Source organism: Clostridium porci, assembly GCF_009696375.1.
GTDB classification, from domain to species: domain Bacteria; phylum Bacillota; class Clostridia; order Lachnospirales; family Lachnospiraceae; genus Enterocloster; species Enterocloster porci.
On record NZ_VUMD01000018.1, the window covers coordinates 1 to 57671 of the forward strand.

Here is a 57671-nt window from a genome sequence, read left to right on the forward strand (position 1 = left end):
ACCAGGATGAAAGGGACGTGTTCCGCTTCTATGCCTATCCGGATCTGAGCGATCCTGGGTCGTTTTCCCAGTACGTGGACAACGTGGCTGCGGCCTCCCTGTACGATACGGGCGAAACAGCGGAATACGGGGACACGCTGCTGACCCTTGTGACGTGCAGCTATCATACGGAAAATGGGCGGTTTGTGGTGGTGGCCCGGAAAAGCCAAGGGAGACAATCGGAGTAAAGAAAAGTACTTGCAAACCGATTATACCACCGTGTAGCTACGTGCTTGGTGATGGGAATGCCCCCTAATGTTGATAAGATCGGCGGCTTAAGGAGGATGCTGTCATGCATGGAAAGGTGTATCGACAAAGGGAAACGGGAGTTACACCGTTCAAAAAATTCCTCCCCCGGCCAGGGGGAATACGGTCAGAAGTAGGAATTATACGATACCGTAAAATACAATAATGCGTTCACGTTCGCCCGGTGGGTTTATACCCTGCCGGGCGAATTTTGTTCTGGCTTTAGCCAGTTGAATGTGACGGAGTTTTTTGTGTTCCGAAAAATGAAGACACACGAAACAGAAAACCACCTGCTATGCGCAACATCATAAAAAACACCTCCCATATTGATATATTAATTATACCACAATGAAAGATTGTTATAGGGAAACAGTGTAATCTCAAAATCGAATTCCCTTTGTTCGAACCGGTATTGTTGTAATAAGGCAGGGCCGCAGCTATTCGAACCAATACCGTTTTGTGCGTAATCCAGACATAAAACTGTGCTGTTACATGTCTTCAATTCGTAATTATGTTTTTTGGCGGTCAATTCTTCCTGTGTATAGACAGAAGCATTGAAGGAGAAGGCTTTTTCTGAGAAAGCTCCGAATTGAGCGGTATCTCCTTCCAGAATTACATAGGAGCAATCCCAGTGACTTCCATTTTCCTGTGGTTTAATGTAATCTTCATGTAAATTAGTTACCTTTGCTGAATATATGCCATGGCTGGAGGCTTGGTGCTTATCACAATAGCTTTCCATCGGCCCCATTCCATAGTACTGAACATTGACCAGAGCTTTGTTGAGAAATAGTCTCAGCCCAAATCTTGGAAGCATTGGAAATTCCGGCCGGCGTTTAACCTTCATTGAAAGAGAGATACTTCCATCTCCGTCGACTGACCATATAGTATCCATATCCAAAATACGCTGTATAGTATCTGAGGAGAGGGACATTTGGCAATGAATATGAACCTGATTGTTTTTCTGTTCCAGTATTGTACTGTAAGCTCTGACAGAGGTCTTATCATACCTTGCTCTGTACCATTCCTGTTTGATGGTCATATCATTATCAGTTGGCGCACGCCAGATATTGATTTCCATTGGTTGTGAGAGCTGCTGTATGCCGCCCCATGTAAGCCTTGTAAAAAGACCTGTACGTTTGTCTAAGGAATACTGAAAGTTTTGACCTGTTAAGAAAACAAACGCATCGTTTTCTGCTACAAGGATTTCGTTCTGGCTTTGTCCAAACTGCTCTAACGCCTGAAGGGCAATCTGGTTCCTGCTATCCTTGTTCTTTAAAGGGAGTTCGTCGAATCCTAAAAGAGTACCTTCAGGAACCAGTGGGGCAGCTTTTGAAGAATAGTAATATATCTTTAAAAATGTTTCTCCTCTTTCTGGATAGGAAAGAGGAAATGCAATTACTGACGACTGCTGCGGTTCAATAGAAGGAGTAGGAAGCTCTCCCTCTTCAAGGACAGTTCCATCACAACTTACTTCGTATTTCATTCGTATATAGTCCTCTGTATTCGTAAAATCCAGATAATTATGAAACGTAAGCTGTTCCTTATAATAGGAAAGTGCTCTGACTGGCCGATAAACGTTTTTATATTCCAGCAATCCTGTATGTGGCCTTCGGTCAGGGAACACCAGTCCGTCCACACAAAAATTACAATCATGAACCTCTTCACCATGATCTCCACCGTAGTAGTAGACGCTTCTTCCGTCAGGAGTCTTCCCGTGCAGGATGGCATGATCGCACCATTCCCAGACAAATCCGCCGCACATGAGCTTATGTTTATGGAATAGCTGGAAATAATCCTCTAAATCTCCAGGTCCATTTCCCATAGCATGACAGTATTCAATCAGGATAAATGGTTTATCCGGATCATTGTTCAGATAGTCATTGATGTCTTCAAAGGAAGGGTACATTCTGCTAAAGAGATCAATGTTTGAAAAATCATAGTTGCGTTTATCGCTGTGGTATCTGGCGCTTTCATAATGTGTCAATCGTGTTTCGTCGAAGGTCTTTGTCCATTTCAGAGCTTCTTCAAAGGTGCATCCGTATGCACATTCATTCCCCATGGACCATATAACAATGCAGGGCCTGTTTTTATCACGCTGTACACAACGCTGAACTCTGTCTAATGTTGCCTCAATAAATTCAGGATTGTCAGAAATCGGCTCATTCCAATGCTTGCTTTTGTTTGTGAAGCTATTATCTTTAAAATAGATTTCAGATGGGCCATGGCTTTCATTATCGGCTTCATTGATAACCAGGAAGCCGTATTCATCACATAATTGATAAAAACAGGGGCAATTCGGATAATGGCTGGAGCGTATAGCGTTAAAGTTATGCTGCTTCATCAGGCTCAGGTCTTTTTTCATTTGGCCGGTATTGATTACAAATCCAGTTACCGGATCTGAATCGTGCCTGTTTACGCCTCTAAATACAATCGGTTTGCCATTAAAATGTACGATATTATGTTCAATATAGATTTCTCTTATACCAAGCCTGTCTACAATAACCTCATCTGGGGTTTCAAAAATAATCGTGTATAAATAAGGCTGTTCCGTATTCCACAAGATAGGATTCGGAATATCAAATTTCACATTGACACTTCCAGAGGCTTCTATGCTATCTGTTATTTTTTGTGTGCCCACAAGGCCGCCTTCCTTGTCGTAGATACTGACCCTTGCCGGCACTAGGTTCTGCAGATAGTGAATTTCTGCATTGACAGCAGCCAGCTTATCCGTATACGTGGTTTTAATGAAGTAATCAAATATCATCTGTTCGGGCCTGTGTAAAATATAAACATCCCGGAAAATACCGCTCATGCGGAATTTATCCTGATCCTCCATATAGCTGCCATCGCACCATTTTAATACAAGCACCGCAATGCGGTTGGTTCCTTCTGTTAAGGCATCTGTGACGTCAAATTCACTGGTCGAGTGGGAGACCTGGCTATATCCGATATAGCTTCCGTTGAGCCAAACATAGAAACAGGAATCCACTCCCTCAAAATTAAGGTACGCTCTCGGAGCTTCTTTGCATTTGTGATAAGTAAAATCATTCACATAAGCTCCGCAGGGATTGTTTTGAGGCACATATGGCGGATCAAAGGGAAAGGGGTAACGAATATTGGTATACTGATGTGTGCCGTAGCCTTCGTTCTGCCAGACTCCTGGAACCGGAATACGATCAAAGCCGCTTACATCAAAGCCGGTTTGAAAAAATTCCTCCTGAACATTATAAATACTATCATAATATTTAAAATGCCATAGTCCATTTAATAATTGAAAGCGGTCAGATAGATTTCGCTGTTCAATCAAGGAATACATGGCCTTTGACGCAGGAATATAGTAGCTGCGGTTGGGCATGGTGTTTTCATGCAGCACATGAGGATCCTCATAATATCTTGGCACAATCATATTAAAATACCTCCGTTTTTTCTAAAATTATATAGTTCATTCTTTTATAAAACCATGGATTAGATTAGACAAAATATGCACAAAATGATATAATCCTTCAATAAATCTGTGAAGGGATCATAGCAGCGTAACATACGCAAAAACAAACCAAAACTCATATGTAAAGCTTCTGAGAGAGGTGATGTAAGATGTATATGGATTCTGCCTACTGGCACAATGAGAAATTAGATTTTAAAGATAAAAGCCATCCGTTATTTGTAGGAAGCTGCGGCACGTATCGGTTAGTAAGCAGGCCGGAGCTATCTACATACCGCCCAAAGGGAAGACTGGATTATCAGATTTTATATATTGCATCTGGGAGGGCGCATTTCTACTTTAATGGGGAGGAAGATATAGTCTCCGCCGGAAATATAGTGCTTTACAGACCAAAAGAAGAACAGAAGTATAGCTATTATGGAATCGATCATACGGAAGTATATTGGGTGCATTTTACAGGAAGCGATGTGAAGCATATACTTGCAAAATATGGCATAACAGATCATATGCATAAGATTTATACAGGTACTTCCTTAGAATATAAACAAATTTTTTTGCAAATCCTTCAGGAATTAAAGCTGTGCAAAGAGGATTATGAGGAGCTGCTTGTACATTATCTGCATCAACTGCTCATTATGATCCATCGTTCGGTCAGCCGAAAGCCGCATAGCAAAGGCCAGACCTTTACAAAAGAGATGGAGGCTGCCGTTCGGCATTTTCATAAAAATTATAATAAACCTATCAATATAAATGAATATGCTGCGTCTCACTACATGAGCGTAAGCTGGTTCATTCGGAAGTTCAGGGAATATACCCATGTAACGCCTGCTCAGTATATGTTATCTCTGAGAATATCCAATGCCCAGACTCTTTTGGAATCGACTGATTATACGGTTGCTGAAATCGCTGCGATTGTTGGATATGATAATCCCTTATATTTTAGCCGGATTTTTAAAAAGCAAAACGGAATGTCTCCAACGGATTTTCGTAAGCAGCTGCTATAGAGAAAATGGGGATTTGGAAGCATTTCGTAAACTCTCCTTTTGCTTTTTATGCCAAGAGCCTGACTTGCCTGGCGAATGACATTCCAGGCAATCGGAAGCTGCCGTTTTTTGTGTACACCTATAGTCATATTTTTATGCATGTCTCATATATTGAGGTAAAAGGGGTGAAAAGGATGGAGCGGAAGGAAGAGATTTTGAAAATTTTTCCCAGGGAGCTGCGTTCTCTTTTGGGACAGGTTGCCGGGGATTTTAAGAATGTGCAGGAGATCCGGCTAAGAGCCGGACAGCCTCTGATGATGATCATAGGGGATAAGGAGTTCTTGGTTAAAAAAAATGGCGGGCTGGAGGCCGGAGATCAGATTCACGCGGGAGGTGAAGAGAAGGGGGCTCTTAGGCAGGAGGCAGTCTGGGAAGCATTTTATCTGGTGACTCCAAAACAGATGAAGGAGACGGTTGAGTATATGGGGAATTTCTCTCTGTATGCAGCGGAGGAGGAGCTTCGCCAGGGCTTTTTAACCATACAGGGCGGGCACCGGGTGGGAGTGGCAGGAAGAACACTGGCTCAGGGGCAGGATATTCGTCTGATGAAATTTATCTCTTTTATCAATGTGAGGGTGGCACATGAGATGGTGGGATGTGCAGATGGGATTATGGACTACCTGTATTCAGAGAGTGGCGAAGCGTTTTTAAATACATTGATTATATCACCTCCAAGGTGTGGAAAAACAACCCTTCTTCGGGATGTAATACGGCAGGTATCGTCAGGAAGGTATGCCGGTTTGTCTGGAGGAGGCGCTAAACATGGGGGGCCTTCTGGACGATGGATACCCGGCATGAGCGTGGGGGTTGTGGATGAGCGATCGGAGCTTGGGGCCTGCTATCAGGGGATTCCGCAGAATGATCTGGGGCCCAGGACAGACGTGCTGGACTGCTGCCCGAAAAGCCAGGGAATGATGATGCTAGTGAGGACGATGGCGCCCGGAATGATCGCGGTGGATGAGATTGGAAGCCGGGCGGATGTGGAGGCCATCGAATATGTAAAAAATTGTGGCTGTTCCCTGGCTGCTACCGTACATGGAAGCTCATTGGAGGACATACGGCAAAAGCCTGCTCTTAAGGAGCTGCTGGCTCAGACTACCTTTGAACGGCTGATCCTTTTGAGCCGGAAGGGCGGAGCCGGAAAGGTAGCCGGCATATGGGACGGGTCTGGAGCGGCGCTTTGGAAAGGAGACGAGAGGCTGTGGCGGTAAAATGGACAGGGATCTTCCTGGTGATTTTTTCGGCAGGTGGTTTTGGGGTGTGGTCTGCTATGGAATGGAAGGGGCGGCTGAGGCTTCTGGAGCTTTTGAGACAGATGATTTATTTTCTGAAGGGGGAAATTACATACAGCCATGCTCCCATAGCAGAGGCCTTGGAGCGAGTGGGAAAAAGAACCCATGGGCCTTTGGGAGAGCTTTTTACTGGGGTGGCCCAGAACATCTGCAATCAGGAGGGGGAAAGCCTTCAGGAAATATGGCGCAGGGCAATAAAGGGTTTAGCTACGGGGACGCACCTTCCTCTGACGAAAGAGGATTTGGAGCAGCTGTCCTGTCTGGGGGAATATCTTGGATATCTGGATGTGGACATGCAGGAGCGTACCCTTAAGCTGTATCTGGAGCAGTTGGATGTGTCTATCCATTACTTGAGGAGCAATCAGAGAGAACGGTGCAGGCTTTATACCAGCCTTGGCTTCATGGGAGGCATGCTTTTGGTGATTGTGATGTACTAGTGAACATTGTAAGAGGGAAAGTTGAGGAGAGCGAATGGGTGTTAATCTGATATTTCGGATAGCAGCGGTGGGCATTCTGGTTTCGGTAGTATGCCAGGTTTTAAAGCACAGCGGCAGGGATGAGCAGGCATTCCTTACAAGCCTTGCGGGGCTGGTGCTGGTGCTGTTCTGGATGATACCATACATATATGATTTGTTTGAAACGATGAAGAATCTGTTTTCCTTGTAAAGCGGACTGGCTTTACCTGTATGGAAAGGGGAGAAGCGTAAGAAGAAACTTAGGCCTTTGTGAATAGGAGCTTTAGGGCAAAGGAGACGGAGGTTCAGACAATGAAAGGACGGTGACTTAAGTTGACGATTATAACGGTAGCGGCGGCCGGAATTGCAACGATTCTTCTGGCTGTGCAGTTAAAGAGCATCCGGGGAGAGTATGCGGTTTATATGGTAATGGCAGCCAGCTTTTTTATTTTTTTTTACGGAACTGGTAAACTGAAGAACATACTGGAGACTTTGGAGCAAATTCAGAGCTACATAAAAATTAACAGCGTGTATCTTGTAACATTGCTGAAGATGATTGGAATCACTTATGTGGCGGAATTTGCTTCCAGTATGTGCAAGGATGCGGGATATGGCTCTCTGGGAGGACAGATTGAGATATTTGGGAAACTGTCCATTTTGGGTATCAGCATGCCTATACTTCTAGCTTTGTTTAAAACGCTGGAGTCCTTTTTGCAATGAAGGGGCTTAAAGGAAGGGCAAGGAGGGCTGCTGCTGTGATAGTTCTGGGAGCTGTTCTGGCCGGAACCGGCGCTGTGGCCGCCTATGGGCAGGAACAGATCTGGCAGGCAGAGGGGAAGCTGGATCAAACGGCAGAGGAGCTGGGGATCGAGGATGAAATGCAAGGGCTTCAGGAGTTTCTGAATGATGTGATGGGACAGCCGGAGAATTCATTTGGAACCTTCTCCTTTTGGGATCTGATGCAGGAGCTGTTAAAGGGAAATCTGACAGGTATTCTGGGACAGGCCGGAGCCGGGCTTAGGAATACCTTGTTATCGGAAGTGGAAAAGGGTGGACAAATGCTTCTCCAGGTAGCGCTTATTGGCATGATTGGAGCTGTCTTTTCGAATGTGTCCTCTATATTTAAAGGAGGGCAGATATCGGATACAGGCTTTTTTGTAACCTACCTTTTGCTGTTTACCTGTCTGGCCGCAGGGGTTGCGGCCAGTATCCAGATAGCAACCAGAGTTTTAAGCCAGATACTGGAGTTCATGAGGCTTCTTATGCCTGCATACTTTATGTCAGTAGCATTTTCAGGTGGAAGCATGAGCGCCCTGGCTTTATATGAGGGTATGCTGGGAGGCGTTACAGCGGTTCAGTGGCTTTGCGGCACTGTTTTGATGGCAGCTGTGAAGCTTTATGTGGTAATGGTACTGGGCGGTCATGTGGTGAAGGAGCCGCTTCTGACTAAGTTTACAGAGCTTTTGGAACAGGCTTTGGTGTGGAGCCTGAAGACGCTTGTAGGTTTGGTGATGGGGTTTCAGCTGATTCAGGCTATGATACTTCCCTATGCCGACGGCCTGGGACAGGCTGGTATGAAGCGGCTGATTGAAATTATACCAGGTCTGGGGCAGGGGGCCGGTGCGGCGGCACAGATGGTGCTGGGCTCTGGTGTGCTGGTAAAGAATACCATGGGAGCAGCGGCTGTGGTGGTTCTCGCTATGATTACCCTGGTTCCTGTGCTCAAGCTGATGATTCTAATGGTGCTGTATCAGTGTGTGGCGGCTGTTATGCAGCCGGTGTGCGATAAGCGGCTGGTTTCCTGTGTGTCGGGAATATCCAGGGGACATAAGCTGCTGCTGCAGATTGTGATATACTCCATGTTTCTATTTATGCTGGCCATTGGAATCACCTGCGCCTCAACAAATGTGAATTACTTTGCGGCTTAGGCTCATGAAACAGATCGTTACATCTGGAAGGAAGAAGTTTTGGCATATACTCTAAGGGAACATAAAGAAACGGATTGGAGGCGTTTGAAAAGGAGGAAACATGGAGGCCGTATACGGATGGGTTAAGAGCATGATTTATTATATGATTTTTATGTCAGCGGCAAACAACCTTCTGGCAGATTCCAAATATGAAAAATATATCCGATTTTTTGCAGGCATGGTTCTTATTCTTCTTGTAATAAGTCCTTTTACAGGAGGTCTGCGGCTGGATGAACAGATTTCCTCCATGTTTCAGTCTATTACCTTTCAGAATGACGCGCAGGAACTAAAGGCGGATTTGTGGGGAATGGAGGATAAGCGTCTGGAACAAATGATGAGCAGCTATGAAGAGGCTGTAAAAAGTGATCTTGTGGCTATGGCCGAGGCGGAGGGTTTTTCCTGTGCGCAGGCTCAGGTGATAATCGACAGGAACAAAGACAGCAGCCGTTATGGACAGGTAACGGATATACAGCTGGAGGTTCAGAGGGAAGAAATGGACGAGAAGGATCGTTCCTCTTATATGGGAAGCAGGCCTGTAAATGTAGAGGGCAATCAAATTGGCAGCATCCAGGTAAAGCCGGTCGCTTTGGGGGATGAAGAAGGAGCAAGCAAAGGCGGAGAAGGGTGGGGGAAGGAAAAGCCGAACCGGGCTAAAGCTTCCCAGGGAGACGGAAAGCCGGAAAAAGGGGCTCTCCAATCAAAAATCGAGGGTTTGACAGGAAAGGTGGCAAATTATTATGGACTGGAAAGGTCACATATCAAAGTTTGGTGGAAAAATGACTAAGGAGAAATGGCTGTTTTTGCTGCTGTTGGGAGTTTTATTGATGATATTATCCTTCCCTTTGCCAGGAGGCGAAAGGAGTGAAAAGAAAAAAAATGTTAAGGCCCAGTCTTCTGAAGCAGGCTTTGGAACAGGCGCCGTACCTCTGTGGACAGGAGAATCCCATGCATCCGGCACAGGAAACGGCGGACAGGAGGGAGATTTCGGCTCTTCTGACGGTAAGGAGGCCAGTCCTGTGGCTGCACCTGTTGGTAAGGAGGGAAGCTATGAGGCCCAACTGGAGGCCAGAATCAAAGATATCCTGAAATCGGTGGAAGGAGTCGGTAAGGTGGATGTTATGGTTGTATTAAAGTCTTCCAGCGAAAAGGTAGTGCGGGTAGATCGTTCCACTAGTACAAATACCACTCAGGAGAGAGATTCGGGGGGAGGCGCCAGGGACGTGACCAGCAGCCAGATGGAGGAGAATACGGTTCTGGCAGGCTCCGGCACAGGAACGGGAGGAAACAGCCCTATTATAGAAAAGGAGATAAGCCCTGAAATTTCAGGAATTATCATCAGTGCGGAGGGCGGGGGAAGCGGTGCTGTGAAAACTGAAATTTCTCAGGCAATGGAAGCATTATTTGGTTTGCCGCCACATAAAATAAAAGTATTAAAGAGGGTGGAATAAATAAAGGAGTACAGGTATATGAAAATCAGGAATATGAAGCAAGTAAAAGAGCACATGAAAGACATGAACATGAAACGCTTGTTCCGAAGAAACCAAATTATTATTACGACGCTGGCGGTTATGATTGCGGCCGCAGGCTACCTGAATTATGCTGGCAAAAAGGATCTGGCAGAGGGCAACCGGGTGTATGAGGCAGGCGCCATGGATATTTCAGATCAGGATATTTTGGCGGAGAATCAGGCCGCATCATTGAACGGCAAGGCAGATCTCATGGAGATTCCAAGCCTGGATCAGGATGCATCCGATTTAGATCCAACCAGCGGTAGCGCCCAAACTGAATCAGATACCGGTCAGATGGCTCAGGCAGACACCGGCGTAGAGGAAGCGACACAGGCAGGCGCAGATACGCAGCAGCCGGCTCAGTCTGAGAACGGCTCTTCGCAGACTGGTCTTGAGAATCCGGGAGAGGCTGTTCTTACCAGTGGTATGAATGTAGCGGATTACATAGCTAATGTACAGCTTAGCAGAGAGCAGATCCGTGCAAAGAACAAGGAAACCCTGATGGGGCTGATCAACAGCGCCAGCATCGACGAGGCTGCCAAGCAGCAGGCAATTCAGGATATGATTAAGCTGACGGAGGTTTCTGAGAAGGAAAATGCGGCGGAGACCCTTCTGATGGCCAAGGGATTTGCAGATCCGGTTGTAAGCATTACAGAGGATAAGGTGGATGTTGTTATCAACGCTCCCTCCATCACAGATCCCCAGAGAGCGCAGATTGAAGATATTGTAAAGAGAAAAGCAGAGGTAGGAGCAGATCAGATTATAATCACGCTGTTAAATATGGCGGAATAACAGCAGGAGAGCAGCCCCTTGGGCGGGAAAGAAACTGCCTGGGGGCTGTTTGGTTTGGTTCAGTCTTTGAACGCGGATTAGATTCCTTAACTATATAGACAGTTGCTTTATCGCTAGATTCGATTCTGTCTGTTACATAAATGCAATTAATCTTATTTATCAAGAATATGACAAGTGCAATAGCAGCGATCCAAATTAACACCTTTCTTATTTTCACTTAGCCTATCCCCTGAACCTTTATCCTTACCGGCTTCGTTCGCTGGTCATAATTATAAAAAGTAATCCTATACATATTCTCCCAGATTTGCTATAATACTAATAATTAAGGTTTGACAGGAGGTAAGTTGTGATGGCTGATGAAAATCGCAGTACCCATAAATTATATGAAAAGGATAAAATTGGTGAGGTACAAATTGCAGACGAGGTAGTGGCAATCATTGCCGGGCTGGCGGCTACGGAGGTGGAAGGCGTGGATTCTATGGCAGGGAATATCACCAATGAGCTGGTGGGCAAGCTGGGGATGAAAAACCTCGGCAAAGGCGTCAAGGTGGATGTGACGGAGGAGCATGTGTCTGTTGATCTGTCCTTAAATATCCGGTATGGCTTTAATATTCCCGCAGTCAGCGAGCAGGTTCAGGAAAAGGTAAGTGCGGCCATTGAGAATATGACCGGACTTACGGTTCTGGATGTGAATGTTAAGATTGCCGGGGTCAATATGGAATAGGGCATGTATAAGATAAAAAGGAAGCGTTAGATGAGAACACTCCCCGGAGCGTTGCCTGGGGAGTGTTTATACATTTTTTATTGTTTTTATACAACGATTTTGCTATAATGATTACAGCATAGCTCTTTTTAAAGGGCTTACAAGTAACAGGAAAGGAAAATGTACGAAGGGCCCCGGCTTTTTAGTACAAGCAGAGAAGATGACCAGAAGAGATTTGCGGGAGCACTGCTTTAAAATGCTGTTCTCGGCGGACTTTTATCCAACTATGGAGGAAGCAATCGCCCAGCTGGATCAGTATTTCCAGTCACCGGAGGAGGATGACGCAGACCAGTCAGGCGTTCTTGAGGTATTGCATAAAGTAGAACTAAAACCGGCTGACAGTGAATATCTTCAGGCCAGAACAGCAATGATAATGGAGAGGATACCGGAGATAGATGAAAAGCTGAACCAGGTAGCAGCCGGTTGGACGACCAGGCGGATGGGAAAGGTAGAGCTTACCATCTTGCGTCTGGCAATCTTTGAGCTGCTGTTTGATGATACCATTCCAACCAAGGTATCTATCAACGAGGCGGTAGAGCTGGCTAAAAAGTTCGGAGGAAAGGATTCGCCTGCATTTGTCAATGGGATTCTTGCAAGATGTATGCCTAAAGACGATAAGGGAGGGGATACGGACAGCCCAGAACAGGTATAAGCTATGGCAAGCGTTTATACTGTGACACAGGTAACTGCATATATCAAAAACATGTTTACCCAGGACTTCGCCCTGAACCGTATTTCTATTAAGGGGGAAGTCTCTAATTGTAAGTACCATACATCTGGTCATATTTATTTTACATTAAAGGACGGCGGCGCTCAGATAGCCGCTGTTATGTTTGCGGGACAGAGAAAGGGGCTTGCTTTTCAGCTGGAGGAGGGCCAGGAGGTTACAGTATCGGGAACCGTGGATGTATACCAGAGGGATGGCAGATATCAGCTCTATGCCAAGGAGATTACCAGAGAGGGCAGGGGAGTTCTCTTTGAGCGGTTTGAGAAGCTTCGGAATGAGCTGGAGGAGATGGGCATGTTTGACCCTATTTATAAGCAGCCCATTCCCAGATACGCGCAACGGATAGGAATCGTTACGGCTGCTACAGGAGCGGCCATACAGGATATTATGAACATTTCCGCAAGGAGAAATCCATATGTGCAGCTGATTCTATATCCGGCTATGGTTCAGGGGGAGCAGGCTAAGTTCAGCATTGTGAAGGGAATCAAGACGCTGGACGCTTTGGGGCTGGATGTGCTGATTGTAGGGAGAGGAGGAGGCTCCATAGAGGATTTGTGGGCCTTTAATGAAGAAATAGTGGCTAGAGCAATTTTTAACTGTTCTACGCCGGTTATCTCAGCGGTAGGACACGAAACGGATGTGACCATAGCCGATTATGTGGCGGATATGCGGGCGCCCACCCCCTCGGCTGCCGCGGAGCTGGCAGTGTTTGAATACAGCCGGTTTGAGGCCCAGGTGAATCAGTATAGGGAAATGCTGGATCGATGGATGGGACGTATGATAGAGAGGAACCGGTTCCGTCTAGAGCAGTGCAGGACGAAAATGAGGCTCCATAATCCGGTTCGTCAGTTGAACGACAGGCGTCAGAGACTGGCTGACATTGTAAATTTCCTGGAGAGCTATATGGAAAACAAAATTCAGGAAAATCGGCGAACGCTGACTGACAGAAGCATGAGCCTGAAACGCCTTATGGGGGAGGAGATGAAAGACAGCCGTCACAGGCTGGCTCTGATGGCAGGCAGGCTGGAGGGGACATCTCCTCTTAAAAAGCTTAAGGGGGGCTATGGCTTTATCACAGACGCATCAGGTAAGGGGCTTAAGTCCGTGGCCCAGGCCCAGGTGGGAGATATGATTGAAATACAGGTAAGGGACGGACAGGTGAGAGCACAGGTAAAGGAGATTGAGAGGGCGTCTAAAACGCTGATAGGAAGCGAGGAGTAGGGGATATGCCGCGTAAGAAAGCAGAGGAAACCAAGCCGGTGGAAAGCCAGGGCGGAATTGAAGAGAATTTTGCCGCTCTGGAAAAAATGATAGGAAAGCTGGAAGCTGGGGATAATACACTGGAGGAGTCATTTTCCTGCTATGAGGCAGGGATGAAGCTGGTGAAAGCCTTGAGCCTACAGATCGATAAGGTAGAAAAACAAATTCAGATATTGAGCGAGGGTGATGAAAATGAGTGCTAAGGAAATATTCAAGCAGGAACTAACAAAACGTACAGAGGAAATTGACCAGCTGCTGGAACAATATCTTCCCAAGGAGACAGGGCAGCAAAAAACCATACTGGAGGCCATGAACTACAGTGTGAGAGCCGGAGGAAAGCGGCTGCGCCCTATGCTGATGCAGGAGGTCTGCCGTCTGTTTACAGGTGCGGTTCTGGATACAGTGCCGCCTTTTATGGCTGCTGTTGAGCTGATTCATACCTCATCTCTGGTTCACGATGATCTGCCTTGCATGGATGATGATATGATGCGCAGAGGCAAGGCCAGTACCTGGGCTGAGTACGGAGAGGACATGGGGGTTCTGGCAGGAGATGCCTTGATGATGTATGCCTTTGAGACTGCCTCCTCCGCTTTTGAAGCATGTACAGAGCCGGGGGAGCTTTTGGCAGTAGGCAAGGCTATGGGAATGCTGGCCAGAAAAACCGGTGTATACGGCATGATCGGAGGACAGACGGTGGATGTGGAGCTGGCAGGAGGCCCTATTCCTAAGGATAAGCTGGATTTTATCTACCGTCTCAAGACAGGCTCCCTGATTGAAGGGTCTATGCTGATTGGAGCTCTTCTGGGAGGAGCGGCTGACGAGGACTGTAAGATAGTGGAGAATCTGGCTTCTAAGCTTGGCATGGCATTTCAGATTCAGGACGATATACTAGATGTAACAGGAAGCGAAGCGGTTTTGGGAAAGCCGGTTAACAGCGATGAGAAAAATTCCAAGACTACCTATGTGACTTTGGAGGGACTGGATAAGGCCAGGGAGGATGTAAAGAAGCTTTCCTGCGAAGCCATAGAGGAGCTTAATAAGCTGCCTGGGAATAATGAATTTTTAGAAGCTCTGATTCAGCTTTTGATCAGCAGGAAGAAGTAAAGTCAGATGAATGTTGGAGAAACAGCCATATGATATTGGAACGCATAAAGGGAACCAGGGAGATAAAGGAACTGCCTCCCCAGGAGTTAAAGGCCCTTGCTCAGGAAATACGTACATTTTTAATCAGAAGCATCAGCCGCACCGGAGGCCATCTGGCTTCTAATCTGGGGGTGGTGGAGCTGACGATTGCGCTGTATCGGACCTTGAATCTGCCTGAGGACAAGGTCATCTGGGATGTGGGCCATCAGTCCTACACCCATAAAATATTAAGCGGCCGCATGGCTGAGTTTGAGGAGCTGCGCCAGTACGGGGGACTCAGCGGTTTTCCGAAACGGAAGGAAAGCCCCTATGATTCCTTTGATACAGGCCACAGCTCCACCTCTATATCCGCAGGCCTGGGAATGGCCCAGGGCAGGGACATTCAGGGACAGAATTACAAGGTAGTGTCTGTGATTGGAGATGGAGCCCTAACCGGAGGCATGGCCTACGAGGCGCTGAATAATGCGGCCCGGATGAAGAAGAACTTTATTATTGTACTGAATGATAATAAAATGTCCATCTCTGAAAATGTAGGGGGCATGTCCCGCTATTTAAACGGTCTGCGTACGGGCAGCGGCTACAATGATTTAAAAAAGAATGTGGCGGATACGCTGGATCGGATTCCTCTGGTGGGTTCTGCTATGATTGATAAAATCAAGCGCACCAAAAACAGCATCAAGCAACTGTTTATTCCAGGGATGCTTTTTGAAAATATGGGTATCACCTATCTGGGGCCTGTGGATGGTCACGATATCCAGGCTCTTTGCAAGGTGCTGCGGGAGGCTCAGAAGCTGGATCATGCGGTGCTGGTACATGTTATTACTAAAAAGGGAAAGGGCTACCGGCCTGCTGAAAGAAATCCTTCTTACTTTCATGGGGTTGGGCCCTTTGATGTGGAAACTGGAAGGTCTGCTGCAGAGGGGGATTATCCTTCTTACACAGAGGTGTTTTCCAGAAAAATGTGCCAGATGGGAGAGCGGTATCCAAAGCTTGTGGCTGTAACGGCAGCTATGCCTGACGGCACAGGTCTTACTGCCTTTGGAAAGAGGTTCCCGGATCGGTTTTTTGATGTGGGAATCGCAGAGGCCCACGCTGTGACATCGGCGGCAGGAATGGCGGCATCAGGTCTTAAGCCTGTGGTGGCTGTATATTCCTCCTTTCTTCAAAGGGGCTATGATCAGGTGCTTCATGATGTCTGTATCCAGAACCTTCCAGTGCTGTTTGCGGTGGATCGGGCCGGTCTGGTGGGAAGCGACGGGGAGACGCATCAGGGGATCTTCGATTATTCCTTTCTGACCTCCATTCCCAACATGAGCGTTATGGCTCCAAAGAACTTGTGGGAGCTGCGGGCTATGCTGGAGTTTGGTATGGAGTATGACAGGCCTCTGGCTATCCGGTATCCCAGAGGACAGGCTTACAGGGGACTTAAGGAGTTTAAGCAGCCCATTGAGTATGGAAAGGGAGAGATGCTCTATGGGGAAGCAGATGTGGCTCTTTTGGCGGTGGGAAGCATGGTCAGCACAGGCGAGCATGTGCGGGAAAAGCTGAAAAGTGAAGGTGTTTCGTGCAGTCTTGCAAATGGGCGTTTTGTAAAGCCTTTTGACAGGGAGCTGGTGGATCGTCTGGCTGAAAAGCATCGCCTGATTGTGACAATGGAGGAGAATGTTTTGCAGGGGGGATATGGATTGGCTGTAACTGCTTACATTCATGAACATTTTCCTCAGGTGAAGGTTTTAAATATTGCGCTGCCGGATGCTTATGTGGAGCATGGAAATGTGTCTGTATTGAGGAAAGAGCTTAGGATTGACAGTGATTCCATTATAAAGTTTATGAAGGACGGCGGATGGCTTTGACGGGGCAGGGGTCATGTATGGAAGGTCAGACACCTTTACAGTCCCTGGGACAGGCATAGAATTGCAGGGAGATAAAAGTATGAAAGAGCGTTTGGATGTGCTGATGGTGAAGCGGAGCCTGGCAGAGTCCAGGGAGAAAGCCAAGGCGCTGATTATGTCAGGAATTGTGTATGTAAATGATCAGAAGGAGGACAAAGCCGGCGCCGCCTTTGACGCTGAGGCAGTGATTGAGGTGAGAGGCAGCGCCCTTAAATATGTAAGCCGGGGCGGATTAAAGCTGGAAAAGGCCATAAGCCGTTTCGGCGTTGCTCTTGAAGGCAGGGTGTGTATGGACGTAGGCGCTTCTACCGGCGGATTTACAGACTGCATGCTTCAAAATGGGGCTGCGAAGGTTTATAGCGTGGATGTAGGGCATGGACAGCTGGCCTGGAAATTAAGGAATGACAGCCGGGTTGTCTGCATGGAGAGAACCAATATCCGCTATGTAACTCCTGGAGATATACCGGATCGGATTCAGTTTGCCAGTATTGATGTGTCCTTTATCTCTCTGACTAAGGTGCTGGGGCCTGTGAAGGAGCTTCTGACCGAGGAAGGGCAGTTGGTATGCCTTATTAAGCCACAGTTTGAGGCTGGCCGAAAGAAGGTTGGGAAAAAAGGCGTTGTCAGGGAGAAAAGCGTTCATCTTGAGGTAATTGAGAGGGTGCTCTGCTATGCTGCAAGTCTTGGCTTTGAGGCGCTGAATCTGGAGTTTTCGCCAATCAAGGGGCCGGAGGGCAACATTGAGTATCTCCTTTACCTTCAGAATCATCCTCAGGGGGAACATGTGGAGGCAGGAAGCTATAACCAGATGGCGGAGGAGACGGCCAGGGTTGTGGAGGAAGCCCATGGGGAGCTGGATAAGTAGCAGTGGACACAAAGCATATGCTTGCACAAACAAAACGGCGGGAGCCTGACTTATGAGACATTTTTATATAATTGCCAATCTGGATAAAGAATATGCAAAAGACGCCCAGGCCTTCATTAAGACCTATCTGGAAGCCAAAGGCGCGGTATGCCGCTTTCAAAGGGCTGACAATAAGGAGGGAGGCGGCGCCCACACAAGGGCCGAGGAGGTGCCGGAGGATACAGAGTGCGTTATTACCATCGGCGGAGACGGAACCTTGATACAGGCGGCCAGGGATCTGGCGGGAAGGAATATACCTATGGTGGGAGTGAACCGGGGGCATCTGGGCTATTTAAACCAAGTAAGCCGTCAGGAGGATATGGCTCCTGTGATGGACGCCCTTCTGGAAGACCGTTATCACCTGGAACGGCGTATGATGATTAAGGGAACGGTCTGCCATGAGGGAAAGACAGTTCTGGAGGATATTGCCTTAAATGAGATTGCGGTAACTAGGCTGGTTCCTCTTAAGGTGCTGCGCTACAATGTGTATGTAAATGATGAATATCTCAACGAGTACGCCGCGGACGGAGTGCTGGTGGCTACCCCCACAGGCTCCACCGCCTACAATCTGTCAGCGGGCGGGCCTGTGATTGCGCCGGCAGCTAGGATGATGGTCCTTACGCCTATTTGTTCTCATTCCTTAAACGCCAGAAGCATTGTGCTGGCTCCAGAGGATAAAATACGGATCAGGCTCTTAAATAAAGGCCAGGTAGTGTCCTTTGACGGGGATACGTTTATGGAGCTGGCAGAAGGGGACAGTATTTGGATAGAAGGCTCTCAGATGCAGACGGTTATGGTAAAACTGAGGCAGATATCATTTATGCAGAATTTAAGCAATCATCTGGCTAGGATGTAAGGAGGACAGGCAGTTCATGAAGGTAGAGCGTCACAGTAAGATTGTGGAATTAATTGGGAAATACGAAATAGAAACTCAGGAGGAATTGGCGGTAAAGCTGAACGAGGCCGGCTTTAACGTGACTCAGGCTACCGTATCCAGAGATATCAGGGAGCTGAAACTGACAAAGATGCAGGCGGAAAGCGGGCGTCAGCGCTATATGGTGTTGGAAAGTCCCGGAGGAACCTCTGCTATTAAGTTTATCCGAATTTTAAAGGACGGCTTTGCATCCATGGACATGGCCCAGAATATTCTGGTGATTAAGACGGTATCCGGCATGGCTATGGCCGTGGCTGCGGCTTTGGACGCTATCCAGTTTACGGAGATTGTGGGATGTATTGCGGGTGATGACACCATCATGTGCGCGATCCGCAGCGTGGACGACACGATTATTGTGATGGAAAAGATCAAAAAAATGGTGGAGGACTAGGGTGTGTACCATAAGGAAGAAGGGGTGAAGGATGTTACTGGAGCTGCATGTAAAGAATTTGGCTCTCATTGAGAAAGCGGATGTGGAATTTGGTGAAGGGCTCAATATACTTACAGGAGAGACAGGAGCCGGAAAATCTATCATCATTGGCTCTGTAACCATGGCTTTGGGGGGCAAGGCCTCCAGGGACAGCATACGCCAGGGGGCGGAGTACGCTTATATTGAGCTGGTTTTTGAGCTCCGGGGAGAGGAGAAGCTGCGCTCCTTAAAAGCGCTGGACGTAGAGCCTGCGGAGGACGGACTGGTAATCATATCCAGGAAAATCATGCCTTCCAGAAGCGTAAGCAAAATTAATGACGAGACTGTGACAACGGCTAGGCTGCGCCAGATTACAGGTATTCTTCTGGACATTCACGGCCAGCATGAGCACCAGTCGCTGCTGTACAAATCCAAACACCTGGAGATTCTGGATGCTTATGCAAAGCAGACGACGCTGCCTGTTAAGATGAATATTGGTAAAGAATATCAGATCTATCGAGCGCTTAAGGAGCGTTTGGAGGGTTTGGGACTGGATTTGGAAAGCCGCGTCCGGGAGGCGGATTTTCTGAGGTTTGAGATTCAGGAGATAGAGGAGGCCAATCTAAAGGAAGGGGAGGAGGAGGCTCTTGCCGCTGCCTACCGCCGCTTTGTCCATTCCCGGAAGATAGGGGAGAGCCTGGGAGCTGCTTATGGGGCTCTGGAGGGAGAGTGGCTTTCCAGAGCCTTGAAGGAAACCGGGCAGGCGGCGGAGTTTGATGGGGCATTGGAGCGTCTGAGGGATCAGCTGTATGACGCGGACGCCATTGTTCAGGATGTGAGACGGGAAATATCCTCCTACATAGAGTCAATGGAGTTTGACCAGGAAACCTTTTTAGAGATAGAGGAACGTCTGGATTTGCTCCATAGTCTTCAGTCCAAGTATGGGGCTACGGTGGAGCTGATAAACCAGAAATTAGCTGAAAAAAGGAAACGCCTGGAGGAATTGGAGGATTATGACAATCGCAGGGAGCAAACAGAGAAGGAACTTGCTGCCTGCGTGAATCGATTGGAGGGATTCTGCGCACAATTATCAGAGATCCGTAAAAAAGCGTCTAAAGTATTGGTGAAGAAAATTAAGGATGGTCTTACAGATCTGAATTTTCTGGATGTGGAATTTGAGATGGAGTTTGAACGGCTGGAGCATTTTACCTCTTCCGGCTGGGATGAGGCTCAGTTTCTGATCTCTACTAATCCGGGCCAGCCTGTAAAGCCCCTTAAGGACGTGGCTTCCGGAGGCGAGCTATCCAGAATTATGCTGGCTATTAAGACCGTGCTGGCAGATACCGACGATATTCCTACAGTGATTTTTGATGAGGTTGATACGGGAATCAGCGGGCGTACGGCCCAGAAGGTGTCGGAAAAGCTGAGACTGATTGCAGGGAGCCATCAGGTGATTTGCATCACCCATCTGCCTCAGATAGCGGCTATGGCGGATTCACATTTTGAAATTGCAAAAACTTCCAGAGAAGGAAGGACGCTGACAACCATCCGCCTGCTGGACAGAAGGGAGTCCATACAGGAGCTTGCAAGACTTTTAGGAGGTGCGAAGATAACAGAGGCGGTTCTGCATAATGCGGAGGAGATGAAGGAATTGGCAGACAGAACAAAATAAAGCAGATTGAAATTCTCAGTACGGATCATACTAAGAAAGAGGCAATGGGCATGCTTCTTTCTTTTTTTTAGCCTTTGAGGTCAAACCACTGTGGGAAATACATGTCCGGCGCCCTGAATGTAATGATATTAGAGTATGACTATATAAGGAGGCAGGGCAATGAAAGGAAGATCAAATTATTACCGGTGGCTGGGGCGCGTGTTCTGGCTGGCTGTTTTGACTGTTACAGGATACACTTGGTATTACATGGATCAGGTAGTGCCGGACAGGGTGAGTATTATTGAGAATCAGGAGGAGGAATTTTCCTTTGGCCTGCCGCTTAAGGCTACTATTTCCAGTGAGAGCCAGGAGGTAGCTTTGGGAAATGAGAGTAACATTCCCGCCGATCAGATTACCATAAGCGGCAGAGAGAAATTTTCTATGTTTGCAGGCCGTCAGGGAAGCTATCAGGTAGGCCTTAAATTGTTTGGGCTTATTAAATTAAAGGATATTCAGGTGGATGTAGTAGATACCAGATATGCCATCCCCTGTGGCAGTCCCATTGGAATATATCTCAAGTCCGACGGTGTGATGGTCATTGGCACCGGGAGAATTACAGGCAGCGACGGGACGGAGTCGGAGCCTGCCTATGGGATTTTAAAATCGGGGGATTATATAGAAGCATTTAATGGGGAGCCTATGAATACCAAAGAGGATCTCATACATGCGGTAAACGAGTCCCAGGGCCAGGATAGCGTGATATCAGTACGCAGGGACGGGGAAGAGGTGGATGTGAGTGTAAAGCCGGTAGCCGGATCAGACGGGCAGTATAAGCTTGGCGCATGGGTGAGGGATGATACCCAGGGAATCGGAACAGTTACTTATGTGGATATGAATGGAAACTTTGGAGCCCTGGGTCACGGAATCAGTGACAGTGACACAGGCGCTTTGGTGGAATCAGCAGAGGGAGCCCTTTATACTACGGAAATAATGGGGATTGAGAAGGGAGCCATTGGCAAGCCTGGGATGCTGTCAGGTGTGATTTATTACGGGCCTCAGTCTTATATGGGAGATATCAGAGCCAATACGGATGAAGGAATATTCGGGACCGTGAACCAGCAGTTTAAGAAACAACTTACAGGAGAACCGCTGGAAATTGCTTGCAGGCAGGACGTGAAGCCTGGAGCCGCGTTCCTAAGGAGCGATATATCGGGGGAGCTAAAGGATTATGCCATTGAAATACAGAAGGTGGATACTAATTCCAGCCATAAGAATAAGAGCATGGTTATAAAGGTGACAGATCCGGAGCTGATTGGGCTGACAGGGGGGATTGTACAGGGCATGAGCGGCAGCCCGATTATACAGAATGGTAAGCTGGCCGGGGCCGTAACACATGTGTTTGTACAGGACGCCACCAGAGGGTACGGTATACTGATTGAAAATATGCTGGAGCATTGAGGCCTCCTAAGACAAAAAAGTTTATAATTCACCAAATTAATAAGAGGAAAATTCATGCCAACTGCGTTATATAGTTGTGCCTGTCGAGTTATTGAATTATTGTGATGCTGTGGTAAAGCGGCAAAATATTTGTTAAACCGTCAAAAGGTGACAAAAAAATTTAAGAATTTATTACATTTGCGTTAATTGACACCAAAAATAATTGCATTTTATTACTGGAGATGTTACAATTTCTAAATCGACAGGTGTTGAATTTGTCTAAAGATGCGACCACCAAAGATTGCTATATGCTAAGGGGAGCATATATAATTGAATGTGCAAGAAATAACGAAGGATATGGGTTTTTGTAAACACAGGGTCGATAAGCAACTGATAGATTCAAAAGGTAGTGCAGGCGTGTAAACAATGAAGGAGGTAAAAAAAGTGGAAAAGCTGAACGTTGCGATTGTTGATGACAATCCATTGATTCTGAATACGCTGGATGAACTGATTAGCTCTGAGGACGGATTAGAGGTAATCGGAAGGGCAGATAATGGGGCAGATGCCATTAACATGATCGTGAATACCACGCCAGACATTGTATTGCTGGACTTGGTAATGCCGAAGATTGACGGCATATCTGTTGTAGAGAAGGTTAAAAGCGATCATACATTTCTGAAAAATCCTGCGTTTATCATACTGAGTGCAGTAGGCGGGGAGCAGATGACAGAAGATGCTTTTAGGGCAGGCGCCAATTACTATCTGATGAAACCATTTGACAAAGAAATTCTGGTAAACAAAATACGTCATATCGGTAAGCTTCCAAAGCATCAGCAGGCGGGCAGGGCAGTAAGCGCTCCTTATGAAACAGGAGAGGAAGTACATGTTTCCAGAGAGGAATACATGAAGGCGCACTTGGAGGACGATATTACAAAAATGCTCCATGAGCTGGGAATACCGGCCCACATTAAGGGATACCAGTATCTGAGAGATGCCATTGCCATGTCGGTGGAAGATCAGGAGATGATGAGCTCTGTGACGAAAATTCTGTATCCTTCCATCGCAAAGAGAAACCAGACAACAGCCAGCCGGGTGGAGCGTGCTATACGCCATGCCATTGAGGTTGCGTGGGGCAGAGGGAAAATGGAAACCATTGATGAGGTTTTTGGCTATACAATCAGCACAGGAAAAGGCAAACCTACGAATTCTGAATTTATTGCTTTGATATCGGATAAAATTCTCCTGGAATACAAGAAAATATAAAATAATTTCACCAGAAAAACCTTCCTAAATCAGGAGATTTAAGGTATACTAAAGAGAAAGGCATAAGGAACCTGTCGGACAGGAGAGGGAGGTTTGTATGAAGAAAATACTATTTGCGGCTTCAGAGGCGGTACCGTTTATCAAAACGGGAGGCTTGGCGGATGTGGTAGGTTCTCTGCCAAAGCGCTTTGATAAAGCGTATTTTGATGTGCGTGTCGTGATCCCAAAGTATCTGTGCATGAAACAGGAATGGAGGGATAAGCTGGAGTACGTGAACCACTTTTATATGGATTATCTGGGGCAGAGCCGCTATGTGGGAATCCTACGGTATGTTCATGAGGGTGTGACCTTTTACTTTATTGACAATGAAAGCTATTTTAACGGGCCAAAGCCATACGGCGACTGGTACTGGGATTTGGAAAAATTCTGTTTCTTCTGCCGGGCTGCCTTATCTGCCCTGCCGGTAATTGGGTTCCAGCCGGATGTGGTTCATTGCCATGACTGGCAGACCGGATTAATTCCGGTGCTTTTAAAGGATCGGTTTCATGAGGGCGAATTTTACCGAGGCATGAAATCCGTTATCACCATCCATAATTTAAAATTCCAGGGAGTGTGGGATGTAAATACCATACAGCGTTTTACAGAACTGCCCGATTATTATTTTACTCCGGATAAGCTGGAGGCATATAAGGACGGCAATTTGTTAAAGGGCGGAATTGTGTTTGCGGACGCTATTACAACTGTAAGCGGTACTTACGCGGAGGAAATTAAGATGCCCTTCTACGGCGAGGGTCTGGATGGCCTTATGAGAGCCAGGGCCGGAAGCCTGCGAGGCATAGTCAATGGAATTGACTATGATGAATTTAATCCGGAGACGGATAAGTACATCATTCAAACCTACAATGCAAGGAATTTCCGCAAGGAGAAGGTAAAGAATAAAAAGGCACTTCAGGAAGAACTGGGGCTGCCTGGGGATGAGAAAAGGTTTATGGTGGGAATCGTATCCCGCCTTACCGATCAAAAGGGTCTGGATCTGATTCAGGGAGTGATGGATGAGCTGTGCAATGAGAATTTGCAGCTTGTTGTTCTGGGAACCGGAGATGAGCGGTATGAGAATATGTTTCGCCATTATGACTGGAAGTACCATGATAAGGTATCCGCGCAGATTTATTATTCGGAGGCCATGTCCCACAAGATTTACGCGGCGTGCGATGCCTTTCTTATGCCCTCCCTCTTTGAGCCCTGCGGCTTAAGCCAGTTGATGGCTCTGCGCTACGGTACGGTTCCCATTGTCAGAGAGACAGGCGGCCTTAAGGACACGGTGGAGCCCTATAATGAATTTGAGAGTAAGGGCACCGGCTTCTCCTTTACGAATTACAATGCTCATGAGATGCTGGGAAGCGTGCGGTATGCGGAGTATGTCTACTACAGCAAGCGCCGTGAGTGGAATAAGATCATTGACAGAGCTATGGCCAGGGATTATTCCTGGGGGACATCAGCAGGCAAGTACCAGGAGCTTTACGATTGGCTGATTGGTTATTGACAATCCACCTTAAATATCAGATAATGAACTGTAGTATGTGGGAAAACAGAAAGGTGCGATCTGGATGGAACCATCGGTAATTGCGGAATATACCGGGGATGAGGAATATATGGAGTGTGTAAAGGATATTCTCGACAGTTCTGTATTTCATTCTCTTGATAAATATATACAACACGGAACGACTACCTGCAAGGATCATAGTATACAGGTTTCATACCTGGCATATAAGCTGTGTAAACGGTTTGGAGGAAATTGGAGAAGCGCTGCGCGGGCAGGGCTTCTCCATGATTTGTTTTTATATGACTGGCACACACATGCCAGAGAGACAGGCAACCATTTTCATGGCTTTACCCATCCAAGGACCGCCTTTCAAAATGCGCAGGCTTATTTTGAGCTGTCCTGGGAAGAAGGGGATATCATTCTCCGGCATATGTGGCCCTTAACCCCTATACCGCCCGCAACCAGGGCGGGCTTTGCGGTGACTTGTGCAGATAAGGTATGCAGTGCTGTGGAAACCACAGCCCGGTTGAAAAGCTGGGTTTTGCTGTGTTTCCTGGCCCGGCCGGCCAGAAGGTAGTGAAAGGGGACAGAGAAAAATACGATGGATGTATGGTCACAGATGCTTGGCAATCAGGTTCTTGTAAGTGCAGTAACAGGCTGGGTTGCAGCCCAATTTTTAAAGACGCTGATTGACTTTGCATTAAATAAAAGCTTTAACGCGGAACGTCTGGTAGGCTCCGGCGGTATGCCAAGCTCCCATTCAGCTACGGTTTGCGGCATGACTACAGCTGCAATGCTGAAATACGGAACCGGCTCCTTTGAGTTTGCCATATCCTTTGTCTTATCGATGATCGTTATGTATGACGCAATCGGAGTAAGACGTGAGACCGGAAAACAGGCAAAGCTTTTAAACTCCATTTTGATGGAGAATCCATTGAAGCTCAACGCGGAGGTGCTTCAGGAAAAGCTGAAGGAATATGTGGGCCACACTCCCCTGCAGGTAATGGCGGGAGCTATTCTGGGGATTGTGCTGGCCCTGGCGATAAATCCGTGCTTCTGATTTGGCGGGGGAATTAGCTATATGAAACAGGAAGGACAGAAGACATTATGAGTATATATGGTTTCATAAACTGGTTTTTTATGTACAGCTTTATTGGATATTTGCTGGAATGCGTTGTATTGAGCATTGAATATAAGCGTCCTGTGGTGGACCGTGGCTTCGGCCATGGCCCCTTTTGTATCATATACGGTTTTGGAGCCTTAGGAGCCTGCCTGCTGTTAAAGCCGGTGTCAGAAAGGCCCTTGGAGCTTTACGCTGCTTCTATGGCCATGGCAACTACTATGGAACTGGTAACAGCCAATATTATGGTACGCCTTTTCGGCGCTTTCTGGTGGGACTACAGCCATAAGCGCTTTAATTACAAAGGTATGGTGTGTCTGGAAAGCAGCCTGGCCTGGGGACTTTTAGGGTTATTTTTTTTCTATTGTCTGGATAATTGGGTGCGTTCTATGGTAAATAGTATTCCGCGCTACTTGGGAACTGTTTTGGCTGTTGGGCTTACCATGTTTTATCTGGTGGATTTTCTGTACTGCCTGCGCCTGCGCCTGAACGGCCTGGACGAGGATGAGGAGAAGGCTGTGGGACGTCTTAAAATATATTAAAATAGAAAGCTAAGCCTTTCCGTACCTGCACGCTTTTAAAGGAGAATGACAAAATGACTGATAATTGGATGGGATTTCATGTAGTGCTGGCCTCCGCCTCACCTAGACGCAAGGAGCTTTTAGCCCAGTTGGGAATTGAAGCGGATATAAGACCCAGCCATGTAGAGGAGGAGAGCTGGGAGAAGAAGCCGGATCAGATTGTAATGGAATTATCCAGGCAGAAGGCGGAGGATGTGGCTGCCGGCTGCTGTGAGGGTACGATGGTCATTGGTGCGGACACGGTAGTAGCCCTTGGAAATGAGGTGCTGGGTAAACCGGGGACTCCTATGAGAGCCTATGAGATGATTGAAATGCTTCAGGGCAGAAGCCATCAGGTATTCACGGGAGTAACGGTGCTTTTATGTCTGGGCAGAGGGAAATGTCATGGAATTACCTTTGCGGAGCGCACAGATGTGCATGTATATCCTATGACAGCGGAGGAAATAGCTGCTTATGCGGCCTGCGGCGAGCCTCTTGATAAGGCGGGGGCTTATGGCATCCAGGGGAGGTTTGCCGCTTACATTCAGGGAATCGCCGGAGATTACTCCAATGTGGTTGGCCTGCCTCTGGGAAGGCTTTGCCAGGAAGTAAAAAGACTTTTGGAGGACAGGGAAGATGATTAAGCTGATTGTATCTGATGTGGATGGAACCCTGGTGGAGGATGGATCGCCGGAGCTGAACCCTGAGATTTTTAAAGCTATTCTAAAGCTGAGGGAAAAAGGCCTTCAGGTAGTAATTGCCAGTGGAAGGCCCTGGGCCAGTGTGCAGAAGGCCTTTGAGCCTGTAAAGGAAAAGATATTCTATGTGTCCAATAACGGCGCTTATGTGGGCTGCTATGGAAGATGTCTCTACGCCTACTCGATTGAGCCTTCCATGGTGAAGCGGCTGATAGAAAGGGTTCGTCTTTATCCGGAGCTGGAAATCGTCTATGCCGGTGTTAACGGAGACTATGTGGAGACAGAGAATGAGGCTCTGTGCCGCTGGCTGGTAGACAGCTATAAGTTTAATCTGATTCGGGTAAAGGATCTGCTGGCAGTGGAGGAACCCTGTGTGAAGATATCTGTCTATAAGCCCCAGGGGATCGAAGCCGCAGCAAGGGATATTTACGAGGAATTTAACACGGAGCTAAAGGTGGCCTGTGCCGGAGATATGTGGATGGATTGTATGGCCAAAGGCGTTAATAAGGGACATGCAGTGAAAATGATTCAGGAAAGTCTGGGGATTACTCCCCAGGAAACCATGGCTTTTGGAGATCAGCTCAATGATCTGGAGATGCTGGACAGGGCTTATTATAGCTTTGCAGTTGCCAATGCCAGGGATGAGGTTAGAAAGGCTGCCCGGTTTCAGGCAGACAGCAATGTGAACAATGGAGTGCTTAAGATCCTAAAGCAGTTGCTTTGAAAGGAGCTTGTCAGTGTATAGATACAGAGGCGGCAGGAGATCCATGGATGGCTGGCTGGCCGGATTAGGTATGGGAATTTTGGGTATGGCGGCAGCCATAGGCCTTTTAGGATGCGCAAAAAAAACAGTGACCCATGAGAGAATGGAGACAGTGGAGAAGGAGTACTCCAGAGGTCAGATAATGGTAATCGCAGCTACGGAGCGGAACCGGTATCAGAATGTCTATACAGATCGGCTGTGGGCAGCTCAGGCGGATTCCAGCGGCATTACCTTTGAGGATAAGCTGAAAGGGCAGATAGAACAGTTTCTTACAGAGCTGGCAGTCATCAATCTGATGGCAGATGAAGAAAAGGTGGAGCTGACAGGACAGGAGAAGGATTCCCTTCAAAGGCTTTCTCAGGAATACTATGGCAGCTTGACACAGCCTGATAAGGAATACATTGATATAAGCGAGGAGGAGCTTTATCAGCTGTATTGTGAATATTACAGGGCGGATAAGCTGGTATCGGAGCTTACAAAGGAGGAAAACCTGGAGGTTAGCGATGCGGAGGCAAAGGTGATTCAGGTACAGCAGATCGCTTTGGACACAGCAGATGAGGCTCAGCTTGTACTGGAGCAGGTTCGGAGGGAGAAGGCGGATTTTGCCGCCATCGCGTCCAAAAATTCCAAGGATGGACAGATTAACTATACCTTAGAGTGGAGCGAGGATATGGAGCCTTTGGGACAGGCTGCATTTGAACTGGAGCAGGATGAGATCAGCGGAGTAGTGGAGCAGGATAACAGATTTTATATTCTAAAATGTACCAATGCCTATGATGCCAAGGCCACTGCGGAGCGAAAAAGCCGTTTGTCCAGAGAAAAGAAAACTCAGACATTTTTAAGCTTTTATGAGCCCTTTGTGAAGGAATGCCATGTTAAGCTGAAGGGGAATATCTGGGATATGATTGATTTTTCCCAGGGGGAACAATGCCGGACAGATAGTTTTTTTATGCTGTATCATAGCTATTTTGATTAATCAGAATAAAGTTTGAAAACCTGTGCTTGAGAGGCATGGGTTTTTTTCATTTTAGGGAAATAAAGATTGACAATAACAATAATAATAATTATTATTAATATGTATAGCCATTCAATGCTTAACGAAAGAGAGGATTAAATTATGAGTCAACATTTGCCGCCAGAGGTAAGAGTACCGATCGACAGGGATAATGTATCAATCTTTAGGGATGAGGAAACATGCATCAAATGTGGCCAGTGTCGGGATGTGTGCCGGGATTACATAGGGGTGTTAGGGAGCTATGAGCTGTCAAAGACAGGAGACAGGGCAATCTGTGTTAACTGCGGACAGTGTGCCAACGTCTGTCCGGTGGAAAGCATTCGGGAGCAGCCGGAATATGGTATGGTGGCTGCTGAGGTTATGGATTCGGACAAAGTAGTGATTGTTTCTACATCCCCTTCCGTACGTGCTGCTTTAGGAGAAGAGTTTGGCATGGACAAAGGAAGCTTCGTTCAGGGAAAGATGGTGGCTCTTCTTCGTGCCCTGGGAGTGGATTATGTGCTGGATACGAGCTTTGGGGCGGATTTGACCATTGTGGAGGAAGCTAGCGAGCTGATTGAACGTATTACAAAGGGAAATAAGCCTTTGCCACAGTTTACCAGCTGCTGTCCTGCCTGGGTAAAGTTTGCGGAGATTTTTTATCCGGAAATACTTCCTCATATATCCACTGCCAAAAGCCCTATTGGTATGCAGGGACCTACTATTAAGACGTACTTTGCCAAGAAAATGGGCATTGATCCGAGCAAGATTGTCAATGTAGCAGTGACTCCCTGTACGGCCAAGAAGTATGAAATTCGCAGGGAGGAGATGAGGGCGGCAGGAAAATACCTGGGAGTGGAGAATATGAGGGATATGGATTATGTAATTACCACCAGGGAGTTGGCCCAGTGGGCCAGAATGAAGAACATTGATTTTTCAGCTTTGGAGGATTCAGAATATGACAGGCTTATGGGCCAGGGTTCCGGCGCAGGGGTTATTTTTGGCAATACAGGAGGCGTGATGGAAGCAGCGCTGCGGACTGCATACGAATATATGACCGGGGAAAAGGCTCCTGAGTCTCTTTATCAGTTAGAGCCAGTAAGAGGTATGGAAGCTGTGCGTGAAGCCAGCCTGATAGTGGGAGATATGAAGGTGAATGTAGCTGTGGTCTATGGAACAGCAAATATTCGGGGCCTTATTGAGCAGATAAAGAATCAGAAGAAGGAATATCATTTTGTGGAAGTGATGACTTGCCCGGGCGGATGCATTGGAGGAGGCGGACAGCCTAAGGATAAGGAATATGAGGGAGATGCCCTAAGAGAGAAGCGTATTCAGAGCTTGTATCAGAGAGATGAAGGTATGAAGCTGCGATCAAGCCATGAAAATGAGGAGATTAAAGCGCTTTACCGGGAGTTTTACGGAAGGCCTCTGAGCAGTTTGGCGGAGGATATGCTCCATACCTCTTATGGAGATAAGAGCAGGCAGCTGAACGGAGATTTTTCTATAATGTAGTATATAACAAAGCTGGGGCAGTCCTTGTGGATAGCCCCGGTTATCTGCGTGTGTGCCCGGCGGCGTAAGTTCTATCCGAGACAAGTCCGGAATCATTGTTTCATAGAAGATTCAAGGAGGGATGTTTCCCAAAATTATGTGGTGTTGGCAAAAAGAAGAGGCACGGCAGACAAAAGCCGATGGAATTGACGATGAGAAATAAAGTTATCATAAACATGCGTGCGGTTCATCTATGCATTACAGCGCAGGGAAGACGGTAGGTGTATTTATGGCAGGAAACCAAACTTTGGCCGGGGTGGTTCCTGCCATAAATGTTTTCTGGTATTGGAGGTATGATACCACAGGGAGCAATATAAAATCATCTGTTGTGAAATGCATCAGATAACGTTTTATTGTTTCCTTGTTTATAATAAAAAAAGATGATACCAATGGTAGGATTGGTATGTTTTTTTCTATGGGATTACGGCGTGTATTGGACGGTAATTGTGCAGAATGTAGACAAATAATAGAAAAATTTGATAATATATGGTTAAAGAAACTAGAACAGGCTCTGGAACAGTAGGGAAAGGGGAGAGGAAAATGTCAGAACCTAATATTTTAATGACGAGGATTGATAATCGCTTGGTTCACGGACAGGTAGGGGTGACGTGGACAAAGACGTTAGGCGCAAACCTGATTGTCGTAGCAGATGATGGAGTAGCAGAAGATCCGCTCCAACAGCAGCTCATGCAGGTAACAGCAGAGAGCTCTGGCGTAGGAATACGTTTTTTTTCAATTCAGAAAACAATCGAAGTGATTCACAAAGCGTCCTCAAAACAAAAAATATTTATCGTCTGTAGGACGCCGAAGTCAGTGAGAAGGCTGTTGGAGGGAAATGTGCCAATTCAAGAGGTAAATGTAGGAAACATGCATTTTGAAAAAGGGAAACGTCAGATAAGCAAAAAGGTTTATGTAGATGACAAAGATATGGACGATCTGCTGGCTATTCAAAAGGCGGGAGTTAATATATACATACAGGATGTGCCGGGAGACGTCAAGGAAGCAATTAAAGAATAAGGGGAGAAGAGTATGGAAATTACATTAGTACAAGGATTAGGAATGGCCTGTATGGCCGTTATCGTAGGACTCGATTTCTGGCTGGAAGGGTTCTTTATCTTTAGGCCGATTATTGTAAGTACACTGACCGGATTGATTTTAGGAGATCTTCAGTTGGGGCTTTTAACAGGTGGTATTACAGAGCTGGCATTTGCAGGGCTGACTCCCGCAGGAGGCACACAGCCTCCGAATCCGGTTTTAGCCGGTATTATGACCACTGTAATTGCCTACACAACCAAGACAGAGGCCACAGCCTCTATGGCCCTGGCTCTGCCATTTAGTTTTCTGATGCAGTATGTAATATTGTTCTTCTATTCCAGCTTTTCTTTGTTTATGAAAGGAGCTGACGCGGCAGCGGCAAAGGCCGACGTAAAAGGTCTTGTGAAAATAAATGTGATTTGTTCGGCTATTGTGGCAATTACCTATGGTATCGTAGTGTTTGCCTGTGCCTATGTTGCCCAGGGAGCAATGAAGGCGTTAGTGGAATCCATGCCAGAATGGCTGACACATGGCTTTGAGGTAGCTGGAGGCATCCTTCCGGCAGTTGGCTTTGGAATGCTCCTCAAGGTAATGCTGAAAGCGGAGTTTGTTCCATACCTGCTGATTGGGTTTGTAATCGCCAGCTTCCTGCAGTTTTCCAATCTGTTACCAATTGCACTGGTGGGAGCTGCGCTGGGAATTTTGGCCTACAACGCAGATAAGGATAAAGCAAGGATCATGAAGCTCATGAAAGCATCAGGCTCAGAGGAGGATGAAGAGGATGGAATCTAAAGGCGGTAAAGTTTTGACCAAAGGGGATATTACGAAATTGGGGTTTATGTCCAGCTTCCTGCAGGCGGGATTTAATTATGAGAGAATGCAGGCCTCTGGATTTACATTGGCCCAGTTGCCGGCTCTAAAAAAGATCTATAAGGAAGATCAAGAGGGGCTGGCGGCAGCGATGACTGATAATTTGGAATTTATTAATACGCATCCAAACCTGGTTGGTTTTTTAATGGGGCTTCTTATATCCCTGGAGGAGGCAAAAGAGAATCGGGCGACAATTAAGGGCCTTAAGGTGGCTCTGTTCGGCCCGCTGGCTGGTATTGGAGATGCAATCTTCTGGTTTACCTTTTTGCCAATTATTGCAGGGATCAGCGCCTCCCTGGCAATGGCAGGTAATGCATTAGGCCCTATCTTGTTCTTTACGTTTTATCTGGCTGTGTTTTTTCTTCGTATTTTTTGGACGCATTTGGGTTATAACCTGGGAACAAAGGCGATCTCTGTTATCAAAGATCAGTCAGAGGTAATCGGAAAGGCAGCCACCGTATTGGGGATTACTGTAATGGGAGGACTAATTGCCTCCTACGTTAAAATCCATGTTATTACAGAGATTGTAGTAAATGAGGCTAAAACGGTTAATATACAAACGGATTTCTTCGATATGATATTTCCAAATCTCCTTTCCATTGGATATGTATTTTTAATGTTCTTCTTCTTAAAGAAAAAAAGAGTAAGTCCGGTTGTACTAATTGTGTTTACATTTATCCTGTCAATTATATTGTCATTCCTTGGGATCTTATAGGAAGGGAACCGCGCAATGAAATTATTTGTCAGCGATCTGGACGGGACGTTGCTGAACGGGGCGTTTCAGATCAGTGATGCCAACAGAGAGGCCATTGAACTGATAAGCAAATATAATATCCAGTTTGTAGTGGCTACAGGCAGAATTTACCATGACGCCGCAATGATCTTCCAGAAGTATGGAGTGTCACCTTATATCATTGCCAGTAATGGAGCATGCATCTTTGATGATAAGGGAAGCCAGATATTCGGGTGCTGTATTCCTTATGCTGAATTAAAGAAAATCATAGCATATCTGGAGAAAATCCAGGTATGCTATGGAGTTGGCAACAGCAGATACTACATAGCTCCGCTTAAATGGGAGCAGATGCTGGATCAGGAAGCAAAGCGGCTAAAGGCGATGGGACAAGGCATTGCAGAAGAAACGCTCCGGTTTGCCAAGATGGAAATGTTGACCCAAAATGGGTTTAAGGTTATGGATATTGTGGACGAGATAAAGAGAGGCCCCATAGACTGCTATAGTATATCAGTTGTTACCTATGATCAGGAAGCGATACAAAAGATTATAAAGTATGTAGAGCAATTTGAAACAATGGCAGTCACTCCTTCGGGCTCTCATACAATGGAAATTATGAGTAAAGAGGGGACAAAAGGAAATGCCCTCAGATACTTGGCAGACCGATTGGATGTAAAGCCTGTGGATATAGCGGCGATTGGAAATAGCTTTAACGATCTTTCCATGCTCCAATATGCAAAGATATCCATTGCCATGGGAAATGCAGAGGATGAAGTAAAAGCCGCCTGCAGGCTGTGTACAACAGACTGCTCTGAAGATGGCTTTGCAGCTGCTGTGACGGATTTAATAAATAAAATAGGTAGGAGGAGATCACTGCTATGATATTAGGATATGAGGAAGAAAAATGGAAGAAGTTGGGAGGTGAATTTACTGCCAGGGAGATAATGCAGCAGCCGGAGGTATGGCTTAAAACCTATGAGCTGGTAAAAGCGCTGGAGCCACAGATTAAGGCGTTTCATACTCAATATATTCAAGAAGGCTCAAGAATCATTTTCGCCGGAGCGGGCTCCTCTGATTATATAGGAACGATTATCAGTCATACGATCGGTAAAAAGCTGAAAGCTCAGGTTATGGCGGTTGCCACAACGGATATTGTATCAAATCCGGAGGATTGTATTGACAGAGATCAAAAAACAGTTCTGGTTTCCTTTGCCCGTTCTGGCAATAGTCCAGAGAGCGTCGGAGCCTTCCGGCTGCTTCAAAAGCATTTGAAGGATATACGGCATGTTGTAATTACCTGCAATAAGGATGGAAACCTGGCTCAAATAGCCCGGAAGGATAAGGACAATTTCGTGCTTGTTTTGCCGGAGGAGACAAATGACATAGGCTTTGCTATGACTAGCTCCTTTTCCAGTATGCTGCTGGCAGCTCTTTTATTTTTTGATATTCGCCATATCGATCAGAATAAAACATATGTAGAAGCTATTTCCAGAGAAGGGAAGCTTATTTTAGATACCAGGTGGAAGCAGGTAAAGGCGCTGCTTACAGAAAATGTTGAAAGAGTCATCTATCTGGGTTCAGGCTGTCTGAGAGGCCTGGCAAAAGAACTGGCGCTAAAAAATATGGAACTGACGAATGGAGCTATACCAGCTATGCATGAATCAATTCTGGGATTTCGTCATGGCCCAAAGACCTTTATGAATAACCACGCGCTGGTTTTAGTTCTCGCTTCAACAGATCCATACGTAAATCAATATGAAAAGGATTTGATTGACGAGATAGTCCGTGACAGCGGAAGCCATAAGCTGGCAGTTTTCAGAGGCAATCAAGCTGATTATCACGAGCCTCAGTGCGTGCAGCTGACAGTAGAAACCGAAGCTGTGCCGGAAGCTTACATGCTTTTTGGGTATCTTCTGTATGGGCAGATTCTGGCTTTATTCAATTCTGTTCGTATGGGGGTGACTCCAGATAACCCCTGTCCAGGAGGAAGTGTGAACCGTGTTGTGAAGGGCGTTATTTTACATGATGAATGTTATACTGGCCGTTAAGGGGGAGCAAGCTATGGTAGGAATGATTATAACGGGGCATGGAAACTTTGCCTCTGGGCTGTTATCAGCGCTGAAGCTGCTTTTGGGGGAGCCGCCCCTTGTATGGGCTGTGGATTTTTCTGAAGACCAAAGTACCGATGAGTTAAAGGAAAATTTGTTAAAGGCTGTGAGCCATTCCGAAGAGTCTATTTTGATTCTGGCAGATATTAAAGGAGGCTCTCCCTATAATCAGTCTGTGCTCATAAAATCCGAACTAACTAAAAGAAACATAGAGGTAGTGTCTGGAACCAACCTTCCAATGCTGATTTTGGGAGCTTTGGAGCGAAAAGATAAGACCGTAGAAGAAGTAGCAAAGCAGGTGCTTGTTAATGGAAAAGCAGGCATTGACCAGTTTATATTGAAAACGAATTTACAAACAATATCTGATAGGGATGACGGGATATAGAGAGCGAGGGGAGATCAGTATGCCATTATGCACGACAAAGGAAATGCTGCGTAAGGCGCAGTCGGGAGGCTATGCGGTCGGAGCATTTAACGTAGAAAATTTAGAAATGATGCAGGCGGTTATTCTGGCAGCCAGAAGGGCGAAGGCACCGGTTATTTTGCAGACAACGCCATCTACTGTTAGATACGCTTCTCTGGAAAGCTTTTTCGCTATGGCAGAGGCGCAGGCAAGAGAGGAAGAGATTCCCATTGCAATTCATCTGGATCACGGAAACAGCTTTGAACTTGCGATGCAGGCGTTTCGATGTGGATATACCTCCATTATGATTGATGGCTCTCATGAAGCCTTTAATAATAATATTGCGTTGACCAAGGCTGTGGTGGCCGCCTGCAGCGCAGCCGATATACCTGTTGAGGCAGAGCTTGGTATGGTGGGAGGAAAGGAGGATGATCTGGAAGGGGATGGCGGAGGCTATACCGAACCAGATAAGGCTGCCTATTTTATTGAACAGACAAAGGCGGCTTCCCTTGCAGTGGCAATCGGAACTGCCCACGGCGTTTACACCTCAGTTCCAAGGCTGGATTTAAAGCGGCTGGAAGAAATCAAAGCGGCGGTAGACGTGCCGCTGGTTCTTCACGGTGCGTCAGGGCTCTCAGATGGCTCCATTAAGGAAAGCATAAAAAGAGGAATCTGTAAAGTGAATTTTGCAACTGAACTGAGAATCGCATATAGCGATGGAATAAAGAATGCCTTAAAACAGGGGCCTGATGTGTTTGATCCCAAGAAATATAACGAAGAAGGCCGTCGGCGTGTTCAGGATTTAGTGTTAAACCGAATGGAAGTGTTAGGATGCTTAGGAAAGGCATAATTTCATTTTCTAAAGGGAGTCCTTCTAAAACGAAAAGCAGAATTTCCAAGTGGTTTTTATGGCTGCTTGGAAATCCTGCTTTTTGTGCGGATGTTTGTGAAGCTCTGTTTGACGGCAGCCTGTGCTGATTTTAATAGCTATCATTTTTTTGGTTGGGATATGGGTGGGGGGGGGGGTGGCTATGGATTAGAAGGGGAGTTATTGCGGAAAGCTACTTTAAATATATATTTGTCCCCCCTTACGGTAGACTTTGTGTATTCGATAATTAAATCATCCTCATAGCTGAAACGCTCCAGGAGGATGCAGGGAGTGGAAGAAGAAATTTGCAGGAGCTCCTGCTCCATGCTGTTGGCTAAAACAGGACGGAATGTCTCAGTGGCATATTCCACCTGAAAGTCATACTTATCACGTAAATAAGCGTAGAGAGAGCCCTGCTCCAGCTGAGCTGTGTTAATTTTTATAAAACGGCTCTTAGGGAGATAGGTGGTCTCAATCATGAGTGGATAATCTTTTGCTGAACGAAGACGAACGATTTTGTGAAACACTGAATGGACCGGATAGCGCAGCTTGGCAGCCAGGGATTTGTCCAATGTAATCAATTCATAGCCTACGATGTCATTGCGTATCAGGATATTGCTGTTTTTTAATTCATCGGTAAATGAATAAAATTTAGTCAGAGGCTGTTCAAATATCTGAGGCTTTACGAAGGTGCCATTTCCATGTATGGTAAAAATATATCCCTCTTCTTTTAGCATATTCAGCGCCTGCCGTATGGTAGAGCGGCTTACATGGTATTTGTCACACAGCCATCGCTCTGCCGGAAGGTGGGAATTTTCAGGGTATTCACCTGATTTGATCGAATCTAATATATTCTGATAAACAAGTTTATACAAAGCAGTATCTGACATAATCGTTGTTTCCTTTTCAAAGTTATTAGTCATATTCAATAAAAACATCTGTAAATATTTTATTATACTAGACAATATATTGCAAGATATTTATATTTTTTAAACGATATTTTTTTACAAGATTCTGAAAGCATTTTTCCATGAATCCTTGTGACTTTGATATTAATCTGCTGGGATAAGAAAACGCTGGGTGAAAGTAAGAAAGTTTGGCATGTTGCTTCAAAATTGAGATAAAGTGTGCTATGATGGAGGCATAACCATGGGAGAAGGAGAATTCTTATGAGAAAAACGGGAATATTTGCAGTAATTGTAGGACTGGCTCTGGCAATGACGGCATCGGTATCTTTCCTGTCATTTGCAAAGGAGGAGAGAGATCCGGTAGACACCATTGAGCTTTCCTTTTACTCTGATATCAAGGCCGGTGAGGCCGGGGGGAAAGTTGATGTGACTCTGAACAGCGGGCAGTGTTCTGTCAGCAGCGTTGATATAGTCAATGAAAGGGAATACTGGCTGGGTGGAGATAAGCCAAAGGTGGAGGTTTGGCTGTCGGCAGACAGAGGTTATTATTTTAAAAAATCGGGGAAAAGCGCCTTTCATTTCAGCGAGAACGGGGATAAGGTACACTATGTATCCAGCTCATCTAAAAACGATAAGGAGGAGTTGAAGCTTACCGTAACCTTGGAAAAGCTGGATAAGGAGGATGCTGACTTAAGCGTCAGCGGTCTTGCCTGGGATGAGGATAGAGGCATTGCCAACTGGGATTATCAGGATATAGCCCAGTATTACAGAGTGCGCTTATGCCACCGGAATACGGGAAGCGGTAACGGTGAGGAAGGAATCGGCCCTGTCTACACTGTGAAAGAGAATAGCTTTGATTTTTCCGGGGAAATTTCAAACACAGGCTCCTACTACTTTAAAGTAAAAGCCGTAGATGCCCGGAACAACAGCGGAAGCTGGGATGAATCTCCTTATATGGAGATAGATGAGGAGGATATAATACGCTTCAGCGGCCAGTGGATGCAGGATTCTAAAGGCTGGTGGTTCAGAAACCCAGACGGCAGCTATACAAAGAAGGGCTGGCAGTGTATCCGCTCCAAATGGTATTTCTTTGATGAGGCGGGATATATGAAAACCGGCTGGATTCCATGGGGCGGCAAGCTTTATTACTGTGGGGATAACGGCAGCATGCTGGTTTCTACAATCACTCCTGACGGCTTTGCCGTAGGTGCGGATGGCGCCAGGATCAATTAAAGCTTCCATATAGGTTCAACAGTTACATACATAAATTGTTAAGAAATGGCTATCCTTATATCAGTGGAAAAACTGATACGAGGAGGTCATTTTTTATGTTAAACCATCTGGAAATAGAAAGGGTTGCAGGCAGGGAGATTCTGGATTCACGGGGGAACCCAACAGTAGAGGTGGAAGTATGCCTTGCAAACGGAGCAGCAGGGCGTGCTGCTGTGCCCTCAGGAGCCTCAACGGGCAAATTCGAGGCGGTGGAATTAAGGGACGGAGGGGAGCGTTATAATGGACTTGGAGTTCAGACTGCTGTGGAGCATGTGAATACTATATTAAGCGAGGCGATACTCTTTGAGAGCGCGCTGGATCAGAGGCGTATCGACAAGCTTTTGCTGGAGGCAGACGGAACAGAGAATAAGGGGAAGCTGGGGGCCAACGCTATACTGGGCGTATCTATGGCAGTAGCAAGAGCCGCAGCCAACGGACTTTGCATGCCCCTTTACCGCTATCTGGGAGGAATCCATGCATCACAGCTTCCCATACCTATGATGAATATTTTAAATGGCGGAAAGCATGCGGATAATACGGTGGATCTTCAGGAATTTATGATTATGCCCTGGGGAGCAGGCTCCTTTTGCGAGGGGCTGCATATGTGCGCTCAGGTATACCACACTTTAAAGAAATTACTGAAAGAGGGCGGCTACAGCACAGGAGTTGGAGATGAGGGAGGATTTGCCCCTGATCTTAAGAATTCGGAGGAAGTACTGGCTTTTTTGGTTAAGTCCATGGAGAAAACGGGTCTAAAGCCGGGTACTGACATGAAAATTGCCATTGACGCGGCCTCCAGCGAGCTTTATGACGAGAGAGCCGGCCTGTATCTGTTTCCTGGAGAAAGCAGGATGGCAGGAAGGGAAGTGCGCCGCAGCGCTGAGGAGATGGTGGAATATTATCGAAGCCTGGTGGAGAAGTTCCCTATCTGCTCCATTGAGGACGGACTCCAGGAGGAAGACTGGGAGGGATGGAAAATGCTTACGGATCAACTGGGAGACCGTATACAGTTAGTGGGGGACGATCTCTTTGTAACGAATACCAAGCGTCTCTCAAAAGGAATTGAACTGAGGGCAGGCAATGCCATCCTGGTAAAGGTAAACCAGATTGGCACTCTGACAGAAAGCTTTGAGGCCATTGAAATGGCAAAGAGGGCCGGATTTGGAACCATTATTTCTCACAGATCCGGAGAGACGGAGGATTCCATCATTGCAGATATTGCAGTGGCAGTAAACGCAGGACAAATTAAGACAGGAGCGCCCTGCCGCTCCGACCGGGTAGCCAAGTACAATCAGCTGCTGCGGATTGAGGAGAACCTGCAAAGCTGCAAATAACAGCTTGAAAAGCACCTGGCGGATCAGCCGGTATTGACGACCGGGGTGAAAATCGCATCAAAACCAGTTGTATTTTTGGACAAAGTATGCTAAAATAGCTTTGCTTGACTATAAGAAGGTGAAGAGGTGGGAAGAAATGTCAGTGGTACAGGTGATCTTATCAATTATATATGTAATTCTTGGTGTTGCGATATCAGCAGTGATTCTGATGCAGGAGGGAAAGTCGAACGGACTTGGAAGCGCCATCGGCGGTATTTCCGGCGACAGCTATTGGAGTAAGAACAGAGGACGCTCAATGGAAGGGACTCTGGAGCATTTTACCAGATATGGGGCTATTGTATTTATGATAATTACCATTATCCTGAATGTTTTACTGAAAGCTCAGGGATAATAAGAGAAAAGATGTTAAGTGACCAAAACACCCTTGTATACATATAAGGGTGTTTTATTACTTTATATGGCAAAGGGGCCAGAAAAGAGGCAATATGGAAAAGGAAGCGCTGGAGCAGAGAAAGCAGATGCTGACAGAACTGATGCGGGATAAGGCTTATGTACCTATGAAGGCCAAAGAATTGGCTATGCTTCTGAACATTCCCAAGACACAGAGAGGAGAGCTGATGGAAGTGCTGAACGCTCTGGTGGCGGAGGGAAAGATAGGAGTTTCAAAAAAAGGAAAGTACGGAAAGGCAGAGGCATTTTCTGTTAATGGTATTTTTTCCGGCCATCCCAGGGGATACGGCTTTGTAACTGTGGACGGGATAGAGGAGGATGTATTTATACCGGAGGAAAAAACCGGCTCCGCTCTCCATGGAGATCGTGTGCAGATTGTCATTGAGTCTGCGGGAAGGGCCGGTGATGGCAAAAATGGTATGGGCGGGCGCAGAGCGGAGGGCTTTGTCCTCCGGGTGCTTGAGCGAGCTAATAAGGAGATTGTAGGCTATTATCAGAAGAACAAGAATTTTGGGTTTGTACTTCCTGACAACCAAAAGATTTCCAAGGATATTTTTATTGCTCAGGGCTGTGATATGGGAGCTGTCACAGGACACAAGGTAGTTGTCAAGATGATCGATTTCGGCGGCGGCAAGCGGAAGCCGGAGGGCCGGATAAAAGAGATTCTGGGCCATGTTAACGATCCTGGGACGGATATTCTCTCCATTGTCCGGGCTTATGGTCTTCCTGAGGAATTTCCCCGGGAGGCGATGGATGAGCTTGAGGGGATTCCCGGAGAGCTGGAGCTTGACAGGAAGGCCCTTTTAGCAGGGGCTGCGATTCCTTGGGATGGCTCATATACTCTGGAGGATCTGGCTGGCTGCCCTGACTGGACCGGAGAGCTGGCGGGCCGCCTGGATTTAAGGAGTCTTCCGACTGTGACAATCGATGGTGAGGACGCCAAAGATCTGGACGATGCAGTAACAATCTGTAAAAATAAAAAGGGAAGCTACACCTTGGGGGTTCACATTGCAGATGTAACTCATTATGTTCGGGAGGGAAGCTGCCTGGATCGAGAGGCATTACGCAGAAGCACCAGTGTATATCTGGTGGATCGGGTGATTCCCATGCTGCCTCACAAGCTGTCAAACGGCATCTGCTCTTTAAACGCAGGGACAGACCGTCTGGCCTTAAGCTGCATCATGGAGGTGGACAGTCAGGGAAATGTGCTGGATCACCGAATCGCAGAGACAGTGATCCGCGTAGACCGCCGTATGACCTATACTGCGGTAAACGAAATTGTCACAGACCGAAACGAGGCTGTTATGGCAGAGTATAAGGATTTTGTGGCAATGTTTGATCAGATGAAGGAGCTGTCGGATCGGATCAGGGAGAAACGCAGAAAGCGGGGAGCCATTGATTTTGATTTCCCGGAGAGCAGGATCATTCTGGATGGGCAGGGAAAGCCATTGGAAATCAAGCCCTACCAGCGGAATGCAGCCACCAGGATGATTGAGGACTTTATGCTTCTTGCTAATGAGACGGTGGCTGAGGACTGCTTCTGGCAGTCCCTGCCCTTTCTGTACCGGAGCCATGACAATCCGAATCCAGAGAAAATGAAGCAGCTTGCCACCTTTATTAATAATTTTGGCTATTTTATAAAAATGCAGCAGGGGGAGATTCATCCCAAGGAGCTGCAAAAGCTTTTGGATAAAATCGAGGGAAGTTCGGAGGAGGCTCTATTGTCCAGACTAATCCTGCGTTCTATGAAGCAGGCTAAGTATACTACCCTGTGCTCCGGGCATTTCGGTCTGGCAACCAGGTATTATACGCATTTTACTTCTCCTATCAGGAGGTATCCTGATTTGCAGATACATCGGATTATCAAGGAGAATCTTAGTGGAGGGCTGGGAGAGAAGCGTAGGGCCCATTACGAAGGGATACTGCCTCAGATAGCTGTTCAGACCTCAGCCATGGAGCGGCGTGCAGAGGAGGCACAGCGGGAGACAGATAAGCTCAAAAAATGTGAATACATGTCTCAGTTTATCGGACAGACCTTTGAAGGGGTGATATGTGGCGTTGCCAACTGGGGACTTTATGTGGAACTTCCCAATACAGTAGAGGGCTTGGTGAGAATGGCGGAGCTGAGAGACGACTATTATTTGTTTGATGAGCAGCATTATGAGCTGCTAGGCGAGCGGACAAAAAAGAGCTATAAGCTGGGTCAGCCTGTGCGGGTGCAGGTGGCAGGGACAGACAAGCTGACGCGCACGGTAGACTTTATTCTGGCGAGAGACTGGGATGAGAATTAAAAAAGAGGAGTAAAGCCATGGGAAGGGAACGTATTAAGTTAATAGCTAACAACAAAAGGGCATTTCATGACTATTTTATTGATGAGAAGTATGAGACAGGGATTGAGCTTTTCGGTACGGAAGTCAAGTCTATCCGTATGGGAAAATGCAGTATTAAAGAAGCGTTTATAAGGATTGAAAAAGGGGAGGTGTATATTACAGGCATGCATATCAGCCCCTATGAGAAGGGCAATATTTTCAATAAGGATCCGCTGCGCTGTAGAAAGCTCCTGCTTCATAAAAATGAGATATTAAAGCTGAAAGGGAAGATTGCGGAAAAGGGATTTACACTTGTGCCCCTCCAGGTATATTTTAAAGGGAGCCTGGTGAAGGTGGAGATTGGGCTGGCCCGTGGAAAAAAGCTATATGACAAGAGAGCTGATATAGCCAAGAGGGATCAGAGGCGTGAGCTGGAGAAGGACTTCAAGGTGAGGAATCTCTATTAAAGGCTCATACCTGGATATAAGAAGTTCTCTGTTACAGAAGAGCTGAGATATAAAAAATCCGTATGCCGTTTGATACGGTACACGGATTTTTTATATGACCTGACCGGGAATCGAACCCGGGTTTACGCCGTGAGAGGGCGTCGTCTTAGCCGCTTGACCATCAGGCCCTTTGACTACAGCTTTTCATATCAGCTATAGCCTGTTTATAATACCATAAGGTGAAACATTTGTAAAGAGTTTTAAAAAAAATATATAGATTAATTTTATGGAATAAAAGAATTGTTTGCAAAACTGGAATTTTTTCAGTAGTTTTTGATCAAGCAAAATGACCAGTCGGGGGGACTGGTCATTTTAGGAGAAGGTATTTCGTTTCTTATGGGTGTAGCAAAAACTATATAATGTATTGGGGGGTTTACATTAAATATAATAGCACAGGGCAAAGAAAAAGTCTGCACAAAGATTAAAAAATAAAAAAATACATCTTATATATTTTCACGATTGATTTTGCTGCTTGAGCAAGGAAGCTCAGGCAAATGTTACGTTAATATTGGCGAAAAGACCTGCGAAACTGAACTGAGGGCTGGCATCTGTGCAGAGATTGAGCCATCTGGGGCTCCTGGTTACTTTGAGGCATCTGAAGAGAATCTGACATCTGGGATGTCTGGGGTTCCTGGTTACCTTGAGGCGTCTGAAAGGAATTTGGCATCTGAGATGTCTGGGGCTCCTGGAAGTTCTGAGGCGTCTGAAAGGAATTTGGCATCTGAGATGTCTGGGGCTCCTGGAAGTTCTGAGGCGTCTGAAAGGAATTTGGCATCTGGGATGTCTGGGGCTCCTGGAAGTTCTGAGGCATCTGAAAGGAATTTGGCATCTGGGATGTCTGGGGTTCCTGGAAGTTCTGAGGCGTCTGAAAGGAATTTGGCATCTGAGTTGACCAGGAAGCAGCATGACACATAATAATGATTCTGGTAGGGGAGGTTTGGGCAGGGATGCTTCTGGTAGTATTGGTGTAGTACACCATCAGATAATGCTCTCCAAGAGGACAGGGATAGGACTGGCCATTTTGGGTGGATATAAAGGTAGATGGAAAAATATTGAGCTTTAGAGTGTTATCAGAGGAAGTGAGAGTCTCATCAAAATACTTTAAGGTGACATCCTCCTCCGCACGTAAGGTAGTAACTAAAAGGGCCCGGTACTGAGGCGGGTAGATAAGGGGAACGGGAGCCATGGAGTCGAAGAAAGCCGCGATTCTCATTCCAGGCAGAAGCGGCATGGAATCCACTACCATAGTATCGGGTGACATAGTAAGATGGATCTCCTGTTCCTCTGTACTGATGGCCACGAGCTGGCTACAGCAGTCATTGTTAAAGGGAGAAATGCTGGTAATAATACCGGTTACAGAAATAAGCTGTTCGTAATTCATAGGAAAAAAGTCCTTTTTAATAATATTATATGCTGTGTGAATGGAAAAAGGAAGCAATAAAGAAAGAAAAACACTGGAGAGAAAAATGATAAATAGGAGGAAGCCGGCGGAAACTGCTTCCCACCGGCCGATTATTATGAAAAAAAGTATTATTAGCATTAGCTCTTTACATGTATAAGTATATACACTAAATATGAGAAGATTTTTATGAGACTGTAACAGATTTATGAACAGTCTGTGATAAGTTTGTGAATACTCCCTTGCCACTGGCTCAGGCAGAATATTCAAGGACAGGCCAGAAGGCATTCGTACATCCGACAGATAGCGCTTTCGTGTCAGCGTGGGGACAATCCTGGAGACTCAGCATATGATAATATATTATAATAAGGAAAGGAGAATATAGATATGAAGGTATGTTTGGATGCAGGCCATTATGGAAGCTACAACAGGAGCCCGGCTGATCAAAACTATTATGAATCGGTCATGGTATGGAAGCTTCATTTATTGGTAAAAAAGTATTTGGAGAAATATGGTATAAATGTGATATTAACAAGAGAACACAGGGACACGGACAAAAGCCTTTATGACAGAGGCGCCGCCTCGATTGGCTGCGATCTTTTTATCTCAGAGCACTCCAATGCAGCAGGGGAAGCAGTGAATAATTCCATAGATTATCCTGCGGCTTACTGTGCCATTAACGGCAAAGCCGACGGAATTGGAATGGCGCTGGCCCAGGCGGTGGAAAAAACCATTGGAACAAAACAGACTGCCAGAATCGAGCATAGGAGAGGTCAGAAGGGAGACTATTATGGGGTGCTTCGGGGCGCCACAGCGGTGGGGACGCCGGGGCTAATTTTGGAAAATTCCTTTCACACCAATTCCGTAATCACAAAGTGGCTTCTGGATGAAGCAAATTTAGAGAAGCTCGCCAGAGCCCAGGCAGACGCGATTGTTCTTTACTATAATATCAAGTCGATAAAACAATCTGGCTGGGTGGAGGAGAATGGAGGCTGGCGTTTTTATTTGGGAAATACAGGACTTTATGTGACAAATGACTGGTACAAGGATGGTGAAGATTGGTACTGGTTTGATGGAGACGGCATGATGGTGTGTGATAACTGGAAAACCGGAGCCGATGGAACATGGTACTATCTCCAAAGCAATGGAGCAATGGCTAAGGATGCGTGGGTTATATGGAAGGATAAGCTATATAGAGTAAAGGAGGACGGCAGCATGTTTGAAGGCTGCGTTTGCCTTGAGACAGATGAAAAGGGGGCCTTTCGGCCCGTAGGAATAGGCTAATCCCCCTAAACAGTAAATTTATCAGGATGAAGGTGAAAAATTCAGACCGGATTGTAAGAGAGTATCAGTAAGTGCAAAATGTACGAAAATCCGAACGAACGAGTGAAAATGCTGTATACCTGTCATAATGGTTGCATAAAGGTGTGTTCAAATATGGCTTGCGCACAGTGCAGGTAAGTTCCGCCATATGCCAGACGTGATTACAAAATGAAGAAAGTACGTATTTACGTTGTTTCCCGCAAATACGCACTTCCTAAAAGTGGAGCTGAGGGGAATCGAACCCCTGTCCGAAAACCAATTCCCTGTTCTTCTACTATCATAGTCCCTTATTTGACATTCCCTCCGCCATCAGAGAAAGGACACCCGGATGGTTTTAGTAGCTTCATCATACGCCCGTATGCTCAAAGCTTTGCACACGTCGTTTCTCACATAGTCGATGCCAGGGTCTTAAAGTGTGAGTGCTCTAAGTCTGACAGCTGCCATTAGGCAGCGTATGCTAATTCGTCGTTAGCGTTTAATTTTAATTGTGCCATTTAACCCATCGCATGGGGATAGCTTCACCAGCTGCATGACCCCCGTCGAAACCAGTACAACCCCTGAAAATCCAGTGTATTGTGCTTGGCATGCTAACGAATATCTGAGTCTTTTACATCTTAACAATTTCTGTTTGAAATGTCAAGGGAGCAAAGATAACAAATTTGTAGAAACTTTGTTAATAAAAACCATCAGAAACTTAAGAGAAAAGAAATACCATTGACCTTCCTTTCCTGGTAATATAAGGATAGCAGAAGTATACTACAGGTTTTAAGGAGAGGAGATCTTATGAAACGATTGATGCAAGGAATTGTATGCGCGGCAGGTCTGACGGCAGCCTTTTCTGTGACAGTGGCAGGGATCAGCGGCTGTAGCAATGGAGCGGCACAGCTGCCGGATACGTTGAAGGTACAAAATGTGGATGCTGCCGGAAACGTTATTACAGTGACTGGTAAGGAAGTGGTAAAGGTGGTGCCGGATATGGCGCAGATTGAATATTCCATTTTCAGTCAGGAGGCCACGGCAGAGGCCTGCCAGGCCAGAAATTCAGAGGATTTGAATAAGGCTGTAACGATCCTTAAGGGGCTGGGGGTGGATGAGAAGTCCATACAGACCTCATCTTATGGCTTAAACCCAATCCATGATTGGAATTCACCTACTCAGGAGATAACAGGATATGAGATGAATACCAGCCTGATTGTATCTGATATCCCCATTGATCAGGTAGGAGCCATTATGTCCCAGTCTGTTGCTGCGGGAGTGAACCGTATTGATTCTGTTAGCTACTTCGCTAGTAACTACGACGCGAGCTATCAGGAGGCGCTTAAGGGAGCCATGGATATGGCACAGAGAAAAGCGGAGGCTTTGGCAGAGGCCGGCGGCAAGACCATAGCAGGCGTTGCACGTGTGGAGGAAGCAGGATATAATCCAAATACAAGATATTTTTCCTATAACACGGCAGGAGGGATGATGGCTGCTGAGGAGGAGACGTCAGTAGCTGCTGATATGGCGGTAATGCCTGGCCAGGTCAGGGTCGAGGCGCAGGTTATAGTAGATTATGAACTGAACTAACGCTCATATGCCAAAGAAAAATGCAGAAATAGTGCAAAGGGCCTTTAAAGGGCCTGTATATCCTGGTCAGAGGAGTTAAGGCATATTAAGGAAAGCTCTTATGGAACGCTGTTTGCGTGCTGCTTAGCCTTTGTCCTCTGATTTGCGGTTGTTTATGTCAATGTAGCTGTACAAGGTAAATTTGGAGATTCCGAAATATTTAGAAACCTTATCCCCTGACTTTGTAATAAGGAAAGCCCCGGCATCGTTTAAAAACTGGATAGCAGTTACCTTCTCTTCTTTATTCATCAGTGCGGCAGGCTTGCCTATCATATCCACTGATTGTTCGATCAGCATATCCAGCAGGTCGTTGACGTTGCGGACGACTGGCTCTGGCTGCTGCTTGCCTTCTGTCTGAGGCTCGGTATCAATCAGGGCCTTGATGGAGCGGTCCACGGTTATCAGTCCGGTGATGTCGTAATTGATGGAAAGCAGATAATCCACAGCATCACCTTCCTTGCTGCGAATATAGAAGGTGCTGGATTTAAGAATCTTGCCATTGCCGGTACGAGTGAGACAGCCAAGATGATCCTTCAAAGCAGCCGGATCTCTACGGAGTGTGTCCAGAATTACCTTGGAAGGGCCGTCGCCTTCCCTTCTGTTTGTCACATGACCGTTGTTGATATGTACGATGGAATGTTCCAGATCATGCCGCTTCAGGTCATGAATGACGATTTCACAGTCAGGTCCGAACTGCTTTGCAAGGCCGTCTGCAAGCTGCGTCAACAGGTCTAATATATAGGTCATAGCTTTTCTCTTCCTTTCCCGGATGCTCCAAATGTATGACAGCTTAGCTGTGACCCACGCGGGTCTAACCATGGGCATCCCCTCCTGAAAAATGAATTGGCGTGGCTTTTGATTTACTGAGCTAAAATGCAATACATAGTATATTTTATATAATAAGTATTTTGCAGATTTGAAAAATATTGTTTATGGTTCCATAATAGCATAAAAAAAATAGATTGCAAGGGGGGATTACAAAAAAAATTTGTATATCTAAAAATTTTTGAATTTTACTTGCAAATAACAGTCCCAGGTGTTAGTATAAGGGAGCCGGCTCTATCTAAATTAAAAAAATGGATGAAACAAGATACTCAGGACAACGCTGGAACGTCAGGTGCATTTCCTTTGACAGAAGGCAAATATACATAAAAACTGTAATAGGCGACCAGAATTTAAAAAAGGGCATGCCATAAGAGATTTGTTTATGGCAGTGAAAGAATCAGCAATATGGAATTGTAGCTAGTCTGAAAAAAGGAGAAGGAAGGGATGGGGACAATGGCAACGCGGATGGACAGAAGAGGAGCTGGAGTCCAGGGGAGCGAAGATCCTTACTTATGGGCCTGCTTGAATCACTATGGGCTGGTGGAAGAGCTGAGAGCGGGAACTGTTACCTATATGTATGAAAGCATGGAGCGCGTCACAGGAGCCAGTTTACTGGTAAAGCCTTAAGGAGAGAAGGGAATTGCTGCATTATGGAAAGAAAAAATCAGTTGATTATAGTCAGAGGCGGAGGAGAGATTGCCACTGGAATCATACACAAGCTGCACCGGTGCGGCTATCCGGTTTTGGTGCTGGAGAGTGGTTTTCCATCTGCTATCCGCCGTTTTGTGGCATTTTCCGAAGCAATCTATGAAGGGAGCTGGGAGGTGGAGGAGGTCAGAGCGGTGAAGGTATCCTGTTATGAGGAGGCCTGCGCTGTGTTGGAGGAAGGAGATATTCCGGTTATGATTGACGAGACCTGTAATGTTCTTAAGAAGAAGCGGCCCTGGGCCCTGGTAGACGGAATTCTTGCTAAGAGAAACGTGGGTACTACAAGAGAGATGGCAGATAAGATCATCGGTCTGGGGCCTGGGTTTACGGCGGGGAAGGATGTGGATCTGGTAATTGAAACCATGAGAGGCCACAACCTGGGGCGGATTATCGGGTATGGCTCAGCGCTGCCGGACACAGGGGTTCCGGGAAAGCATGAGGGGATTGGAACAGAGCGGGTGATTCATTCCCCAGCCAGAGGTATTTTCCTGGGGAAAGCAGGGATAGGAGACCGGGTGGTTAAGGGCCAGATGATCGGTACGGTGGTTACAGGGCAGGGAGAGGTGGCTGTGGAAGCGTCCGTTACTGGTCTCTTAAGAGGGATAATAAAGGATGGCTTTCCTGTGGAAAAGGGGCTTAAGATTGCGGATATTGATCCAAGGGAAAGGGAATATGAGAGCTGCTTCACCATATCGGATAAGGCCAGATGTATTGCGGGGGCTGTTCTGGAGGGATTGCTGATGCTGGAGAGAAAGCAGGGGTATTAAAGAAATAAAAAGTCTGTTAAGCATCAGGATAGAAACGCCTGGATACTTGTGGTTCAGCCTTTCTTCCTTCAAACGTGTGGAGGATGGAGAGCAGGCGGCAAGGGTACGGTGGGAATTGAATCATGCTTATAGATAAAAAAGCTGCATATTGAAAATAAAAAGCGGACCAGAACCCTAGGGGCACAAGTCCGCGGTGGATGTCTGAAAAGCATCTGAGAAAATCCTGGCTGCTGTACAAAAGCGCTTCGATGGTTCAGCCTGTCAGTTTGCGGCACAGACAGAACATTTTTGCGCAAGAATTTCTGTAAGAGCTGTACCGCTGCTGGTATGGCAGCGTACAATTTCTGTGCTGCTCTCATCGACTTCATCCAATGCGCAGCGAATCATTTTGTGAGATACGGTGTTGGTGAACAGTACCAGTAAATCCGGCCTGCCAATCTGCTTATCCAGGCTAGCGCTCATCTGTGTGAATATCTTTGCTTTGCATTTATAGCTTTTGCATATTTTTTTATACTGGCTTACCATGCGATCGTGACCGCCAATGATAACAACACTCATATTGTGCCTCCTTATAGACGTTTGGGTGATAGGGGTTAGTTCATACTAACTTGTAAAACTATCATACAAGAATCGGATGGAATTGTCCATAGCTTTAAATGAGAATATTTATCATAACAACCAAGGCTGTCGGAGAGAGAATGCTGCAAACCAAGGCTTTAAGAAAATGCCGCACAAAAAACGCGGTTCCGATGGCTATAAAAGGGCATTGGAACCGTGTTTTTGTTTTAGAGAGACTGATTTTCGTTTCATTTGCTATTGTATTTCTATTTTTAAACAGCTCCTTCATTTACCGATATTGTCACGATAGAATGAAATGCTTTTATTGGCGGAGGCTGAATTCTTCTGTGGTCATCCGTATGCGGCTTGGAATCGTTCCTTCCTCTAAATGAGAAGTGAGAAATTCTGCCTGAAGCTGCCCTCGGACATAAAAAATATCCACGCTTACCCACTCGTTGTCTATGAATACTTCGATACAGTCTCCTGCCTGCAACAGGAAATCATCAATATAAATATGACCGTCCTCTGTATGGAGGTAGCCGGTTTGCACGATAGGCTTGTTCAGATAGTCGATACTTTCCGCGATATATTCTAGATCGCTTTTTATAAAAGTAATATTGGAATATAGAAATCGTTCGTCTTTTGTGTATGTAAGTTCCTGGAGCTTAAGTATCTCTTCTTCAATTTCTTTTTTGAAGAAGGTTAATTCAGTCAGTGCTTTTTGTACTTCCATTTTTTCTCCTCTCTGAAATTGTTTTCTATCCTTTGTTCATCAAGATAATGATAGAATAAGTTTAAACCAGATTGTATACAAAAAGCAATAAAAACAATTCGACATGTGACGACAAAAAGAGACGATTTCCTGTGCGTTCCTTTCTTGAAACCCACACTGTTCTATGATAAAATGGTAATTAGTCTGCGGACTTCTGGCATAGAGCCCAGGAAAGATTACATAAAGCGTTCAAATGACAGACGCTGAATGGTTACAATAAAAAGGAGGATGGGCTATGATTAGTCAACTGATTGAGAAAATAAAGAGTACCAACGCCCCTGTCTGCGCAGGTTTAGATCCTATGCTGTCCTACATACCAGAACATGTATTGCTAAAATCCTATGATTCTTTTGGCGAGACGCTGGAAGGGGCGGCGGATGCGATCTGGCAATTTAATAAGGAAATCATTGATAGTATCTGGGATTTAATTCCGGCTGTTAAGCCGCAGATTGCCATGTATGAACAGTTTGGCATTGAGGGGCTAACTGTATATAAGAAAACGATTCAGTACTGCCGCCGCAAGGGGCTGATTGTAATCGGCGATGCAAAAAGAGGGGATATAGGCTCCACATCCGCTGCCTATGCTGCAGGCCATCTGGGGCAGGTGCAGGTGGGAAGCAAAGCCTGCAGAGGCTTTGATGTGGATATGCTTACAGTAAATCCATACATGGGAACTGACGGTGTAAAGCCTTTTGTGGATGTGTGCGACGCCGAGGATAAAGGCCTTTTCGTGCTGGTTAAAACCTCCAATCCCTCCAGCGGGGAGTTTCAGGATCGCCTGATTGACGGAAGGCCGCTTTATGAATGGGTAGCTGATAAGGTAGTGGAGTGGGGAGCTCAGTCTATGGACGGAGCCTACAGCAATGTGGGAGCAGTCGTGGGAGCTACCTATCCTGAGATGAGTAAAATTCTGAGGAAGCAGATGCCTGACACTTACTTTCTGGTTCCAGGCTACGGAGCGCAGGGCGGCACTGCTGAGGATTTGAAATACTGCTTTAATCAAGACGGACTGGGAGCCATTGTCAATTCCTCCAGAGGCATTATTGCGGCATATAAGCAGGAAAAATATAAGAGCTTTGGTCCTGAGAATTTTGGACAGGCGTCCAGGCAGTCAGTGCTGGATATGGTTGCGGATATCAATAACGTACTATAATGGCTCCGGTAACGCCCTCCCTGAGCTGCAAAATACAAAGATGGAGAAATAACGATGGCAAAGGTGAAAATGACAGCAGAAATTACAGAACATAGCCAGTTGACGGCCGGTATCTTTGATATGAAGGTAAGGGCGCCTCAGATAGCAGACCAGGCTGTTCCTGGACAGTTTGTGTCCCTGTACTCACAAGACAGGGCAAAGCTGCTTCCAAGGCCAATCAGCCTCTGCGGCATCCATAGGGAGAAGGGGGAGCTGCGCCTTGTGTACCGTGTTGCAGGAGCAGGTACGAGAGAGTTTTCCAGGCTTCACATAGGGGATAGGATTGAAGTGCTGGGGCCCTTGGGCAACGGCTTTCCAGTAAAGCAGGCAAGGAAGGCTTTACTAATCGGCGGAGGAATCGGTATTCCGCCTATGCTGGAGTTGGCAAGGGCTCTTTCATGGGCAAATGGGGGTGGCTCCGATTCCAATAAGAGAGGCATGGTTCAGATCATTTTGGGCTACCGGGACAGACAGATGTTTTTAAAGGATGAATTTGAACCCTTCGGACCAGTCTACGTGGCGACGGAGGATGGAAGCGTGGGAACCAGAGGGAATGTGCTGGATGTAATCCGTCAACAGGGCCTGGAGGGGGAAATCCTCTATGCCTGCGGACCGACCCCCATGCTGCGTGCCTTGAAGGCCTATGGGACTGAACGGAGCATCGAATGCTGGCTCTCTCTGGAGGAGAAGATGGCCTGCGGCATAGGGGCCTGTCTGGCCTGCGTATGCCAGTCTAAAAGTATTGACCCCCATTCTCAGGTAAACAACAAGCGCGTCTGCAAGGATGGCCCTGTATTTCTGGCAGATGAGATTGAACTTTAAGGGAGGTGCCGTCTATGAATATGAGTGTAAAGATTGCAGGTGTGGAATTTAAAAATCCTGTAATGGAGGCTTCCGGTACCTTTGGTTCCGGCGCGGAATATAGCGAGTTTGTGGATTTAAACAGTCTGGGGGCAGTGGTTACAAAGGGTGTGGCAAGCATGCCCTGGGAAGGAAACCCAACTCCCAGAATTGCGGAAACCCATGGGGGTATGCTTAACGCCATCGGTCTCCAGAACCCTGGCGTTGAGGTATTTGCAAAGAGGGATATTCCCTTTTTAAAGCAGTATGATACCAGGATTGTGGTAAATGTCTGCGGCAAGACTACAGAAGAGTATATTCAGGTGGTGGAACGCCTGGGCGACGAGCCGGTAGATCTGCTGGAAATTAACATTTCCTGCCCGAACGTAAAGGAAGGCGGCATTGCCTTCGGCCAGGAACCAAGGGCAGTGGAGGAAATTACAAAAGCTGTGAAATCCCATGCCAGACAGCCCATTATCATGAAGCTGAGCCCGAATGTCACAGACATCACAGCAATGGCAAAGGCAGCCGAGGCAGGAGGAGCGGACGCCATTTCCCTGATTAACACCTTGACCGGCATGAAGATTGATATTCATAAGCGGGCCTTTGCTCTGGCTAACAAGACCGGCGGCCTTTCAGGCCCTGCTATTAAGCCGGTGGCAGTCCGTATGGTTTATCAGGCAGCCCAGGCTGTAAAGGTTCCCATAATAGGAATGGGAGGAATCCAGAACGGGGATGACGCTTTGGAGTTTATACTGGCAGGAGCTACCGCTGTGGCGATCGGAACCGCAAATTTTTACAATCCCTACGCAACGGCAGAGACCGTAAAAGAAATTGCAGCCTACATGGAAGACTATGGAATTGAGGACATCAGCCAGCTAATCGGAGCGGTAAAATAAGCGGTATATAGTAAGGTGTGCAAAAGGCTGCAAGCCTTAAGCCGCCGCCGAAATATGGCTGCTTTGGCGAACCCAATGGGAAAATCCGGCCAGCTTATTGGGAAAACCATAAACTTATGCCAGACCTTAGATGAAAAGGATAAAACAGGAAAGGGAGGATACAATATATGGAGAGCTATAAACAGGAATTTATCGAATTTATGGTGGAGAGCGACGTGCTTAAATTTGGTGAGTTCACATTAAAAAGCGGGCGCAAGTCCCCGTTTTTCATGAATGCGGGCAGCTATGTAACTGGTACCCAGCTTAAAAAGCTGGGAGAGTACTACGCAAGGGCGATCCACCATAGCTTTGGTCTGGATTTTGACGTGCTTTTTGGACCGGCCTATAAGGGAATACCATTAAGTGTCGCCACGACCATGGCAATCAGTGATTTATACGGCAGGGATATCCGCTACTGCTCCAACCGCAAGGAGGTAAAGGATCATGGAGACGCCGGCATTCTCCTTGGAAGTCCTCTGAAAGATGGAGACAGAGTCGTGATAATCGAGGATGTAACCACCTCCGGCAAATCCATTGAAGAAACCCTCCCGGTTCTAAAGGCACAGGGGAACATAGAGATCAAGGGGCTGATGGTATCTTTAAACCGTATGGAGAGAGGCAAGGGATCAGGCAGCGCACTAGATGAAATCAGGGAGCTGTATGGCTTTCCAACTGCCGCCATCGTTTCCATGGCAGATGTGGTGGAGTACCTTCATAATAAGGAGATCAATGGTCAGGTGATAATCGGAGACGAGCTAAAGGCAGCCCTAGACGCTTATTACCAGCAGTATGGTGCGCAGGTATAGGCAGTCTGTGACAGTAAAAAACAAAATGAAGCTTAAGAAGGATGTGAAGCATATGGAACGAGTATATAAGACTATGCGCAATACGGGGGCAGGCTGTATTGCAGTGGGTATTATTATGGCAGTTACAGGACTGACAGTGGGAATTATTTCCATTGTCAACGGTTCTCTGCTGCTAAAGCGCAAATCGGAACTTGAGTTTTAATGAACGGGGCTGCTGATGATTAGAAATACGACAAAACGCCAGAAGCTGGGCTGGGTATTGTTTATCCTGTATCTGTGCCTGCTGGCCTATCTGATGTTTTTTTCGGAGAGCTTCGGGCGGACAGATACCAGCCGGGGCTATCGGTATAATCTGGTACCCTTCAATGAAATTACACGCTACTTCCGCTATTATGACGTAGTAGGAATCCTGCTGTTTCTGATCAATATTGTAGGGAACGTGACGGCGTTTGCTCCATTTGGTTTTTTTCTTCCCATTATCAGCAGACGCAGTAAGAAATGGTATAATACGGTAATGCTGGGGTTTGGGTTCAGTCTGACATTGGAAACCCTGCAGCTTATTTTTATGGTGGGAAGCTTTGATGTGGACGATATGATCCTTAATACCCTGGGAGCAGCCGTTGGCTTTGGGGCCTATCAGGCAGCGCAGTGGGGGAGGATAAAATTAAAACAGAGGAGTCGTGGACAGTGAAGCAGATTGGTAAAAAGGTATCTTATGTGAAAAATCCTTTGGCAAAGAACAGCTATTTCAGCCTGGGCTTGGGCTTGGTGAGCCTGATACTGGCCGCAGCTGCCATGTATCTTTCTGTTTCCACAGCCGGCAATGGAGCGCTGAATACAGGGGCCTATGGGCTGTCCAGTATTCTCATGGCCTTTATGGGAGTATGGTTTGGAATTTTGTCCTTCCAGGAAAAGGAGCGCAATTACATACTGGCTAAAATTGGAGTTGGGATGAGTCTGGTACTGGTTATATTTTGGGGTGTTATTATCGTAACCGGATTTATAAGGTAGATGGGAGACGCCGTGATGGATTACACAATATTATTGAAGGAAGAAAATGACGCCATAAAAGAGCGCTATGAGCTGTCCATGGGGAGAATCAAAGGTCTGGAAACAGAGGAGATGAAGCTGCCCTATGGCGGCTATTTTAAGAGGACTGCCGCATTTATCCGGCAGATTGATGGGATGGTGGAAAGAAGGAAAGACAAAAGGGGATGGGATTCTCTGTCTTTGGATGAGCTTCAAAGGGAAAACAATGCCCTTTATCAGGATATTTTACCGGATCATTATGATAGAAGCTGGGCGAACCCGGACTATGCTGTGGCAGCCCTGGGAGACGGATTTGGCCCCCTTTTGTCATTTCTCTATACGGAGATTCGGGCGGATATTGTGTATGCCTTTGAGATGAGGCTGACACAAATTACCATTCTTAACGAGGTGTTTCTGGAGATCTATAACCTGTTTGCTGCTGCCTGGCAAGAGGGCAGGGAGACTCCGGATCAGCAGGCTGTTAAGGATGCTCTTTACTGGTTCGTCAGCGATTATACAGATCTGACCGTGACATGGAGAGTAAGAGAGGGGTTAGATCCGAAGCTTTCCTTTGGAACGGATATTATTATGAACAGCGATTTGACCGATCTGCGCTATCTGTATCAATATGGCGAGTATATTTCCGAAGCTGAGCTTAAGATAGCTTCCTTTATGAATCGTCTGCCCCAGGAGGTTATCCAAAGGATGGCGGACACCTACACCGAAGGCTACCGCAGGGGCTTTGAGGTTATGGGAAGAGATTTAACGAAGAAAAAAACGGTGGTGGTGGAATATCAGCTGGGCTTTGAGCGGATGATACGAAAGGCAGTGGAGAATTTCCGGGCCATGGGGCTGGAGGTTATCGTTTACCGGGCGGCGGTGGAAACTGTAAACCGCAGAGCCAATGGCCGCAGAGGCTATTACGGTACTCCGGCCAACCGTCAATATGACTATGACCACCGCTATGACAGTGCCCTTTACATGGGAAATGGATTCAAGGAGCGTAAGCTAGCTGTGCTGAAGGCTGCCTATGAAGAATACAGGAAGGAGGCTGCCTGGTGCGCAGGGCCTGCCTTGGTGGAAACCTTTGGGGAAGATGGATTTACGCCTGTAAATAAGAAAACGGCGTTGGGGCTGAACGCACATCAGGAAGAGCTGACTGCAGCTTATGCCAATGAGTCCAGGCAGATTATAAATCAGTACATGCCCCAGGATGAAACCAGCTTTACGATCATAGCCTTTCCAACACCGGAGATCGGCGCTGATTTTGAGGAGATTTTCAGAGAAACGATCCGCATTAATACGCTGGATTATGAGAAATACCAGCGGATTCAGCAGCGCATCATAGATGCTCTGGACGAAGCCCAGTATGTAATCATTACAGGAAAGGATAAAAATGAGACCTCCATGAAGGTTATGCTCCATCCATTAAAGGACAGAACAAAGGAAACGAACTTTGAAAATTGCGTCTCCGATGTAAATATTCCTCTGGGGGAAGTATTTACATCACCCTTGCTTACAGGAACAGAGGGGCTTCTCCATGTGAGCAGCGTGTATATAGGGGATTACCAATTTAAAAATCTACGTATGTGGTTTGAAAACGGGAGAGTGACAGAGTATTCCTGCAGCAATTTTGAATGTGAGGATGGAGCTGAAAGCCATAAAAGGACAGGCAATGGAGGGGACTCAAGGAGTAAGAAAGGGGAAGGAACAGGAGCTG

59 protein-coding genes, 1 tRNA gene, 1 other RNA gene and 1 pseudogene (1 of these 62 running past the window's edge) are annotated in these 57671 nt (G+C 46.5%); 54 read left to right on the top strand and 8 right to left on the bottom strand.

Annotation, left to right across the window (positions count from 1 at the left end; genetic code table 11):
* Positions 1-227, top strand: a pseudogene (locus FYJ39_RS16425) (class B sortase); the annotation flags it as partial.
* A gap of 392 nt (positions 228-619) precedes the next feature.
* On the opposite strand, the gene FYJ39_RS16430 reads toward FYJ39_RS16425, so the two are convergent.
* Complete coding sequence (locus FYJ39_RS16430) at positions 620-3691, bottom strand: glycoside hydrolase family 2 TIM barrel-domain containing protein (RefSeq protein ID WP_154473513.1); 3072 nt, start codon at positions 3689-3691, stop codon at positions 620-622.
* Positions 3692-3879: 188 nt separating this feature from the next.
* On the opposite strand from FYJ39_RS16430, the gene FYJ39_RS16435 reads away from it, so the two are divergent.
* From FYJ39_RS16435 to FYJ39_RS16610, 36 genes are all read left to right on the top strand, one after another.
* Positions 3880-4731 carry a helix-turn-helix transcriptional regulator gene (locus tag FYJ39_RS16435; RefSeq protein ID WP_154473514.1) on the top strand — a complete coding sequence of 284 codons (852 nt, stop codon included), beginning with the start codon at positions 3880-3882 and terminating at the stop codon, positions 4729-4731.
* 173 nt (positions 4732-4904) lie between these two features.
* Positions 4905-5981 carry a stage III sporulation protein AA gene (gene spoIIIAA / locus FYJ39_RS16440; RefSeq protein ID WP_154473515.1) on the top strand — a complete coding sequence of 359 codons (1077 nt, stop codon included), beginning with the start codon at positions 4905-4907 and terminating at the stop codon, positions 5979-5981.
* Positions 5972-6499: a stage III sporulation protein AB gene (locus FYJ39_RS16445; protein ID WP_407923857.1), complete on the top strand. Its 528-nt coding sequence runs from the start codon at positions 5972-5974 to the stop codon at positions 6497-6499. Before spoIIIAA ends, FYJ39_RS16445 begins: the two co-directional genes overlap by 10 nt.
* Positions 6500-6533: 34 nt before the next feature.
* Positions 6534-6728, top strand: coding sequence for a stage III sporulation protein AC (gene spoIIIAC / locus FYJ39_RS16450; RefSeq protein ID WP_154473517.1), 195 nt, complete (start codon positions 6534-6536; stop codon positions 6726-6728).
* 122 nt (positions 6729-6850) lie between these two features.
* Positions 6851-7237 (top strand): SpoIIIAC/SpoIIIAD family protein, encoded by a 387-nt coding sequence (locus FYJ39_RS16455; RefSeq protein WP_154473518.1) that lies wholly within the window; start codon positions 6851-6853, stop codon positions 7235-7237.
* 35 nt (positions 7238-7272) lie between these two features.
* Complete coding sequence (locus FYJ39_RS16460; RefSeq protein WP_287848157.1) at positions 7273-8445, top strand: stage III sporulation protein AE; 1173 nt, start codon at positions 7273-7275, stop codon at positions 8443-8445.
* 100 nt (positions 8446-8545) lie between these two features.
* Complete coding sequence (locus FYJ39_RS16465) at positions 8546-9268, top strand: stage III sporulation protein AF (RefSeq protein WP_154473520.1); 723 nt, start codon at positions 8546-8548, stop codon at positions 9266-9268.
* A complete protein-coding gene (locus FYJ39_RS16470) occupies positions 9261-9932 on the top strand; it encodes a stage III sporulation protein AG (RefSeq protein WP_353847332.1) in 672 nt (223 codons plus the stop codon). Before FYJ39_RS16465 ends, FYJ39_RS16470 begins: the two co-directional genes overlap by 8 nt.
* An 18-nt stretch (positions 9933-9950) precedes the next feature.
* On the top strand, positions 9951-10784 hold the full coding sequence (locus FYJ39_RS16475; RefSeq protein ID WP_154473522.1) for a SpoIIIAH-like family protein: 834 nt from the start codon (positions 9951-9953) through the stop codon (positions 10782-10784).
* Positions 10785-11133: 349 nt separating this feature from the next.
* Complete coding sequence (locus FYJ39_RS16480; RefSeq protein ID WP_154473523.1) at positions 11134-11508, top strand: Asp23/Gls24 family envelope stress response protein; 375 nt, start codon at positions 11134-11136, stop codon at positions 11506-11508.
* Positions 11509-11707: 199 nt separating this feature from the next.
* A complete protein-coding gene (gene nusB, locus FYJ39_RS16485) occupies positions 11708-12199 on the top strand; it encodes a transcription antitermination factor NusB (RefSeq protein WP_154473524.1) in 492 nt (163 codons plus the stop codon).
* Positions 12200-12202: 3 nt separating this feature from the next.
* Entirely contained in the window at positions 12203-13495 is a 1293-nt protein-coding gene (xseA, locus tag FYJ39_RS16490) for an exodeoxyribonuclease VII large subunit (RefSeq protein WP_154473525.1), read from the top strand.
* 5 nt (positions 13496-13500) lie between these two features.
* The gene (gene xseB / locus FYJ39_RS16495) at positions 13501-13737 is read left to right on the top strand and encodes an exodeoxyribonuclease VII small subunit (protein WP_154473526.1); all 237 of its coding nucleotides are present in this window, start codon (positions 13501-13503) and stop codon (positions 13735-13737) included.
* On the top strand, positions 13727-14638 hold the full coding sequence (locus tag FYJ39_RS16500) for a polyprenyl synthetase family protein (RefSeq protein WP_154473527.1): 912 nt from the start codon (positions 13727-13729) through the stop codon (positions 14636-14638). Before xseB ends, FYJ39_RS16500 begins: the two co-directional genes overlap by 11 nt.
* Positions 14639-14667: 29 nt before the next feature.
* Complete coding sequence (gene dxs, locus FYJ39_RS16505) at positions 14668-16530, top strand: 1-deoxy-D-xylulose-5-phosphate synthase (RefSeq protein WP_154473528.1); 1863 nt, start codon at positions 14668-14670, stop codon at positions 16528-16530.
* Positions 16531-16609: 79 nt separating this feature from the next.
* Entirely contained in the window at positions 16610-17434 is an 825-nt protein-coding gene (locus tag FYJ39_RS16510; RefSeq protein WP_154473529.1) for a TlyA family RNA methyltransferase, read from the top strand.
* A 52-nt stretch (positions 17435-17486) separates the two neighbouring features.
* On the top strand, positions 17487-18329 hold the full coding sequence (locus FYJ39_RS16515) for an NAD(+)/NADH kinase (protein WP_154473530.1): 843 nt from the start codon (positions 17487-17489) through the stop codon (positions 18327-18329).
* A gap of 16 nt (positions 18330-18345) precedes the next feature.
* Positions 18346-18798 (top strand): arginine repressor, encoded by a 453-nt coding sequence (gene argR / locus FYJ39_RS16520; RefSeq protein ID WP_154473531.1) that lies wholly within the window; start codon positions 18346-18348, stop codon positions 18796-18798.
* A 31-nt stretch (positions 18799-18829) separates the two neighbouring features.
* Positions 18830-20488: a DNA repair protein RecN gene (gene recN, locus FYJ39_RS16525; RefSeq protein WP_154473532.1), complete on the top strand. Its 1659-nt coding sequence runs from the start codon at positions 18830-18832 to the stop codon at positions 20486-20488.
* Between the two features lie 159 nt (positions 20489-20647).
* Positions 20648-21925 carry a SpoIVB peptidase gene (gene spoIVB / locus FYJ39_RS16530; protein ID WP_154473533.1) on the top strand — a complete coding sequence of 426 codons (1278 nt, stop codon included), beginning with the start codon at positions 20648-20650 and terminating at the stop codon, positions 21923-21925.
* 423 nt (positions 21926-22348) lie between these two features.
* The gene (gene spo0A, locus FYJ39_RS16535) at positions 22349-23167 is read left to right on the top strand and encodes a sporulation transcription factor Spo0A (protein WP_287848623.1); all 819 of its coding nucleotides are present in this window, start codon (positions 22349-22351) and stop codon (positions 23165-23167) included.
* A gap of 97 nt (positions 23168-23264) precedes the next feature.
* The gene (gene glgA, locus FYJ39_RS16540; RefSeq protein WP_154473535.1) at positions 23265-24710 is read left to right on the top strand and encodes a glycogen synthase GlgA; all 1446 of its coding nucleotides are present in this window, start codon (positions 23265-23267) and stop codon (positions 24708-24710) included.
* Positions 24711-24747: 37 nt separating this feature from the next.
* Positions 24748-25287 carry an HD domain-containing protein gene (locus tag FYJ39_RS16545; protein WP_407923858.1) on the top strand — a complete coding sequence of 180 codons (540 nt, stop codon included), beginning with the start codon at positions 24748-24750 and terminating at the stop codon, positions 25285-25287.
* Between the two features lie 24 nt (positions 25288-25311).
* Positions 25312-25770 (top strand): divergent PAP2 family protein, encoded by a 459-nt coding sequence (locus tag FYJ39_RS16550; protein WP_353847362.1) that lies wholly within the window; start codon positions 25312-25314, stop codon positions 25768-25770.
* Between the two features lie 47 nt (positions 25771-25817).
* A complete protein-coding gene (locus tag FYJ39_RS16555) occupies positions 25818-26372 on the top strand; it encodes a putative ABC transporter permease (protein WP_154473536.1) in 555 nt (184 codons plus the stop codon).
* Positions 26373-26425: 53 nt separating this feature from the next.
* Positions 26426-27034 carry a Maf family protein gene (locus FYJ39_RS16560; protein ID WP_154473537.1) on the top strand — a complete coding sequence of 203 codons (609 nt, stop codon included), beginning with the start codon at positions 26426-26428 and terminating at the stop codon, positions 27032-27034.
* A complete protein-coding gene (locus FYJ39_RS16565) occupies positions 27027-27812 on the top strand; it encodes an HAD family hydrolase (protein WP_154473538.1) in 786 nt (261 codons plus the stop codon). The genes FYJ39_RS16560 and FYJ39_RS16565 overlap by 8 nt, the downstream gene beginning before the upstream one ends.
* Positions 27813-27825: 13 nt before the next feature.
* Positions 27826-28827: a peptidyl-prolyl cis-trans isomerase gene (locus FYJ39_RS16570; protein WP_287848621.1), complete on the top strand. Its 1002-nt coding sequence runs from the start codon at positions 27826-27828 to the stop codon at positions 28825-28827.
* Positions 28828-28968: 141 nt separating this feature from the next.
* Positions 28969-30357, top strand: a complete 1389-nt coding sequence (locus FYJ39_RS16575) for a [FeFe] hydrogenase, group A (RefSeq protein WP_154473539.1) — start codon at positions 28969-28971, stop codon at positions 30355-30357.
* Between the two features lie 579 nt (positions 30358-30936).
* Complete coding sequence (gene agaB, locus FYJ39_RS16580; RefSeq protein WP_154473540.1) at positions 30937-31413, top strand: PTS galactosamine transporter subunit IIB; 477 nt, start codon at positions 30937-30939, stop codon at positions 31411-31413.
* A gap of 12 nt (positions 31414-31425) precedes the next feature.
* Positions 31426-32223 carry a PTS galactosamine transporter subunit IIC gene (agaC, locus tag FYJ39_RS16585; protein ID WP_154473541.1) on the top strand — a complete coding sequence of 266 codons (798 nt, stop codon included), beginning with the start codon at positions 31426-31428 and terminating at the stop codon, positions 32221-32223.
* Complete coding sequence (gene agaD / locus FYJ39_RS16590; protein ID WP_154473542.1) at positions 32213-33016, top strand: PTS galactosamine transporter subunit IID; 804 nt, start codon at positions 32213-32215, stop codon at positions 33014-33016. The genes agaC and agaD overlap by 11 nt, the downstream gene beginning before the upstream one ends.
* A 15-nt stretch (positions 33017-33031) precedes the next feature.
* Positions 33032-33913 (top strand): HAD family hydrolase, encoded by an 882-nt coding sequence (locus tag FYJ39_RS16595; RefSeq protein ID WP_154473543.1) that lies wholly within the window; start codon positions 33032-33034, stop codon positions 33911-33913.
* Entirely contained in the window at positions 33910-35079 is a 1170-nt protein-coding gene (locus FYJ39_RS16600) for an SIS domain-containing protein (protein ID WP_154473544.1), read from the top strand. Before FYJ39_RS16595 ends, FYJ39_RS16600 begins: the two co-directional genes overlap by 4 nt.
* 13 nt (positions 35080-35092) lie before the next feature.
* Positions 35093-35524: a PTS sugar transporter subunit IIA domain-containing protein gene (locus tag FYJ39_RS16605; protein ID WP_195840466.1), complete on the top strand. Its 432-nt coding sequence runs from the start codon at positions 35093-35095 to the stop codon at positions 35522-35524.
* Positions 35525-35543: 19 nt separating this feature from the next.
* A complete protein-coding gene (locus tag FYJ39_RS16610; protein ID WP_154473546.1) occupies positions 35544-36392 on the top strand; it encodes a class II fructose-bisphosphate aldolase in 849 nt (282 codons plus the stop codon).
* A 179-nt stretch (positions 36393-36571) separates the two neighbouring features.
* Here FYJ39_RS16610 and FYJ39_RS16615 read toward each other — a convergent pair whose 3' ends face one another.
* Positions 36572-37300 carry a GntR family transcriptional regulator gene (locus tag FYJ39_RS16615; RefSeq protein ID WP_154473547.1) on the bottom strand — a complete coding sequence of 243 codons (729 nt, stop codon included), beginning with the start codon at positions 37298-37300 and terminating at the stop codon, positions 36572-36574.
* 279 nt (positions 37301-37579) lie between these two features.
* Here FYJ39_RS16615 and FYJ39_RS16620 point away from each other — a divergent pair, with 279 nt between their 5' ends.
* From FYJ39_RS16620 to smpB, 5 genes are all read left to right on the top strand, one after another.
* Entirely contained in the window at positions 37580-38551 is a 972-nt protein-coding gene (locus tag FYJ39_RS16620) for a hypothetical protein (RefSeq protein ID WP_154473548.1), read from the top strand.
* A gap of 95 nt (positions 38552-38646) precedes the next feature.
* Positions 38647-39924 (top strand): phosphopyruvate hydratase, encoded by a 1278-nt coding sequence (gene eno / locus FYJ39_RS16625; protein WP_154473549.1) that lies wholly within the window; start codon positions 38647-38649, stop codon positions 39922-39924.
* Positions 39925-40060: 136 nt separating this feature from the next.
* Positions 40061-40315: a preprotein translocase subunit SecG gene (gene secG, locus FYJ39_RS16630; protein ID WP_154473550.1), complete on the top strand. Its 255-nt coding sequence runs from the start codon at positions 40061-40063 to the stop codon at positions 40313-40315.
* A gap of 94 nt (positions 40316-40409) precedes the next feature.
* The gene (gene rnr / locus FYJ39_RS16635) at positions 40410-42665 is read left to right on the top strand and encodes a ribonuclease R (RefSeq protein ID WP_353847361.1); all 2256 of its coding nucleotides are present in this window, start codon (positions 40410-40412) and stop codon (positions 42663-42665) included.
* 17 nt (positions 42666-42682) lie between these two features.
* Positions 42683-43150, top strand: coding sequence for an SsrA-binding protein SmpB (gene smpB / locus FYJ39_RS16640; protein ID WP_154473551.1), 468 nt, complete (start codon positions 42683-42685; stop codon positions 43148-43150).
* 95 nt (positions 43151-43245) lie between these two features.
* On the opposite strand, the gene FYJ39_RS16645 is transcribed toward smpB, so the two are convergent.
* Positions 43246-43317: transfer RNA gene (locus FYJ39_RS16645), tRNA-Glu, on the bottom strand.
* A 374-nt stretch (positions 43318-43691) separates the two neighbouring features.
* Positions 43692-44570 (bottom strand): hypothetical protein, encoded by an 879-nt coding sequence (locus tag FYJ39_RS21600; protein WP_353847360.1) that lies wholly within the window; start codon positions 44568-44570, stop codon positions 43692-43694.
* A 405-nt stretch (positions 44571-44975) separates the two neighbouring features.
* Here FYJ39_RS21600 and FYJ39_RS16655 point away from each other — a divergent pair, with 405 nt between their 5' ends.
* Complete coding sequence (locus tag FYJ39_RS16655) at positions 44976-45872, top strand: N-acetylmuramoyl-L-alanine amidase family protein (RefSeq protein ID WP_154473552.1); 897 nt, start codon at positions 44976-44978, stop codon at positions 45870-45872.
* Between the two features lie 257 nt (positions 45873-46129).
* Here FYJ39_RS16655 and ssrA read toward each other — a convergent pair.
* Positions 46130-46469: a transfer-messenger RNA gene (gene ssrA / locus FYJ39_RS16660) on the bottom strand.
* Positions 46470-46694: 225 nt separating this feature from the next.
* On the opposite strand from ssrA, the gene FYJ39_RS16665 reads away from it, so the two are divergent.
* Entirely contained in the window at positions 46695-47477 is a 783-nt protein-coding gene (locus FYJ39_RS16665; RefSeq protein ID WP_154473553.1) for an SIMPL domain-containing protein, read from the top strand.
* A gap of 123 nt (positions 47478-47600) precedes the next feature.
* Here FYJ39_RS16665 and FYJ39_RS16670 read toward each other — a convergent pair whose 3' ends face one another.
* Entirely contained in the window at positions 47601-48335 is a 735-nt protein-coding gene (locus tag FYJ39_RS16670; RefSeq protein WP_407923859.1) for a helix-turn-helix transcriptional regulator, read from the bottom strand.
* A 450-nt stretch (positions 48336-48785) separates the two neighbouring features.
* Here FYJ39_RS16670 and FYJ39_RS16675 point away from each other — a divergent pair, with 450 nt between their 5' ends.
* Together FYJ39_RS16675 and yqeB are read left to right on the top strand one after the other, a co-directional pair.
* On the top strand, positions 48786-48968 hold the full coding sequence (locus FYJ39_RS16675; RefSeq protein ID WP_154473554.1) for a hypothetical protein: 183 nt from the start codon (positions 48786-48788) through the stop codon (positions 48966-48968).
* Between the two features lie 23 nt (positions 48969-48991).
* Positions 48992-49816 carry a selenium-dependent molybdenum cofactor biosynthesis protein YqeB gene (yqeB, locus tag FYJ39_RS16680; protein WP_154473555.1) on the top strand — a complete coding sequence of 275 codons (825 nt, stop codon included), beginning with the start codon at positions 48992-48994 and terminating at the stop codon, positions 49814-49816.
* A 261-nt stretch (positions 49817-50077) separates the two neighbouring features.
* Here yqeB and FYJ39_RS16685 read toward each other — a convergent pair whose 3' ends face one another.
* Together FYJ39_RS16685 and FYJ39_RS16690 are read right to left on the bottom strand one after the other, a co-directional pair.
* Positions 50078-50374 (bottom strand): DUF2325 domain-containing protein, encoded by a 297-nt coding sequence (locus FYJ39_RS16685; protein WP_154473556.1) that lies wholly within the window; start codon positions 50372-50374, stop codon positions 50078-50080.
* A 322-nt stretch (positions 50375-50696) separates the two neighbouring features.
* Positions 50697-51107, bottom strand: coding sequence for a hypothetical protein (locus FYJ39_RS16690; RefSeq protein ID WP_154473557.1), 411 nt, complete (start codon positions 51105-51107; stop codon positions 50697-50699).
* 274 nt (positions 51108-51381) lie between these two features.
* On the opposite strand from FYJ39_RS16690, the gene pyrF reads away from it, so the two are divergent.
* The 8 genes from pyrF to FYJ39_RS16725 form a co-directional block, all read left to right on the top strand.
* Positions 51382-52299 carry an orotidine-5'-phosphate decarboxylase gene (pyrF, locus tag FYJ39_RS16695; RefSeq protein ID WP_154473558.1) on the top strand — a complete coding sequence of 306 codons (918 nt, stop codon included), beginning with the start codon at positions 51382-51384 and terminating at the stop codon, positions 52297-52299.
* 54 nt (positions 52300-52353) lie between these two features.
* Entirely contained in the window at positions 52354-53160 is an 807-nt protein-coding gene (locus FYJ39_RS16700) for a dihydroorotate dehydrogenase electron transfer subunit (RefSeq protein WP_154473559.1), read from the top strand.
* Between the two features lie 14 nt (positions 53161-53174).
* Positions 53175-54077, top strand: a complete 903-nt coding sequence (locus FYJ39_RS16705) for a dihydroorotate dehydrogenase (RefSeq protein ID WP_154473560.1) — start codon at positions 53175-53177, stop codon at positions 54075-54077.
* 167 nt (positions 54078-54244) lie between these two features.
* Complete coding sequence (gene pyrE / locus FYJ39_RS16710; protein WP_154473561.1) at positions 54245-54922, top strand: orotate phosphoribosyltransferase; 678 nt, start codon at positions 54245-54247, stop codon at positions 54920-54922.
* Between the two features lie 52 nt (positions 54923-54974).
* A complete protein-coding gene (locus FYJ39_RS20580; RefSeq protein WP_195840467.1) occupies positions 54975-55124 on the top strand; it encodes a hypothetical protein in 150 nt (49 codons plus the stop codon).
* 15 nt (positions 55125-55139) lie between these two features.
* Complete coding sequence (locus tag FYJ39_RS16715) at positions 55140-55613, top strand: VanZ family protein (RefSeq protein ID WP_154473562.1); 474 nt, start codon at positions 55140-55142, stop codon at positions 55611-55613.
* Complete coding sequence (locus FYJ39_RS16720) at positions 55610-55933, top strand: DUF6142 family protein (protein ID WP_178257911.1); 324 nt, start codon at positions 55610-55612, stop codon at positions 55931-55933. The genes FYJ39_RS16715 and FYJ39_RS16720 overlap by 4 nt, the downstream gene beginning before the upstream one ends.
* A gap of 15 nt (positions 55934-55948) precedes the next feature.
* Positions 55949-57671 carry the 5' portion of an aminopeptidase gene (locus FYJ39_RS16725; protein WP_154473563.1) on the top strand. Its footprint extends 482 nt past the window's final position, so 1723 of the gene's 2205 nt are visible here — the first part of the coding sequence; the start codon lies at positions 55949-55951; the stop codon falls past the right edge of the window.

What these genes read in the sequence shown, in the direction of transcription:
- FYJ39_RS16500 (WP_154473527.1), top strand. Translation starts at nt 13,727, where the DNA reads ATGAGTGCTAAGGAAATATTCAAGCAGGAACTAACAAAACGTACAGAG.
- FYJ39_RS16700 (WP_154473559.1), top strand. Translation starts at nt 52,354, where the DNA reads ATGGCAAAGGTGAAAATGACAGCAGAAATTACAGAACATAGCCAGTTG.
- FYJ39_RS16715 (WP_154473562.1), top strand. Translation starts at nt 55,140, where the DNA reads ATGATTAGAAATACGACAAAACGCCAGAAGCTGGGCTGGGTATTGTTT.
- FYJ39_RS20580 (WP_195840467.1), top strand. Translation starts at nt 54,975, where the DNA reads ATGGAACGAGTATATAAGACTATGCGCAATACGGGGGCAGGCTGTATT.
- nusB (WP_154473524.1), top strand. Translation starts at nt 11,708, where the DNA reads ATGACCAGAAGAGATTTGCGGGAGCACTGCTTTAAAATGCTGTTCTCG.
- FYJ39_RS16430 (WP_154473513.1), bottom strand. Translation starts at nt 3,691, where the DNA reads ATGATTGTGCCAAGATATTATGAGGATCCTCATGTGCTGCATGAAAAC.
- FYJ39_RS16565 (WP_154473538.1), top strand. Translation starts at nt 27,027, where the DNA reads ATGATTAAGCTGATTGTATCTGATGTGGATGGAACCCTGGTGGAGGAT.
- smpB (WP_154473551.1), top strand. Translation starts at nt 42,683, where the DNA reads ATGGGAAGGGAACGTATTAAGTTAATAGCTAACAACAAAAGGGCATTT.
- agaD (WP_154473542.1), top strand. Translation starts at nt 32,213, where the DNA reads ATGGAATCTAAAGGCGGTAAAGTTTTGACCAAAGGGGATATTACGAAA.
- FYJ39_RS16670 (WP_407923859.1), bottom strand. Translation starts at nt 48,335, where the DNA reads ATGGTTAGACCCGCGTGGGTCACAGCTAAGCTGTCATACATTTGGAGC.
- FYJ39_RS16610 (WP_154473546.1), top strand. Translation starts at nt 35,544, where the DNA reads ATGCCATTATGCACGACAAAGGAAATGCTGCGTAAGGCGCAGTCGGGA.
- spoIIIAA (WP_154473515.1), top strand. Translation starts at nt 4,905, where the DNA reads ATGGAGCGGAAGGAAGAGATTTTGAAAATTTTTCCCAGGGAGCTGCGT.
- FYJ39_RS16615 (WP_154473547.1), bottom strand. Translation starts at nt 37,300, where the DNA reads ATGTCAGATACTGCTTTGTATAAACTTGTTTATCAGAATATATTAGAT.
- FYJ39_RS16470 (WP_353847332.1), top strand. Translation starts at nt 9,261, where the DNA reads ATGACTAAGGAGAAATGGCTGTTTTTGCTGCTGTTGGGAGTTTTATTG.
- pyrF (WP_154473558.1), top strand. Translation starts at nt 51,382, where the DNA reads ATGATTAGTCAACTGATTGAGAAAATAAAGAGTACCAACGCCCCTGTC.
- FYJ39_RS16605 (WP_195840466.1), top strand. Translation starts at nt 35,093, where the DNA reads ATGGTAGGAATGATTATAACGGGGCATGGAAACTTTGCCTCTGGGCTG.
- secG (WP_154473550.1), top strand. Translation starts at nt 40,061, where the DNA reads ATGTCAGTGGTACAGGTGATCTTATCAATTATATATGTAATTCTTGGT.
- FYJ39_RS16435 (WP_154473514.1), top strand. Translation starts at nt 3,880, where the DNA reads ATGTATATGGATTCTGCCTACTGGCACAATGAGAAATTAGATTTTAAA.
- FYJ39_RS16510 (WP_154473529.1), top strand. Translation starts at nt 16,610, where the DNA reads ATGAAAGAGCGTTTGGATGTGCTGATGGTGAAGCGGAGCCTGGCAGAG.
- xseA (WP_154473525.1), top strand. Translation starts at nt 12,203, where the DNA reads ATGGCAAGCGTTTATACTGTGACACAGGTAACTGCATATATCAAAAAC.
- xseB (WP_154473526.1), top strand. Translation starts at nt 13,501, where the DNA reads ATGCCGCGTAAGAAAGCAGAGGAAACCAAGCCGGTGGAAAGCCAGGGC.
- FYJ39_RS16685 (WP_154473556.1), bottom strand. Translation starts at nt 50,374, where the DNA reads ATGAGTGTTGTTATCATTGGCGGTCACGATCGCATGGTAAGCCAGTAT.
- FYJ39_RS16595 (WP_154473543.1), top strand. Translation starts at nt 33,032, where the DNA reads ATGAAATTATTTGTCAGCGATCTGGACGGGACGTTGCTGAACGGGGCG.
- rnr (WP_353847361.1), top strand. Translation starts at nt 40,410, where the DNA reads ATGGAAAAGGAAGCGCTGGAGCAGAGAAAGCAGATGCTGACAGAACTG.
- FYJ39_RS16620 (WP_154473548.1), top strand. Translation starts at nt 37,580, where the DNA reads ATGAGAAAAACGGGAATATTTGCAGTAATTGTAGGACTGGCTCTGGCA.
- eno (WP_154473549.1), top strand. Translation starts at nt 38,647, where the DNA reads ATGTTAAACCATCTGGAAATAGAAAGGGTTGCAGGCAGGGAGATTCTG.
- glgA (WP_154473535.1), top strand. Translation starts at nt 23,265, where the DNA reads ATGAAGAAAATACTATTTGCGGCTTCAGAGGCGGTACCGTTTATCAAA.
- FYJ39_RS16550 (WP_353847362.1), top strand. Translation starts at nt 25,312, where the DNA reads ATGGATGTATGGTCACAGATGCTTGGCAATCAGGTTCTTGTAAGTGCA.
- FYJ39_RS16575 (WP_154473539.1), top strand. Translation starts at nt 28,969, where the DNA reads ATGAGTCAACATTTGCCGCCAGAGGTAAGAGTACCGATCGACAGGGAT.
- recN (WP_154473532.1), top strand. Translation starts at nt 18,830, where the DNA reads ATGTTACTGGAGCTGCATGTAAAGAATTTGGCTCTCATTGAGAAAGCG.
- agaC (WP_154473541.1), top strand. Translation starts at nt 31,426, where the DNA reads ATGGAAATTACATTAGTACAAGGATTAGGAATGGCCTGTATGGCCGTT.
- yqeB (WP_154473555.1), top strand. Translation starts at nt 48,992, where the DNA reads ATGGAAAGAAAAAATCAGTTGATTATAGTCAGAGGCGGAGGAGAGATT.
- FYJ39_RS16705 (WP_154473560.1), top strand. Translation starts at nt 53,175, where the DNA reads ATGAATATGAGTGTAAAGATTGCAGGTGTGGAATTTAAAAATCCTGTA.
- dxs (WP_154473528.1), top strand. Translation starts at nt 14,668, where the DNA reads ATGATATTGGAACGCATAAAGGGAACCAGGGAGATAAAGGAACTGCCT.
- spoIVB (WP_154473533.1), top strand. Translation starts at nt 20,648, where the DNA reads ATGAAAGGAAGATCAAATTATTACCGGTGGCTGGGGCGCGTGTTCTGG.
- FYJ39_RS16560 (WP_154473537.1), top strand. Translation starts at nt 26,426, where the DNA reads ATGACTGATAATTGGATGGGATTTCATGTAGTGCTGGCCTCCGCCTCA.
- FYJ39_RS16690 (WP_154473557.1), bottom strand. Translation starts at nt 51,107, where the DNA reads ATGGAAGTACAAAAAGCACTGACTGAATTAACCTTCTTCAAAAAAGAA.
- spoIIIAC (WP_154473517.1), top strand. Translation starts at nt 6,534, where the DNA reads ATGGGTGTTAATCTGATATTTCGGATAGCAGCGGTGGGCATTCTGGTT.
- pyrE (WP_154473561.1), top strand. Translation starts at nt 54,245, where the DNA reads ATGGAGAGCTATAAACAGGAATTTATCGAATTTATGGTGGAGAGCGAC.
- agaB (WP_154473540.1), top strand. Translation starts at nt 30,937, where the DNA reads ATGTCAGAACCTAATATTTTAATGACGAGGATTGATAATCGCTTGGTT.
- FYJ39_RS16480 (WP_154473523.1), top strand. Translation starts at nt 11,134, where the DNA reads ATGGCTGATGAAAATCGCAGTACCCATAAATTATATGAAAAGGATAAA.
- FYJ39_RS16465 (WP_154473520.1), top strand. Translation starts at nt 8,546, where the DNA reads ATGGAGGCCGTATACGGATGGGTTAAGAGCATGATTTATTATATGATT.
- FYJ39_RS16515 (WP_154473530.1), top strand. Translation starts at nt 17,487, where the DNA reads ATGAGACATTTTTATATAATTGCCAATCTGGATAAAGAATATGCAAAA.
- FYJ39_RS16655 (WP_154473552.1), top strand. Translation starts at nt 44,976, where the DNA reads ATGAAGGTATGTTTGGATGCAGGCCATTATGGAAGCTACAACAGGAGC.
- FYJ39_RS21600 (WP_353847360.1), bottom strand. Translation starts at nt 44,570, where the DNA reads ATGAATTACGAACAGCTTATTTCTGTAACCGGTATTATTACCAGCATT.
- FYJ39_RS16600 (WP_154473544.1), top strand. Translation starts at nt 33,910, where the DNA reads ATGATATTAGGATATGAGGAAGAAAAATGGAAGAAGTTGGGAGGTGAA.
- FYJ39_RS16665 (WP_154473553.1), top strand. Translation starts at nt 46,695, where the DNA reads ATGAAACGATTGATGCAAGGAATTGTATGCGCGGCAGGTCTGACGGCA.
- argR (WP_154473531.1), top strand. Translation starts at nt 18,346, where the DNA reads ATGAAGGTAGAGCGTCACAGTAAGATTGTGGAATTAATTGGGAAATAC.
- FYJ39_RS16675 (WP_154473554.1), top strand. Translation starts at nt 48,786, where the DNA reads ATGGGGACAATGGCAACGCGGATGGACAGAAGAGGAGCTGGAGTCCAG.
- FYJ39_RS16555 (WP_154473536.1), top strand. Translation starts at nt 25,818, where the DNA reads ATGAGTATATATGGTTTCATAAACTGGTTTTTTATGTACAGCTTTATT.
- FYJ39_RS16475 (WP_154473522.1), top strand. Translation starts at nt 9,951, where the DNA reads ATGAAAATCAGGAATATGAAGCAAGTAAAAGAGCACATGAAAGACATG.